Origin of the sequence: Actinophytocola sp. (assembly GCF_036378875.1) — a bacterium.
Lineage (GTDB): Bacteria > Actinomycetota > Actinomycetes > Mycobacteriales > Pseudonocardiaceae > Actinophytocola.
In genome coordinates this window covers 1-55324 of the sequence record NZ_DASUVO010000018.1, presented here as the reverse complement: position 1 = coordinate 55324, position 55324 = coordinate 1, and the positions used below count along the sequence as shown (strand labels likewise).

The 55324-nt window shown below is 69.5% G+C and carries 61 protein-coding genes and 1 tRNA gene (1 of these 62 cut by a window edge); 32 read left to right on the top strand and 30 right to left on the bottom strand.

Annotation, left to right across the window (positions count from 1 at the left end):
* On the top strand, positions 1 to 858 hold the 3' portion of the coding sequence (locus tag VF106_RS05230) for an alpha/beta hydrolase (RefSeq protein ID WP_330838401.1). Its footprint begins 528 nt before the window's first position; 858 of the gene's 1386 nt are visible here — the last part of the coding sequence; the start codon falls outside the window, past its left edge; it ends in the stop codon at positions 856 to 858.
* Here the strand turns inward: VF106_RS05230 and VF106_RS05225 are convergent.
* From VF106_RS05225 to nth, 4 genes are read right to left on the bottom strand one after another with little or no spacing between them, the layout of a single operon-like run.
* Positions 855 to 2039: a MarP family serine protease gene (locus VF106_RS05225; RefSeq protein ID WP_330838400.1), complete on the bottom strand. Its 1185-nt coding sequence runs from the start codon at positions 2037 to 2039 to the stop codon at positions 855 to 857. The genes VF106_RS05230 and VF106_RS05225 overlap by 4 nt on opposite strands.
* A 20-nt stretch (positions 2040 to 2059) precedes the next feature.
* Complete coding sequence (locus VF106_RS05220; protein WP_330838399.1) at positions 2060 to 2734, bottom strand: NUDIX hydrolase; 675 nt, start codon at positions 2732 to 2734, stop codon at positions 2060 to 2062.
* Positions 2727 to 3302, bottom strand: a complete 576-nt coding sequence (locus VF106_RS05215; RefSeq protein ID WP_330838398.1) for a TlpA disulfide reductase family protein — start codon at positions 3300 to 3302, stop codon at positions 2727 to 2729. Before VF106_RS05215 ends, VF106_RS05220 begins: the two co-directional genes overlap by 8 nt.
* Before the next feature lie 11 nt (positions 3303 to 3313).
* Positions 3314 to 4024 (bottom strand): endonuclease III, encoded by a 711-nt coding sequence (gene nth, locus VF106_RS05210; RefSeq protein WP_330838397.1) that lies wholly within the window; start codon positions 4022 to 4024, stop codon positions 3314 to 3316.
* 174 nt (positions 4025 to 4198) lie between these two features.
* Between nth and VF106_RS05205 the strand changes: the two genes are divergently transcribed.
* The 6 genes from VF106_RS05205 to VF106_RS05180 all read left to right on the top strand — a co-directional run bounded on the left by VF106_RS05205 (position 4199) and on the right by VF106_RS05180 (position 9556).
* Positions 4199 to 4489, top strand: coding sequence for a hypothetical protein (locus tag VF106_RS05205; protein ID WP_330838396.1), 291 nt, complete (start codon positions 4199 to 4201; stop codon positions 4487 to 4489).
* A 146-nt stretch (positions 4490 to 4635) separates the two neighbouring features.
* Entirely contained in the window at positions 4636 to 5310 is a 675-nt protein-coding gene (locus tag VF106_RS05200; protein WP_133908086.1) for a Crp/Fnr family transcriptional regulator, read from the top strand.
* A gap of 838 nt (positions 5311 to 6148) precedes the next feature.
* Positions 6149 to 7381, top strand: a complete 1233-nt coding sequence (locus tag VF106_RS05195) for an MFS transporter (RefSeq protein ID WP_330838395.1) — start codon at positions 6149 to 6151, stop codon at positions 7379 to 7381.
* Between the two features lie 39 nt (positions 7382 to 7420).
* Positions 7421 to 8515, top strand: a complete 1095-nt coding sequence (gene dnaN, locus VF106_RS05190) for a DNA polymerase III subunit beta (protein ID WP_330838394.1) — start codon at positions 7421 to 7423, stop codon at positions 8513 to 8515.
* A 252-nt stretch (positions 8516 to 8767) separates the two neighbouring features.
* Entirely contained in the window at positions 8768 to 8962 is a 195-nt protein-coding gene (locus VF106_RS05185) for a hypothetical protein (RefSeq protein ID WP_330838393.1), read from the top strand.
* Positions 8963 to 9244: 282 nt separating this feature from the next.
* Complete coding sequence (locus VF106_RS05180) at positions 9245 to 9556, top strand: hypothetical protein (protein ID WP_330838392.1); 312 nt, start codon at positions 9245 to 9247, stop codon at positions 9554 to 9556.
* Between the two features lie 94 nt (positions 9557 to 9650).
* On the opposite strand, the gene VF106_RS05175 is transcribed toward VF106_RS05180, so the two are convergent.
* The gene (locus VF106_RS05175) at positions 9651 to 10430 is read right to left on the bottom strand and encodes an MBL fold metallo-hydrolase (RefSeq protein WP_330838391.1); all 780 of its coding nucleotides are present in this window, start codon (positions 10428 to 10430) and stop codon (positions 9651 to 9653) included.
* The gene (locus tag VF106_RS05170) at positions 10427 to 11287 is read right to left on the bottom strand and encodes an NUDIX hydrolase (RefSeq protein ID WP_524535849.1); all 861 of its coding nucleotides are present in this window, start codon (positions 11285 to 11287) and stop codon (positions 10427 to 10429) included. Before VF106_RS05170 ends, VF106_RS05175 begins: the two co-directional genes overlap by 4 nt.
* A 103-nt stretch (positions 11288 to 11390) precedes the next feature.
* Between VF106_RS05170 and VF106_RS05165 the strand changes: the two genes are divergently transcribed.
* On the top strand, positions 11391 to 12284 hold the full coding sequence (locus tag VF106_RS05165) for a Gfo/Idh/MocA family protein (RefSeq protein ID WP_330838389.1): 894 nt from the start codon (positions 11391 to 11393) through the stop codon (positions 12282 to 12284).
* Here the strand turns inward: VF106_RS05165 and VF106_RS05160 are convergent.
* Genes VF106_RS05160 through sp36 form a run of 4 tightly spaced genes read right to left on the bottom strand, consistent with a single transcriptional unit; the run spans position 12266 to position 15065 of the window.
* Positions 12266 to 13735, bottom strand: a complete 1470-nt coding sequence (locus VF106_RS05160) for a hypothetical protein (protein ID WP_330838388.1) — start codon at positions 13733 to 13735, stop codon at positions 12266 to 12268. The genes VF106_RS05165 and VF106_RS05160 overlap by 19 nt on opposite strands.
* Positions 13736 to 13790: 55 nt before the next feature.
* Positions 13791 to 14399 (bottom strand): hypothetical protein, encoded by a 609-nt coding sequence (locus VF106_RS05155; RefSeq protein WP_330838411.1) that lies wholly within the window; start codon positions 14397 to 14399, stop codon positions 13791 to 13793.
* 5 nt (positions 14400 to 14404) lie between these two features.
* The gene (locus VF106_RS05150; protein WP_330838387.1) at positions 14405 to 14863 is read right to left on the bottom strand and encodes a RidA family protein; all 459 of its coding nucleotides are present in this window, start codon (positions 14861 to 14863) and stop codon (positions 14405 to 14407) included.
* Positions 14864 to 14909: 46 nt separating this feature from the next.
* On the bottom strand, positions 14910 to 15065 hold the full coding sequence (sp36, locus tag VF106_RS05145; protein ID WP_330838386.1) for a Sp36 family protein: 156 nt from the start codon (positions 15063 to 15065) through the stop codon (positions 14910 to 14912).
* Between sp36 and VF106_RS05140 the strand changes: the two genes are divergently transcribed.
* The 3 genes from VF106_RS05140 to bagB are packed head-to-tail and all read left to right on the top strand — an operon-like array spanning position 15064 to position 17533.
* The gene (locus VF106_RS05140) at positions 15064 to 15351 is read left to right on the top strand and encodes a hypothetical protein (protein ID WP_330838385.1); all 288 of its coding nucleotides are present in this window, start codon (positions 15064 to 15066) and stop codon (positions 15349 to 15351) included. The two genes, sp36 and VF106_RS05140, sit on opposite strands and share 2 nt — an antisense overlap.
* A gap of 47 nt (positions 15352 to 15398) precedes the next feature.
* Positions 15399 to 16403: an ATPase BagA gene (gene bagA, locus VF106_RS05135; protein ID WP_330838384.1), complete on the top strand. Its 1005-nt coding sequence runs from the start codon at positions 15399 to 15401 to the stop codon at positions 16401 to 16403.
* On the top strand, positions 16400 to 17533 hold the full coding sequence (bagB, locus tag VF106_RS05130; protein WP_330838383.1) for an ATPase BagB: 1134 nt from the start codon (positions 16400 to 16402) through the stop codon (positions 17531 to 17533). Before bagA ends, bagB begins: the two co-directional genes overlap by 4 nt.
* Here bagB and VF106_RS05125 read toward each other — a convergent pair.
* The gene (locus tag VF106_RS05125) at positions 17530 to 17838 is read right to left on the bottom strand and encodes a WhiB family transcriptional regulator (protein ID WP_330838382.1); all 309 of its coding nucleotides are present in this window, start codon (positions 17836 to 17838) and stop codon (positions 17530 to 17532) included. The genes bagB and VF106_RS05125 overlap by 4 nt on opposite strands.
* 265 nt (positions 17839 to 18103) lie before the next feature.
* Between VF106_RS05125 and VF106_RS05120 the strand changes: the two genes are divergently transcribed.
* The gene (locus tag VF106_RS05120) at positions 18104 to 20593 is read left to right on the top strand and encodes a penicillin-binding protein (RefSeq protein WP_414638867.1); all 2490 of its coding nucleotides are present in this window, start codon (positions 18104 to 18106) and stop codon (positions 20591 to 20593) included.
* 247 nt (positions 20594 to 20840) lie between these two features.
* Here the strand turns inward: VF106_RS05120 and VF106_RS05115 are convergent, their stop codons facing one another.
* Positions 20841 to 21311, bottom strand: a complete 471-nt coding sequence (locus tag VF106_RS05115) for a GatB/YqeY domain-containing protein (protein ID WP_330838380.1) — start codon at positions 21309 to 21311, stop codon at positions 20841 to 20843.
* 79 nt (positions 21312 to 21390) lie between these two features.
* On the opposite strand from VF106_RS05115, the gene VF106_RS05110 reads away from it, so the two are divergent.
* Positions 21391 to 22356 (top strand): metallophosphoesterase, encoded by a 966-nt coding sequence (locus tag VF106_RS05110; RefSeq protein WP_414638865.1) that lies wholly within the window; start codon positions 21391 to 21393, stop codon positions 22354 to 22356.
* Between the two features lie 17 nt (positions 22357 to 22373).
* Positions 22374 to 22447 (top strand) — tRNA-Pro (locus tag VF106_RS05105).
* Positions 22448 to 22529: 82 nt separating this feature from the next.
* On the opposite strand, the gene VF106_RS05100 is transcribed toward VF106_RS05105, so the two are convergent.
* The gene (locus VF106_RS05100) at positions 22530 to 23129 is read right to left on the bottom strand and encodes a dihydrofolate reductase family protein (RefSeq protein WP_330838379.1); all 600 of its coding nucleotides are present in this window, start codon (positions 23127 to 23129) and stop codon (positions 22530 to 22532) included.
* A 122-nt stretch (positions 23130 to 23251) separates the two neighbouring features.
* Here VF106_RS05100 and VF106_RS05095 point away from each other — a divergent pair, with 122 nt between their 5' ends.
* Positions 23252 to 24097, top strand: a complete 846-nt coding sequence (locus VF106_RS05095; protein WP_330838378.1) for a COG1361 family protein — start codon at positions 23252 to 23254, stop codon at positions 24095 to 24097.
* A gap of 153 nt (positions 24098 to 24250) precedes the next feature.
* Here the strand turns inward: VF106_RS05095 and VF106_RS05090 are convergent, their stop codons facing one another.
* The gene (locus VF106_RS05090; protein WP_330838377.1) at positions 24251 to 24514 is read right to left on the bottom strand and encodes a protease inhibitor I42 family protein; all 264 of its coding nucleotides are present in this window, start codon (positions 24512 to 24514) and stop codon (positions 24251 to 24253) included.
* A 236-nt stretch (positions 24515 to 24750) separates the two neighbouring features.
* Between VF106_RS05090 and VF106_RS05085 the strand changes: the two genes are divergently transcribed.
* Positions 24751 to 26595 carry a S9 family peptidase gene (locus VF106_RS05085; RefSeq protein ID WP_414638864.1) on the top strand — a complete coding sequence of 615 codons (1845 nt, stop codon included), beginning with the start codon at positions 24751 to 24753 and terminating at the stop codon, positions 26593 to 26595.
* On the opposite strand, the gene VF106_RS05080 is transcribed toward VF106_RS05085, so the two are convergent.
* Positions 26592 to 27068, bottom strand: a complete 477-nt coding sequence (locus tag VF106_RS05080) for a Dps family protein (RefSeq protein WP_330838375.1) — start codon at positions 27066 to 27068, stop codon at positions 26592 to 26594. The two genes, VF106_RS05085 and VF106_RS05080, sit on opposite strands and share 4 nt — an antisense overlap.
* 57 nt (positions 27069 to 27125) lie before the next feature.
* Positions 27126 to 27683, bottom strand: a complete 558-nt coding sequence (locus VF106_RS05075; RefSeq protein WP_330838374.1) for an NADPH-dependent FMN reductase — start codon at positions 27681 to 27683, stop codon at positions 27126 to 27128.
* 270 nt (positions 27684 to 27953) lie between these two features.
* Between VF106_RS05075 and VF106_RS05070 the strand changes: the two genes are divergently transcribed.
* A complete protein-coding gene (locus VF106_RS05070) occupies positions 27954 to 29036 on the top strand; it encodes an alpha/beta hydrolase fold domain-containing protein (protein WP_330838373.1) in 1083 nt (360 codons plus the stop codon).
* Here the strand turns inward: VF106_RS05070 and VF106_RS05065 are convergent.
* Positions 29033 to 29464, bottom strand: a complete 432-nt coding sequence (locus VF106_RS05065; RefSeq protein WP_330838372.1) for a Fur family transcriptional regulator — start codon at positions 29462 to 29464, stop codon at positions 29033 to 29035. The two genes, VF106_RS05070 and VF106_RS05065, sit on opposite strands and share 4 nt — an antisense overlap.
* Before the next feature lie 116 nt (positions 29465 to 29580).
* Here VF106_RS05065 and VF106_RS05060 point away from each other — a divergent pair, with 116 nt between their 5' ends.
* Positions 29581 to 30750 (top strand): MFS transporter, encoded by a 1170-nt coding sequence (locus tag VF106_RS05060; RefSeq protein WP_330838371.1) that lies wholly within the window; start codon positions 29581 to 29583, stop codon positions 30748 to 30750.
* Positions 30751 to 30768: 18 nt separating this feature from the next.
* Here VF106_RS05060 and VF106_RS05055 read toward each other — a convergent pair whose 3' ends face one another.
* Positions 30769 to 31026 (bottom strand): hypothetical protein, encoded by a 258-nt coding sequence (locus VF106_RS05055; RefSeq protein ID WP_330838370.1) that lies wholly within the window; start codon positions 31024 to 31026, stop codon positions 30769 to 30771.
* A gap of 95 nt (positions 31027 to 31121) precedes the next feature.
* Between VF106_RS05055 and VF106_RS05050 the strand changes: the two genes are divergently transcribed.
* The 3 genes from VF106_RS05050 to VF106_RS05040 all read left to right on the top strand — a co-directional run bounded on the left by VF106_RS05050 (position 31122) and on the right by VF106_RS05040 (position 33806).
* Positions 31122 to 31970 carry a helix-turn-helix domain-containing protein gene (locus VF106_RS05050; protein WP_330838369.1) on the top strand — a complete coding sequence of 283 codons (849 nt, stop codon included), beginning with the start codon at positions 31122 to 31124 and terminating at the stop codon, positions 31968 to 31970.
* Positions 31967 to 32146, top strand: a complete 180-nt coding sequence (locus VF106_RS05045) for a DUF397 domain-containing protein (RefSeq protein WP_330838368.1) — start codon at positions 31967 to 31969, stop codon at positions 32144 to 32146. Before VF106_RS05050 ends, VF106_RS05045 begins: the two co-directional genes overlap by 4 nt.
* Before the next feature lie 235 nt (positions 32147 to 32381).
* On the top strand, positions 32382 to 33806 hold the full coding sequence (locus VF106_RS05040; RefSeq protein ID WP_330838367.1) for a serine hydrolase domain-containing protein: 1425 nt from the start codon (positions 32382 to 32384) through the stop codon (positions 33804 to 33806).
* A gap of 2 nt (positions 33807 to 33808) precedes the next feature.
* Here VF106_RS05040 and VF106_RS05035 read toward each other — a convergent pair whose 3' ends face one another.
* Positions 33809 to 34657 carry a LysR family transcriptional regulator gene (locus tag VF106_RS05035; protein ID WP_330838366.1) on the bottom strand — a complete coding sequence of 283 codons (849 nt, stop codon included), beginning with the start codon at positions 34655 to 34657 and terminating at the stop codon, positions 33809 to 33811.
* Between the two features lie 91 nt (positions 34658 to 34748).
* Between VF106_RS05035 and VF106_RS05030 the strand changes: the two genes are divergently transcribed.
* Positions 34749 to 35486 (top strand): SDR family oxidoreductase, encoded by a 738-nt coding sequence (locus VF106_RS05030; RefSeq protein WP_330838365.1) that lies wholly within the window; start codon positions 34749 to 34751, stop codon positions 35484 to 35486.
* Positions 35487 to 35490: 4 nt separating this feature from the next.
* Here VF106_RS05030 and VF106_RS05025 read toward each other — a convergent pair whose 3' ends face one another.
* The 4 genes from VF106_RS05025 to VF106_RS05010 form a co-directional block, all read right to left on the bottom strand.
* Entirely contained in the window at positions 35491 to 35982 is a 492-nt protein-coding gene (locus VF106_RS05025) for a GNAT family N-acetyltransferase (RefSeq protein WP_330838364.1), read from the bottom strand.
* Between the two features lie 5 nt (positions 35983 to 35987).
* The gene (locus VF106_RS05020; RefSeq protein ID WP_330838363.1) at positions 35988 to 37319 is read right to left on the bottom strand and encodes a GGDEF domain-containing protein; all 1332 of its coding nucleotides are present in this window, start codon (positions 37317 to 37319) and stop codon (positions 35988 to 35990) included.
* A 109-nt stretch (positions 37320 to 37428) separates the two neighbouring features.
* Positions 37429 to 38487, bottom strand: coding sequence for an aspartate-semialdehyde dehydrogenase (locus tag VF106_RS05015; protein WP_330838409.1), 1059 nt, complete (start codon positions 38485 to 38487; stop codon positions 37429 to 37431).
* Positions 38487 to 39752, bottom strand: a complete 1266-nt coding sequence (locus VF106_RS05010; protein ID WP_330838362.1) for an aspartate kinase — start codon at positions 39750 to 39752, stop codon at positions 38487 to 38489. The genes VF106_RS05015 and VF106_RS05010 overlap by 1 nt, the downstream gene beginning before the upstream one ends.
* Before the next feature lie 139 nt (positions 39753 to 39891).
* On the opposite strand from VF106_RS05010, the gene VF106_RS05005 reads away from it, so the two are divergent.
* From VF106_RS05005 to VF106_RS04990, 4 genes are all read left to right on the top strand, one after another.
* A complete protein-coding gene (locus tag VF106_RS05005) occupies positions 39892 to 41103 on the top strand; it encodes a glycosyltransferase family protein (protein ID WP_330838361.1) in 1212 nt (403 codons plus the stop codon).
* The gene (locus VF106_RS05000; RefSeq protein WP_330838360.1) at positions 41103 to 41696 is read left to right on the top strand and encodes a nitroreductase family protein; all 594 of its coding nucleotides are present in this window, start codon (positions 41103 to 41105) and stop codon (positions 41694 to 41696) included. Before VF106_RS05005 ends, VF106_RS05000 begins: the two co-directional genes overlap by 1 nt.
* A gap of 359 nt (positions 41697 to 42055) precedes the next feature.
* Positions 42056 to 42817, top strand: a complete 762-nt coding sequence (locus tag VF106_RS04995; protein WP_330838359.1) for a helix-turn-helix transcriptional regulator — start codon at positions 42056 to 42058, stop codon at positions 42815 to 42817.
* 69 nt (positions 42818 to 42886) lie between these two features.
* Entirely contained in the window at positions 42887 to 43621 is a 735-nt protein-coding gene (locus tag VF106_RS04990; protein ID WP_330838358.1) for a glucose 1-dehydrogenase, read from the top strand.
* A 3-nt stretch (positions 43622 to 43624) separates the two neighbouring features.
* Here VF106_RS04990 and VF106_RS04985 read toward each other — a convergent pair whose 3' ends face one another.
* Genes VF106_RS04985 through VF106_RS04975 form a run of 3 tightly spaced genes read right to left on the bottom strand, consistent with a single transcriptional unit; the run spans position 43625 to position 46310 of the window.
* Positions 43625 to 44413, bottom strand: coding sequence for an SDR family NAD(P)-dependent oxidoreductase (locus VF106_RS04985; protein WP_330838408.1), 789 nt, complete (start codon positions 44411 to 44413; stop codon positions 43625 to 43627).
* Positions 44413 to 45162, bottom strand: coding sequence for an SDR family oxidoreductase (locus VF106_RS04980; protein ID WP_330838357.1), 750 nt, complete (start codon positions 45160 to 45162; stop codon positions 44413 to 44415). Before VF106_RS04980 ends, VF106_RS04985 begins: the two co-directional genes overlap by 1 nt.
* Positions 45159 to 46310 carry an acetyl-CoA C-acetyltransferase gene (locus VF106_RS04975; protein ID WP_330838356.1) on the bottom strand — a complete coding sequence of 384 codons (1152 nt, stop codon included), beginning with the start codon at positions 46308 to 46310 and terminating at the stop codon, positions 45159 to 45161. Before VF106_RS04975 ends, VF106_RS04980 begins: the two co-directional genes overlap by 4 nt.
* Positions 46311 to 46354: 44 nt before the next feature.
* Here VF106_RS04975 and VF106_RS04970 point away from each other — a divergent pair, with 44 nt between their 5' ends.
* The 3 genes from VF106_RS04970 to VF106_RS04960 all read left to right on the top strand — a co-directional run bounded on the left by VF106_RS04970 (position 46355) and on the right by VF106_RS04960 (position 49380).
* Entirely contained in the window at positions 46355 to 46945 is a 591-nt protein-coding gene (locus VF106_RS04970; protein ID WP_330838355.1) for a TetR/AcrR family transcriptional regulator, read from the top strand.
* A gap of 62 nt (positions 46946 to 47007) precedes the next feature.
* Entirely contained in the window at positions 47008 to 47646 is a 639-nt protein-coding gene (locus VF106_RS04965) for a class I SAM-dependent methyltransferase (RefSeq protein ID WP_330838354.1), read from the top strand.
* 81 nt (positions 47647 to 47727) lie between these two features.
* A complete protein-coding gene (locus VF106_RS04960; protein WP_330838353.1) occupies positions 47728 to 49380 on the top strand; it encodes a purine-cytosine permease family protein in 1653 nt (550 codons plus the stop codon).
* Positions 49381 to 49441: 61 nt separating this feature from the next.
* Here VF106_RS04960 and VF106_RS04955 read toward each other — a convergent pair whose 3' ends face one another.
* A complete protein-coding gene (locus VF106_RS04955) occupies positions 49442 to 50029 on the bottom strand; it encodes a TetR/AcrR family transcriptional regulator (protein WP_330838352.1) in 588 nt (195 codons plus the stop codon).
* Between the two features lie 96 nt (positions 50030 to 50125).
* On the opposite strand from VF106_RS04955, the gene VF106_RS04950 reads away from it, so the two are divergent.
* The gene (locus VF106_RS04950; RefSeq protein WP_330838351.1) at positions 50126 to 50542 is read left to right on the top strand and encodes a VOC family protein; all 417 of its coding nucleotides are present in this window, start codon (positions 50126 to 50128) and stop codon (positions 50540 to 50542) included.
* Here the strand turns inward: VF106_RS04950 and VF106_RS04945 are convergent.
* On the bottom strand, positions 50520 to 51968 hold the full coding sequence (locus tag VF106_RS04945) for a FadD3 family acyl-CoA ligase (protein ID WP_330838350.1): 1449 nt from the start codon (positions 51966 to 51968) through the stop codon (positions 50520 to 50522). The genes VF106_RS04950 and VF106_RS04945 overlap by 23 nt on opposite strands.
* Positions 51969 to 52073: 105 nt before the next feature.
* On the opposite strand from VF106_RS04945, the gene VF106_RS04940 reads away from it, so the two are divergent.
* Positions 52074 to 53240 carry a serine hydrolase domain-containing protein gene (locus VF106_RS04940; RefSeq protein WP_330838349.1) on the top strand — a complete coding sequence of 389 codons (1167 nt, stop codon included), beginning with the start codon at positions 52074 to 52076 and terminating at the stop codon, positions 53238 to 53240.
* A 7-nt stretch (positions 53241 to 53247) separates the two neighbouring features.
* Here VF106_RS04940 and VF106_RS04935 read toward each other — a convergent pair whose 3' ends face one another.
* Positions 53248 to 53547 (bottom strand): hypothetical protein, encoded by a 300-nt coding sequence (locus tag VF106_RS04935; RefSeq protein ID WP_330838348.1) that lies wholly within the window; start codon positions 53545 to 53547, stop codon positions 53248 to 53250.
* A gap of 18 nt (positions 53548 to 53565) precedes the next feature.
* Positions 53566 to 53853: a hypothetical protein gene (locus VF106_RS04930; RefSeq protein ID WP_330838347.1), complete on the bottom strand. Its 288-nt coding sequence runs from the start codon at positions 53851 to 53853 to the stop codon at positions 53566 to 53568.
* 243 nt (positions 53854 to 54096) lie between these two features.
* Here VF106_RS04930 and VF106_RS04925 point away from each other — a divergent pair.
* Positions 54097 to 55324, top strand: a 1228-nt coding sequence (locus VF106_RS04925; RefSeq protein WP_330838346.1) for a 2-isopropylmalate synthase, incomplete at its 3' end; no start/stop codon positions are given.

The window sequence follows — 55324 nt, the reverse complement described above, 5'->3', positions numbered from 1 at the left end:
ACGATCCGCGCGGCACTCGGCGAGCGGAAGCTCACGCTGTTCGGAGAGTCCTACGGCACCCTGGTGGGCCAGATGTACGCCGAGCAGTTCCCGCACCGCGTGCGTGCACTGGTCCTCGACAGCGTCTTCGACCACAGCCTGTCGTTGTCGCGGTTCGTGCTGTCCGAGGCGAGGACGGGCGAGGACTCGTTCACGGAGTTCGCGAACTGGTGCGCGGCGAACACCGAGTGCGTGCTGCACGGACAGGACGTCCGCCAGGTGTACGGCGACCTGTACGCGAAGGCCCTGCGTGGTGAGCTGTCCATCGGCGGCCCACTGGAGCTGGCGCGGGCCACGACCCGCTTCTTCAACGACCCCCGCTGGCCAGAGGCGGCGGAGTTCCTGCGATCACTCGCCGAGCAGCGGGCGGTCAGGGCCGCCGACGAGGTGGCACCCTTCCCGCTCGCGACCCTGTGCGCGGACCACGTCGTGCGGTTCTCGTCCGAACGGGAGTGGCGGTCGCTGTGGGACCGGCAGAGCACGGTCGCGCCGACCATGCGAACGCACTTCGCCTGGGGCTTCCTGTCGCTGTGCGCGGACTGGCCGGGTGCGGTGGCGAACCCGCAGCACCGCACGGACGCCAGCGGCGCACCACCGATCCTGCTGATGAACGCGCTGCACGACCCGGCCACCGGGTACGAGTGGGCGCAGAACGTGCAGCGGCAGCTCAAGGGGAGCGTGCTGCTGACCTACGACGGCTGGGGCCACGGCGTGGCCAGCCGCTCCGACTGCACGCTCGCCGCGGTCACCGAATACGTCGTGGACCGCCGTCTGCCGCGACCGAACACGCACTGCGCCGCGGTGCCACCTGGTAACTAGGCGGCGCAGGTGCCTGTGGACACCGCGCGGGACAGGCCCGGGGCCGCGTCGACCTCCTCCGCCACCTCGTTGGCGGTGAGAGCGAAGCCGGTCTCGGACTGGTCCGTCGCCGCGCCGAAGATCACGCCGATCACCCGGCCCTGTGTGTCCACGAGCGGACCACCCGAGTTGCCGCTCTGGACCAGCGCCCGCAGCGTGAACACCTCACGCTGCACCTGGTTCGCGTCGTAGATGTCCGGGCCACGGAGGTTGATCTGGTCACGCACGCGCGCCGGGGACGCCCGGTAGGGCCCGTCCAGCGGGTAGCCGAGCACGATCCCGTCCTGACCGGACTCCGCGGGCTGGGGCGCGAACGGCAACGGCGTCGCGGACAGCCCGGGCACGGCAAGCACGGCGACGTCGGTCTCCGGGTCGTACAGCACGACCCGTGCCTCCAGCTCGCCTCCGTCGGTCTCGACCAGGACCTCGGAGGTGCCGGCGACCACGTGCGCGTTCGTCATCATCCGCTCCGGCGCGATCACGAACCCGGTGCCCTCGAGCGCCCGGGAGCAGGACGGCGCGCGCGCGTGGATCTTCAGCACGCTGGGTCGCACGTTCTGCACGACCGCGCTGTTCTGGAGCGCCGGGTCGGGCGGGGCGACCTCGCGGTTGGGCGTGTTGTCGAACGGGTCGACGACCTCGGGGAAGCCCGACACGTCGAGCAGCCGACGCAGCTCGTCAGGCAGGTCCTGGGCGGCCTGCGGCATGACCTTGTCGACGCCGCCGAGGATCGTCGAGTTGCGGATGGCTGACGCGAGATCAGGCAGTCCACCCACGGTGACCAGCGGCAACGCGATCAGCCACGCGACAACGAACACGACAGCGCCCTGCACGACCGCGCCGAGCGCATTGTCCACACCGGCCAGCTTCGGCGACTTGATCTTCTGGCGGAGGCTGCGACCGAGCCACACTCCGAGCGTCTCCCCCAGCGCGACGAGCAGCACGAAGATCGCCACGGCGAACGCGACTCTGGTGGGCGTCGACTCGATGTACTTGACGACGAGCGGCGCGATCTTGATGCCTGCGATCGCGCCGAGCAGCACCCCGAGGAACGCCGGCAGTGCCGTGATCACGCCCTGTCGTGCCCCCGAGATCGCGGCCAGGATCGCGAGCAGAATCACGACCAGGTCGACCCAGTTCACCCGTACAAACCTCCCCGCCGTTAGCTCACTGAACGCCACGCGGCGTCAAGGTCGCGTATGACCGAACCGTCCCAGGGCTCTTCCCAGCCGCCGAGTTGCAGCAGCAGGGTCAGCAGGGCGGCTGTGAAGCCCCAGACCAGCATTCCCGGCAACGCGAACGCGGGACCGAGGAACCCAGATGGATGTCTGCATGTGAAACGGTTGTCCGGCTTGACCAGTTCAGCGATCGGGACGCGCGCCACGGCCGCGCTCTCGGCCGGGTCCACCGCCCACACGCGACTCGGCTGCTCCCAGTGCGCGATCACCGGGGTGACCTGGAAGCCGGACACGGGGATACCGAGCTCGGGCAGCAACGCGATCGGACGCACCCCGGACGGGTCGAGCCCCGTCTCCTCGACGGCCTCCCGCAGTGCGGTCGCCACCGGGCCGTCGTCCCCCGGCTCGCTGGCGCCGCCGGGGAACGCGACCTGGCCGGAGTGCGCGCCACCGCCATCGGCCCGCAGCTGTAGCAGCACGTCCGGGCCCCTGGTCTCGTGCTCACCGAACAGGATCAGCACGGCCGCGTCGCGGGCGTTCTGCTGCGGCGGTGACACACGGCGGAACAGGTTCGGGTCCAGGCCGCTGGTGGCCTCGACGACAGGCCGTAACCAGGCTGGGACGGTCGTGGGGTCGACGAGTGGTCCGCGCTCAGCCATTGGCCACTGCCTGCCTGACCTCGTCGACCGACTCGAACAGCCTCGGGTTCTTGATCAACGTGATGGTTCCGTCTGCCTTGACCAGGTAGGACGCCGGGAGGGCTACCCCGCGCAGCTTCTTCCTGGTCAGGCCGTCCTCATCGAGCAGTGCCGGTAGCTTCACGTGCAGCGCGGTGAGCAGCTCGAGCGCGTCGGCAGACCGTGACTCGACACCAAGCGTGACGACCTTGATCGCGCCGGGCTCCTTGGCGTACTCGGCGAGGATCGGCAACTCGGTCTTGCAGGGCTCGCACCAGGTGGCCCACATGTTGACCAGCACGGGACCGCTCAGCGCGGTCGCGACGTCGAGTGGCCTGCCGTCCGCGAGGCACTCGGCGGTGATCCCGCGCAGGTCAGCGGGGCCCTGACCTCCCGGCTCGCAGGCGGGCAGAGCCGCTTCGGCACGGGCCTTGGTCAGGTCCGGGGCGCTCTGGGTGGTCTCCTCCGTCGGTGGGACCGGCTCGGAGCGCGGCCAGATGGCGACGACGCCGGCGATCATGAGGATCACCGCCGCAATGGCCCATCGCACCCCATACCTCACTAGACGCGCCCCGGCTTGTACCCGTTGCGGACCTTCTCGGCCAGGTCGAGCAGCTGCGGCGCCTCGGGTCCCTTGACCAGCTTGGCCGCGAGCTCGAACTCGACGGGCCCGGTCCCGAACGAAGGGCAGTCCTTCGCGAGCACGCACGCGCCACAGGCAGGTTTACGGCTGTGGCAGACGCGGCGGCCGTGGAAGATCACCCAGTGGGACAGCATCGTCCAGTCCTTCTTGGGGATCAGATCGCCGATCTCGTGCTCGACCTTGACCGGATCGTCCTCTTTGGTCCATTCCCAGCGCCGGACCAGCCGGCCGAAGTGCGTGTCGACCGTGATTCCTGGCACACCGAACGCGTTGCCGAGGATGACGTTCGCGGTCTTGCGGCCGACGCCGGGCAGCGTGACCAGGTCTTCGAGCTTGTTCGGCACCTCGCCGCCAAACCGTTCCACGAGCGCGGTGCCCAGACCGATCAGCGAGCTCGTCTTGTTCCGGAAGAAGCCCGTGGGCCGGATCAGCTCCTCCAGCTCCATCCGGTCGGCACCGGCGTAGTCGGCGGCCGTGCGGTACCGCTTGAACAAGGCGGGCGTGGTCAGGTTGACCCGCGCGTCGGTGCTCTGGGCGGACAGGATCGTGGCGACCGCGAGCTCGAGCGGGTTGGTGAAGTCGAGCTCGCAGTGCGCGTCGGGAAACGCCTCGGCCAGCACCCGGGTCATCCGGCGGGCACGTCGGACCAGCGCGGTGGGCGGCGTTTTGACAGACTCGTCCTGGGGTAGCTGTCGGCTGGCAGGCGGCACCCCGTTAGCCTACGGGCCGCTGTACAACCCGATCGGTGCCCTGGACGTCTACCTGGTGAGTCCCCCGACCGACCTGAGCGAGGAACACACACTATGGCTGTCTGGTTCGTGTTCGCCGTCCCGATCATCGTGATGGTTTTCGCCCTGTTCATGGAGCGCGTCGAGACCCGGTTGAGGCCGGGCGCGGTACGCGAGGACGAGGTCGAGGCGTTCCTGGACAACCCGAGGCCGGACGAGGTCCGCGCGCTCTACGGACACGGCATCGGCCGCGCGCTGGAGCTGTTCCGGCTGCGCAACCGCCGCAGCCGCGCCCGCGCACGCAAGATCATGAACGCACCGACCATGGTGATCCCGGTGCCGCCGCCACTCGATCGGCATCGCTGAAAGCGACACGGGGCGCGAAATCATACCGGTCGACATACCGGGAGTACGCCCTGCGAGGTGATCCACCGCACACGCTCTACACTCCCAAGGGTGATCAGGGCGCCGTTGCCGCTGGTCGCTGCTCATTCTGATTGGGAGGGACGCAGGTGGACGAGACCCTTGCGAGGGCCGGCATCTTCCAGGGTGTCGAACCGGCTGCCGCGGAAGCGCTCGCTCAGACCCTGGAAACGGTCGAGTTCCCGCGCGGGCACGTGATCTTCGCGGAGGGCGAGCCTGGCGACCGTCTGTACATCATCCAGTCGGGCAAGGTGAAGTTAGGCCGCAAGTCTCCGGACGGCCGCGAGAACCTGCTGGGCATCTTCGGCCCGGCGGACATGTTCGGCGAGCTGTCGATCTTCGATCCTGGCCCACGCACCTCCACCGCGACAACCGTCACGGAGGTCGTGGCCAGGACGATGGACCGTCCGGCCCTGCGGCAGTGGATAGCCACCCGGCCCGAGATAGCCGAGCAGCTGTTGCGGGTGATAGCCCGCCGGCTTCGCAGGACCAACGGCATGCTGGCGGACCTGATCTTCACCGACGTGCCCGGTCGCGTGGCCAAGGCCCTGCTCCAGTTCGCCCAGCGGTTCGGCAGCCAGGAGGCCGGCCTGCTGCGCGTCATGCACGACCTCACCCAGGAGGAGATCGCCCAGTACGTGGGCGCCTCCCGCGAAACGGTCAACAAGGCCCTGGCCGACTTCGCACACCGCGGCTGGCTACGCCTCGAGGGCAAGAGCGTGCTCATCCTCGACCCCGAGCGCCTCGCCCGCCGCGCCCGGTAGCGCCGTTACACCGAAGGGCCTGCGACAGGTGCTCGCGGGCCCTTCGTGCTGCGCTGGCCCGCTCGGCGGGTGCGGCGTTCGCCGTACCCGGCTCCGCAGGTATCAAGGCTTGGGGGCGTTGAGCGTCCTGAGGGTGCCTTCAGGCATCCCGGCGGGCCTGGGCCGGGCTAGCTCGGCGTCCTGAGGATGCCCATCGAAACGCTCAGGTCCTGAGGGTGCCCCTCAGGTCATCAGGACCCATCGCAGGCGCTGCCCTCCCGGCTCGATCGGCCCGGTCCATCAGGTGTGGGGGGCTTGGCCTCCGGCCCCCGGGTTCCACGCTACGGCATCGCACCGACACGGACGGCGACTCAACCCCACCCTGGGGACAACCTGTGGACAACTCCTCAACCTGTGGACAACTCGCCCCGGAACGATCTTGCCGACCTCTCGCTGTCGACCCTCCCCGGTAGGCTGGCAACCGGGGGCCGGAGGCCAAACCCACAGCTCAGAGAGCCTCGCGGCGTAGCGGAGTTTTCAGACGCAGCAGAGGAGCCGGGCGCCGCCCCCGACGCGGCGCACCGGCTCCTCGCTTGCGTGAACCATCCCCCGACGGCCCACGCTCCCCGCCCTCCGAACCATTAGGCCCCGACCCATGTCTGTCGGAGGGAGCTTGTTCAGTTCAACGCCCTCCCGCCCCGGATCGTTACCGGTCAGCGGGAGAAATCTGTCCTTCTTCATATGGGAGGACTCACTTGACTACCCAGGCGTTGTACGACGCGAACGTGTCGTAACCAAACCGTGATCAACAGGGGAAATAACTGGTACATCCGTACCAAAGTTTGCGACACTGGTACGCGTGTCCAACTCCGCCAGCCTCGCCGACCTCCGCGCCGCGCTGACCACGTCCGGCGCACGCACGCCTGTCCTCATGTCCTTGCTGGCCAGGATGCCGATCGCGATGGTCGGTCTCGCCCTGCTGCTGTACGTGCAGCGCGAGACCGACTCGTTCACGATCGCCGGCTTCGTCTCCGCCGGCTCACTCATCGGCGTCGCCATGGGCGCGGTCGCGCAGGGCCGGATCATGGACCGCCTCGGCCCGACGCGGCCGATGATCACCACCACGGCACTGTTCGTGGCGGCGGTCGTCGCCGAGATCGCCGCGATCGAGACCGCGCAGCCAGCCCCGGTCCTCGTCGTGCTCGGCTGGTTCATCGGGCTCACCGAGCCGATGATCGGCTCCGCGTCCCGTGCACTGTGGACACACATCGTCCCGGCGGGCCCGGTCCGCAACGCCGCGTTCGCCTACGAGGCGATCAGCCTCGAGGTCTTCTTCATCCTCGGCCCGGCGCTCGCGGGTGTCCTGGCCGCGGCGCCGTGGCCGGGCACGGGCCTCGTGATCAGCGCGGTGTGCATGACGACCGGTGCGGTGGGCTTCGCGCTCACCAAGGTCGTCCGCACCGTCGAGCCCGCACCCAGCACCGGCGCCACACTGCTCGGCGCGCTCGCGACCCCGGGCATGCGCACGGTCGCGCTCGCCGCGCTCGGGTTCGGCACGACCATCGGGTTCGTCGAGGTCGCGGTCCCCGCGGCCGCGACCAAGGCCGGGCACCCGGCACTGGGTGGCGTGATGCTCGCCGTGTGGTCGCTGACCTCGGTGTTCTTCGGTGTGTACTACGCCGCCCGCCCGTGGCCACGCCGGATGAGCCTGCGATTGCCGTTCCTGCTCGGCGTGTTCGCGCTACTCATCGCGCCGTTGGCGATCCCGTCGAGCCTGCTCGGTCTCGCGCTCCTGTCGCTCGTCGCCGGCATGTGGATCACCCCGCAGGCCACGACCCACTCAACCGCGATCGACATCGTCGCCCCACCTGGTACGGCGACGGAGGCGTTCGGCTGGGTCGTCACGTCGGTGACGCTCGGCCTGGCCACGGGCCAGTCGATCAGCGGTTACCTGGTGGAACACGTCGGCGTGTGGTCTTCGTTCCTGGCCGCCAGCGCCGCCGGTGTCGTGATCGCCGTGCTGGTGTGGCTGCGCCGGAACACGATCACCGAACGGTCGTCGCAGCACACGGAACTCGCCACCGTCACCTAGCCCCGCCGATTGTCGGTGCCCGGGTCTACCTTCTCCACCATGGACCTCACCGTCACCACCACAGAACTGGCCAGCGCCGCATCGGCCCTGGTCAAGCTGGTTCCTGGCAAGCTGGTCGACCCGGTGCTGTCCGGGCTGCTGCTCACCGCGTCGGCCTCTGGCGTCACGCTCGCCGCCAACGACCGCGAGCGCGCGGCCCGGGTCGAGCGCGCCGCGGTCGTGCACACCGAGGGCCGCGTGCTGGTGCCGGCGAAGCCGCTCGCGGACACGTTACGGGCGCTGGAGCAGGAACAGGTCCGGCTGGTCGTCGAGGGCAGCAAGCTCGCGATCCGCGCGCCGGGCGCCCGGTACGCACTGCCACTGCTCGACGCGGACGTGCACCCGGGCGTCGGCGCGGCGCCGCAGGTCGCGGGTGCCGTGGACGGTGGCCTGTTCGCCTCCGCACTGGCCACGACGGTGCTGGCGGCGTCGCGGGACGACGCGCTACCCATGTTCACCGGCGTCCGAGTCCGGTCGGAGGACGACCGTCTGATCATGGTCGCGACGGACCGGTACCAGATGGCGCTCGCGTCACTGCCGTGGTCACCGGCGGGTCCTCCGGTCGACGCACTGGTGCCGGCCAGCCTGCTGAGCGAACTGGCGAAGCAGCTCCCACCCACTCAGGTCACGGTGTACGTGGACCGCGACCGCTTCGCCCTGGGCTGGGACGGCGCCCTGACCACCACAGCGGTACTGGACGGCTCGTTCCTGCACGAGTCCAAGATCCATCTGTCCGATGTGGACACCACGGTGACACTGGACGCCGACGCTCTCGCAGGCGCGGTCCGCCGAGTCGGCCTGTACACCGACGCACGCGGCGTCCTTCTGGTGGAGATCGGCGACAGCGAGATCCGCGTACGCGCCGCCGACCAACGAGCCGGCGAAGCGGAGGAAACCGTCAAGGCCACCATCGACGGCGGCCGGACAGGCCAGGCCTACCAGTCCCGCTTCCTCACGGACGCGCTCCGCTGCTTCCACGGCCAGCAGATCCGAATGGAAATCCAACCCGGCATGCGAGCAACGGTCTTCTCGGCGGTGGAGCCAACCGAGCCCGCGGTCCGCTACGTGGTGATGCCGATGTTGCCTCCGAAATAACTGAACAATCCGCGATCACGGGCCATCCCCCAGCGGGTTCGACACGGCGCAGTCAACGCGGTGACGAGCCTGGCCAGTCACCGCCCCCAGGCCATGTGACCTTGGGAAGCGATGATTCACAGCGCGGCTTGGTGAGAGGGCAGGCGGCGGCGGTCCTGGCGCGGCGGCCTGCATGGCGGCTGCATGGCCGCCCGAAGGGCCGCGCTGGGAGCGCTGCGAGGGCCCGGCGCGACGTGAGGAGCGCACGGCGATGTGGCACCTACACGGCTGGCCCGGCGCGACACGGTGGCGCGGCCTGCGCGACGCGAGGAACGCGGCTCGGCGGCGGCACAGTGGGAGGCCTGCGCGGCCCGAGGAACCTGGCTCAGCGGCGGCACGGCGGCGCGGCCTGCGCGATGTGCGGAACGCGGCTCAGCGGCGGCCCGGCGTGCCTGCGACATGGTGTAGCGACACGGCGCGACCCGCCCCGCGGCGCGCGGCAGCAACCCGGCTCGGGTAGCGCAGCGAGCGGCGGCCCGACGGCGCAATGCGGCGGCACGGACCGCATGCCGTGAGGACCAGGCAGCGGCGTGGCGCGTACGCGCTCGACGCAGCTCAGCGGCGGCCCGGCGACACGGCCTGCGCGACCCGAGGAACCCGGCTCAGCGACGGCCCGGCTCGGGGAGCGCGGCACGCGGCGGTCGGTATGGCGGGCCCGGCGGTGCAACGCGGCGGCGCGGTTTGCGCAACGTGAGGAACGAGGCTCGGCGGCGGCGCGGCGCGGCGAGAGAGGACAAGACGGGCCGACGTGTGGCGGCGCGGCGTGTGCTGCGGCCTGGTGTGGCGGCGCGGCGCCTGGTCGGCCGCGACGTCGCCGTCCACGTCCTGCGCGCGGTTCGGCGCAGCGGCCCGGCCTGGCTCGGCGAGCGCGGCACCCGGCGGCCCGGCGTAGTGGGTCGAGCGACGTACCGGCGGCTCGCCGCGGCTCGGCAAACTGGCATGCGAGCCGAACGGCACAAGCTCTCGATGCCGCCTAGCGACGCGGCCCCGGTGCGAGAGTGACCGCGTGCTTCGGCGTCGGGTGCTGATTGCTTCGCGGCGGCTGTTCCGTAGCCGACGGAGGATGTCGCCCGCCCGGGGCGACTTGAGCCCCGGGTCAGGTGGCCTCGCCTGTTGTGCGGAGGTAGTCGAGTTGTGCGCGGACCGACCACTCCGCCGGCGTCCACAGGGACTCGTCCACGTCCTGGTAGACGAGTTCCACTATCTGGCGTGCGGTGGCGTCGGGGCCGAGTTTGCGTAGGGCGTTGCGCACCTGGTCCAGACGTTCCTCGCGGTGGGCCAGGTACTCGCGGGCCGTCGCGGAGATGTCTGGGAGTTCTGGGCCGTGGCCGGGTAGGGCGGGGGTGCCCGTCGGCAGTGTCGCGAGGCGGCCCAGGGTGCCCAGGTAGGCGCCGAGGTCGGAGATCACCGTCGTGCCTCGGCCCAGCATCGAGTCGCCCGTCAGGACCGCGTCTTCCGTTGCCAGGCACACCGAGTCCTCGGTGTGGCCCGGGGTGTGCATCACCTGGATGGACAGGCCGGCGGCATTGACGATCTCGTTGTCGGTGAGCGGTGGCGCGCCCGCGCACAGGGTGGGCTCGAACGCGCGGATCGGCGCCGCGACGCGGGCGGCCAGCCACGCCGCGCCCTGCACGTGGTCCGGGTGGTGGTGTGTGACGAGGATCAACTCGACCTCGCCCGCCGCCTCGGCCACGCGGCTCAGGTGAGGCTCGTCCTCGTAGCCGGGGTCGACGACCACGCACGTCGACGCGCCCGGAGCACGCAGCAGCCACGTGTTGGTGCCGTCTAGCGTCATCGTGCCCGGGTTGTCTTCCAGGATCACCGCCGCGGACGGGGTGACCTGCCGCAGTTCGCCGTAGGCCGGGTGCGCGCTCATCGGCTCAGCCGGTCGTTCGGGCGGGCGTCCAGGTGTGCCGGCGACTCGTCGTACAGCGGATCGCCGGGGAGGACGACTCGAAGAATGTCGCCGTCGCGTGCCACCTTCGGCATGAGCTTCGTGATCACCCGGTCCTGGGACATCGCGTCGGCCACCGTCGGACACTCCTCCAGTTCGGCGAGCGTCGTCCACGTCGGTGGCAGCAGACCGCTGCGGCCGGCTTTCCAGTCCTCGAGCGCCTCCGTGGGGCGCTGCCACCGCGTGTCCTGTGCCTCGGACGTGTCGCCGTCGGCTCGCTGACCCTCGGGCAGTCTGGCCAGGAAGAACCGCGCGTCGAAACGGCGGCTCTCCACGACCGGGGTCACCCACTCCGACCACGGGCACAGCAGGTCGGCCCGCAGCACGAGGCCGGCCTCCGCCAGGAAACCCGCCAGTGAGAGCTGGCGGTTCACCAGTTGGGCACGAGCCGCGGCGAACGGGCGGGCGTCGGCCACCACGCTCGACTCGTCGGGGCCGGCCAGAAGCACGCCGGACTCCTCGAACGTCTCACGCACGGCCGCGCACACCAGTGCCCGCGCGAGCCCGATGTCGCACGAGAAACGCTCCGCCCACCACTCGGGCGACGGGCCGTGCCAGCTGATCGACGTGTCCGCGTCCCTCGGGTCCACGCCACCGCCGGGGAACACGGTCATCCCACCCGCGAACGCCATGCCCATGACGCGTCGCTGCAGGAACACCTCCAGCCCGGCGGCGGTGTCTCGGACGAGCATCACGGTCGCCGCGTCCTTGGGGGTGGCCGGCGGGTCCGGCGGCTCGGGCGGCACCAACCCCGACGGCAAGGCCAACTCCTTCGGCAGCTCACGCACGCTAGGAGCGTACTTCGGCGAAGGACCCGAGAAGTGTGCCCACGATCACCATGACTGGGCGCGCGAACGGTCCCCGAGCTACAAGGATGTGGCCATGAGCGGAGACACGTTACGGGTCGGGCTGGTCGGAGCGGGGCCGTGGGCGCACAAGGTGCACGCGCCCGGGATCGCCGCCCATCCACGGACCGAGCTCGTGGCGGTCTGGGCCCGACGGGCCGAGGCGGCGGCCGAGGTCGCGCGGGTGGGTGGGGCCACGACGGTGGCCAGCTTCGACGAGTTGCTCGGCCAGGTGGACGCCGTCGCCTTCGCGGTGCCGCCTTCGGTGCAGGCGCCGCTCGCCGTGCAGGCCGCTCAAGCCGGGAAACATCTCGTGCTCGAGAAGCCGGTCGCGCCGTCCGTGGCGGACGCGGCTGCGATCGTCGACGCCGTCGAGCGGGCGGGCGTGGTGTCGACGATCATGCTCACCTTCCGGTACGCGGCCGGCACGCGGCAGTGGCTCGACGAGGTGCACCGGATCGGCGGCTGGGCAGGCGGGTTGGCCCGCTGGTTCTCCGGCACGCTGCTCGACACCAAGTACGAGCGCTCCCAGTGGCGGCACGAGGGCGGGGCGCTCGCCGACATCGGTCCCCACGTGTTCGACCTGCTCGACGCGGCACTCGGGCGCATCACATCCGTCGAGCACGCGCGGCTCACCAGCCCAGGGCTGTGGCACATCCTGCTCGGCCACGACGGCGGGCGGCTCAGCACGACGACCCTCTCGATGCACACGCCGGCGCAGCCCGCGATCACCGACTTCGCCGTGCACGGGCCGCACGGGTTCCTCGCCTACGACGCCAGCGGTGACGCCACCGAGCGCTACGCGGTGCTGCTCGACGACTTCGTTGGGCTCGTCGACGCCACAACGACCGAGCACCCGCTCGACGTGCGCCGTGGGCTACACATCCAGCGGGTGCTCGGACTTGTCAGCGATCAGTTGGCCGGCGGGTAACCCCGGTCCTGCGGGGGCACACCGTTGATGATCATCGGGCCGGTGGTCTGGTTCGGGTGGTCGAACGGGCCTGCCGTCGACGGCGGTTTGCCGTGGCGGCCCGAGCGGTCCACGCGCCAGGAACCCGAGTCCGACGACCGTGGCGGGTCCTGCTGCTCGCGTCGCGCCAGCTCGTCCTGCAGTTCCTTCAGCAGGTTGCGTTCCTGCGTGTTGAGGATGTCGTCGACGAACGCCTGGGAGTGCTTGTCCACCCCGCTGGCCGGCGTGGGGGCCGGAGCCAGGCGCGGGCGCGACGGCGGGTCCTGACGGGGCGTCGGGGACGGCTTCGAGTCGGTGCGTGGCTCGTCCCGCACCGCCGGCTGCTCCTCCGCAACGGGCGGCGGGGCAGGCGGCTCGAACGGGTCCTTGCGGACCGCCTCCACCCGATCCTCCACCGGGCCGTCGTCGACGCTGGTCAGGCCGGACGCGCCGATGAGCCCACCCGTCGCGGGTGCCATCATCGTCGGCTGGTCGATGGGCCCGTCGCTGAACGGCGGGTCCTTGCGGACCGGGATCTCGACGTCAGGTGAGTCGATCCGCGGCGCGTCGACGGCCGGAGGCAGATCCCGCACGACAGCCATGCGGGGTGGTTCCACCTTCGGCGGTTCGATACGTGGCGGCTCCGGTGGTACCTCGGCTACCCGGGCGGGCTCCAGCCGCGGCGGTTCCGGGGGCGGGGCCATCCGTGGCGCCTCGACCCTGGCCGGCGCGATGCGGGCCGCCTCGTATGCCGGCTCCACCCGAGGTCGGTTGAAGCCGGGACCGTCAAAAGGGATCTGTCGCGCACTCCGCATCGCCTCCCGGTGGTACTCGCCGGGCTCGATGCCGTCCGTCAGCACCTCGACCGACGCCCGGATGCCGGCGCGGCGAAGCGCGTCCTCCACCCTGTAGGCGGTGGCCGGCGGGAACCCGCCCGGCCCGATCCCCACGACCACGAGCAGGTGCGGCACCGGCCCGGACGACGGACCGGCCGGCGTCAGCCGCCACACACACCAGATCGACCGCACGTCCGGCAGCACGCCCAGCACCGGGCGCACCGCGTCGGCGACGCCCCGCTCCGGCTCGCGCCCGTCGACCGAGCCGATCGCGAACCGATGACGGCCCACGCTCACCCGATCGGTGACCATCAGCCGTTCGATGACGGCCGAGTCGAGATAGGTGTCGGCGAACAGCGCCGCCAGCTCGGCGTGCTGCTCACGGGTGAGTACCACCCGGCCGGCCACGAGGCAGCCGGCGAGGAACTCCAGCGACCGGTCCAGCTCGGCCGACGCGAGCATCTGGCGGGCGTCCGCCAGCGCGTCGTCGTCCAACCTGCCTGCCAGCGTCAGCAGCAGATCATGTATTCGGATCGGCAACGCGACGCCTGGACGGCTCGCGGTGCTCGGTCCCACCCCCCGCGCGACCTGTGTCAACGGTCGGCTCCTTCCCAGCTCTCGTCGACATCGACGGCTTGTGGTGGGGAGCTGCTCACCCCTGGTGCACGATCACCCCGGGCAGCAGCGGCTCGGAAGCCGCCAGTGCCGCGCGATGGTAAGGCGGCAGGTCGATGCCCTCGGGCATGACCTCGACGCCTGGTTCGTGCGCACCAAGAGCACGCAGCACACGCTGCAGCTCCCCGGTCAACCGAGCGCAGCCCGTCGATGCCGTGACGAGCACGATCCGGGTGGCAGGTCCCATCCCGGAACGGTGTCGTCGCCAACTCCCACGCACGTCGACCAACTCGGACCGACCATGAAGGACCGCTCCGAGCACTACTGCTTCGGAGTCCCCCATGTTCACCCTTTCGGGCGACTCCGAGGTGAATGTGTAGTCCACTTCGTCGATTTGGTCCACCCACGGGACGGCATGAAGACGCCCGGCATCGGCGCCCGCGTCCAGCAGGGCGGCGTTGAGCAGCAGCGATTCACGCGCGGTGATCGCCACCCGCTCCCTGAGCAAGGTAAGCGGCAGCGCCCTCGCGAGCGCGTCGAGCGCCTCGCCGGCGAGCCAGTCACGCAGCCGCCACAGCTGCCGGTCGGGCAGCCTGCCCGCCAGCCGCAGCAGCAGCTCGTGGCACGCGTCGACGCGCTCGTCCACCTCGGTCATTCCCCGACCTCCACGATCAACTCGACCTCGACCGGCACGCCGAGCGGCAGCTCAGCCACCCCGACGGCCGAGCGGGCGTGTTGGCCCGCCTCCCCGAACACCTCGCCGAGCAGCTCGGAAGCGCCGTTGACGACCCCGGGCTGGCCCGTGAAGCCCTCGGCGGACGCGACGAACCCGACGACCTTGACCACGCGCGTGACCCGGTCGATGCCGACCAGCGCGTCCACGGCCGCCAGCGCGTTCAGCGCGCACGTGCGGGCGTGGCCCTTGGCCTCCTCAGGGCTGATCTCGCGGCCGACCTTGCCGGTCGCGGCGACCTTCCCGTCGACGAACGGCACCTGGCCGGCCGTGAAGACCAGCGAACCGGACCGGATCGCTGGCACGTAGGCGCCTGCTGGCGCGGGCACCGTCGGCAGCTCGATCCCCAGCTCGGCCAGCCGAGCGGACCAGGTCATGCAGCCACCTCGCCCGGATATTGATGGTTCGCTCCGCAAGCTCCGCTCATGACTTGGGCCGCTTCAGGTAGGCAACCATCTGCTCACCCGTCGGCCCGGGCAGGACGGTCACCAACTCCCAGCCGTCCTCGCCCCACTGGTCGAGGATCTGCTTGGTCGCGTGGATCAGCAGCGGCACCGTGGCGTACTCCCACTTGGTCATGGTGCGCGACTCTATCCCGGTACGGTACGTGGCCGTGGAGGGATGGCGGCTGATAGCCGGCGCGCTACTGGCGGTGAGCGGACTCGTGCTGATGTTGCTGACCATGGCCAAGGTCCGGGAGCGCCGGGGCGCGACCGGCGGCGACGTCGCGGTGGCCGGCGCGATCTCCCTGGTGGTCCTCGTCATCCTGGTGCTGCTCGTGCTGCTGGTGCTACCGGCCGTCGCGGTGTGGACCGTCGTCGTCGTGCTGTGCGGCACGGTGACCGTGATGCTGCTCGCTAGTTGACCCTGTCCGTGAGCGCACAATGGTCGGACCGACCTAATCTGGATGACGTGAGCACCCCTTTGGTCGGTTGGACCGATCAGGTCGCGCATGCGCGTCTCCACGTGGTCACCGGCAAAGGAGGGACCGGCAAGACCACCGTGGCGGCCGCGCTCGCCCTCGCACTGGCCACGGGCGGGCGCCGCGTGCTGCTGGTCGAGGTCGAAGGCCGCCAGGGCATCGCTCAGCTCTTCGACACCCAGCCGCTGCCCTACGAGGAGCGGCGGATCGCGTCCGCGCCAGGCGGCGGCGAGGTCCGCGCGCTGCACGTGGACGCCGAGGCGGCGCTGCTCGAGTACTTCGCGATGTTCTACAACCTCGGTTTCGCCGGCCGGACGCTGCGCAGGATGGGCGCCATCGAGTTCGCCACCACCCTCGCTCCCGGCCTGCGGGACGTGCTGCTCACCGGCAAGGTCAAGGAGACCGTCGGCCGTACCGACTCGCACGGCCGGCACGTGTACGACGCGGTCGTGCTCGACGCGCCGCCGACCGGCCGGATCGTGAAGTTCCTCGACGTCACCAGGGCCATGGCCGACCTCGCGAAGGTCGGCCCGATCAAGGGGCAGAGCGACGGTGTGGTGCGGCTGCTGCACTCCGGCGACACCGCCGTCCACCTGGTGACACTGCTGGAGGAGATGCCGGTCCGCGAGACCATCGAGGCGGTCGAGGAGCTGGACGGCGCCGACCTTCGGCCAGGGGCCGTGATCCTCAACAGGGTGCGTCCGCCTCGGCTGCCGGCACGGTCCGTGACCTCCGCCGCGGGTGGCCGGGTCGACGCGTCCCGGGTACGCAACGGGCTGGAGACGGCCGGGCTCGACCTGTCCGCCGCCGACCTGGACGGCCTGGTCGGGGAGACCGTCGAGCACGCGATCCGCCAACTCGCCGAGCAGCGGGCCCGCGAACAGCTCGCGGAGATCGACCTTCCCGCGGTCGAGCTCCCGGAACTCACGCTGGGGGTCGACACCGCCGGCCTGTACGAACTGGCCGAGGCCATGGTCGAGCAGGGGGTCAGATGACCGGGGCACTCACGGTCGACGCGTTGATCGACGACCCGGACCTGCACGTGATCGTGTGCTGCGGCTCCGGCGGGGTCGGCAAGACCACGACGGCCGCCGCGATCGCGGTTCGCGCGGCCGAACGTGGACGCAAGACCGTCGTGTTGACCATCGACCCGGCACGCCGGCTCGCGCAGGCGCTCGGGCTGCGGGAGCTGGGCAACACGCCGAGGGAGGTCGAGGTCGACGGCTTCGAGCCCAAGGGCAACCTCTCGGCGATGATGCTGGACATGCGCCGCACCTTCGACGACATGGTGCTCGCGCACGCGGGTCCGAAGCGGGCGCAGGAGGTGCTCGCCAACCCGTTCTACAAGACGATCTCCTCGTCGTTCTCCGGCACGCAGGAGTACATGGCGATGGAGAAGCTCGGCCAGTTGGCGAGCGAGGGCCGCTGGGACCTGATCGTCGTGGACACCCCGCCGAGCCGGTCCGCGCTTGACTTCCTCGACGCGCCGCAGCGCATGTCGTCCGCGCTGGACGGGCGCATGATCCGGCTGCTCTCCGCGCCTGCCCGAGGGGGCGGATGGGGCGTGCGGAAGGTCGTCGGCGCCGGGCTGATGCTCTTCGCGAAGGCCGTGTCGACGATCGTCGGCGGCCAGATGCTGGCCGACGCGTCCGCGTTCGTGCAGGCCTTCGACTCGATGTTCGGCGGCTTCAAGCAGCGGGCCCGCAAGACCTACGAGCTGCTGCGCTCGTCCGGCACGTCGTTCGTGGTGGTGGCGGCGCCGGAACCGGACGCGCTGCGCGAGGCGAGCTACTTCGTGGAGCGGCTCGAGTCGGAGTCGGTGCCGATCTCTGGTCTGGTGGTCAACCGCACGCACCCGGTGCTCGCCGGGCTGCCTGCCGCGAAGGCGATCGCGGCGGCCGACAACCTGGAGGCACGCGGCGACGCGCCACTCGCGGCCGCGGTGCTCCGTCTGCACGCGGACCGGGTGGCGGTTCACGAACGCGAACGTCGGCTGCTGGCCAGGTTCACCAAGGCGCACCCGAACGTGCCGGCGGTCAGCGTGCCGGCCATGCCGTCGGACGTGCACGACCTCACCGGTCTGCGCACGATCGGCGAGCGGCTGGCCGGCTCGCCCGACGACTAACCGACCCGGACGTCCTCGTCGATGTCGGTGTGCTGGCGCTTCGCCTCCAGCAACAGCTCGTGCCACGAGTCGACGTCTGGCCGCCGACGCAGCAGGGCTCGCCGCTCCCGCTCCGTCATCCCACCCCAGACTCCGAACTCGATCCGGCCGTCCAACGCCTCGGCCAGGCACTCCGTGCGCACCGGGCACGCGATGCACACCAGCTTGGCCTTGCGCTGCTCCTTGCCGCGAACGAACAACCCGTCCGGATCCTCGTCCCGGCAGGAAGCGTTGACGCGCCAGTCTGTCTGTTCTGTTGTCTGCATAACCCCCGCCCCTACGTGTCGTCACGACCTTGTGACCCCAGGTCCCCCCTTAGGTCCCGAGGCGCCGACGGCCGGCCGCTGGTGCGGACCGTCCTGCCCGGCTGTGTCGTCTGAGACGTTGACGGACTCTAAGCCCCCTCGGTTCCCACGAGAATGGGCGGGGGCACACCCGTTACATAAAGTCAATAACTCACTCGGCTAACCAACGGTCAAATTCGGATCCGCGTACGCTGACCCCGTGCGAGTCGGACGAGGTCTGCTGCAGATGGTCGGCCTGTGCCTGTTGGCCGGTGTGCTCGTGGCCGGGATGCTGTTCCCGGTCTTCGGCGCGATGGGGGTGGCGTCGAACCAGACGTCCAACACGATCAACAGCATCTCCGCGGATCTGGTGACCACCGATCCGCCGCTGATCACCACGATCGCCGACTCGGCTGGCAACCCCATCGCGCGCCTGTACGACCAGTACCGGCTGCCGGTGACGTCCGACCAGATCTCGCCGACCATGAAGGCGGCGCTGATCTCGATCGAGGACCGCCGGTTCTACGAGCACCACGGCGTGGACTGGAAGGGCACGATCCGGGCGCTGATCAGCAACTCCTCGTCGGAGGACACGCAGGGCGCCTCGACGCTCACCCAGCAGTACGTCAAGAACTACCTGATCAACGTGGTGTACCGGGACCAGGTGGGGGTCGAGGAGGACCCGGACAAGGCGGTCGGGCGGGAGCGGTCGCAGGAGCAGAGCGTCACCCGCAAGCTGCGTGAGGCACAGCTCTCGATCCAGCTCGAGCAGAAGATGTCCAAGGAGGAGATCCTCGCCGGGTACCTGAACGTCGTCGAGTTCAACTACCGGGTGTTCGGCATCGGCGCGGCAGCCCAGTGGTACTTCCAGACCACGCCGGACAAGCTGACCGTCACGCAGTCCGCGACGCTCGCCGGGATGGTCAACAACCCGGTGAAGTACGACCCGTGGAAGCGCCCCGAGGAGACCTTGAAGCGGCGCAACCGGGTGATCGACACGATGGTCGAGACGAACCGGCTGTCGAAGGAGGACGCGGCGGCGGCCAAGAAGGAACCGCTCGGCGTCGTGCCCGAGCCGAGCCGGCCGGCCGCCAACTGTGTCGGCGCGGGACCGGAGGCCGGCTTCTACTGCCAGTACGTCGAGGACTACCTGATGAACATCGGGATGTTCTCGATGGACCAGCTGTACTCCGGCGGGTACACGATCAAGACCACGTTCGACGCGCGGGCCACCAGCATCGCGAAGCGCGCGGTCGAGCACCAGGTGTCGAAGTCGACCGACGGCATCGCCAACGCGATGGCGATCGTGCAGCCGGGCAAGCAGCGACACGAGGTCAAGGCGCTGGTCGCCAACCGCGACTACGGCCTCGACGGCCCGGCCGGGCAGACGACCATCGGCTATCCGTACGACGTGATGAACAAGTTCGGCGCCGGGTCGACGTACAAGATCTTCACCGCGGCCGCGTTCCTGGAAAAGGGCGGCGGCATCATGAACCAGATCGACACGCCGTACCAGTACGCGTCCCGCATGTACAAGGGTGGGGCCGACCGGTGCCCGTCCGCCGGCCGGGGCGAGCGGTGGTACTGCCTGTCGAACTTCAGCGAGAACTACCCGGGCCGCATGACGTTGCAGGACGCGCTCGCGACCTCGCCGAACACCGGGTTCGTGATCCTCGAGGAACGGCTGGGCAACATGGACCCGGTCGTCGACATGGCAACACGGCTGGGCCTGCGCGGCACGATGGGGACCAACATGAGCGGGCGGACCCCGGACCCCAGCTCCAAGGACCCGCAGATGAACCAGACCCAGTCGCAGTTCTTCCGCAGCAAGCCGGGCAACCCGGGCAACGCGTCGTTCACGCTCAGCCCGGCCCCGGTGAGCCCGCTGGAGATGGCGAACGTCGGCGCCACCATCATGAGCGGGGGCGTGTGGTGCCCGCCGACGCCGCTGCTGGAGGTTCTGGACCGCAACGGCAAGAAGCTCGACATCTCCAAGTACGAGGAGCCGTGTGAGCAGGCCGTTCCGGAGCCGCTCGCGAACACCCTGGCCGTGGGCATGAGCAAGGACGACACCGGCAGCGGCACGTCCGCCGGCGCGGCACGGCTGTTCAACTGGAACCGTCCGATGATCGGCAAGACCGGCACAACGCAGGCGTACAAGTCCGCCGCGTTCATCGGCGCGACCCCGCAGCTCGCGGCGTCGGTGATGGTGTTCAACGACGGCCCGAAGCCGCGGCCGATCTGCGACTCGCAGGCCTCCGGCGCGCCACTGCGGCTGTGCGGCACCGGCTCGGTCTTCGGTGGCCGGGCGCCGGCTCGGACGTGGTTCGAGGCGATGGGCGAGATCCTCGGCGCGGAACCGGCCTTGCCGCTGCCCGCACCTGACCCCAGGTACCTCAACGGCGGCGACGAGAGCAAGGTGCCGGACGTGGTCGGCGACAGCGAAGCCGACGCAACGGCCCAGCTGCAGAACGCGGGCTACCAGGTGAAGGTCGTGAAGACCAACCGTTCCGAACCCAAGGGCATGGTCGTCAACCAGTCACCACGCGGCGCGGCCCTCCCCGGCGAGTTGATCACCATCTACGTGAGCACCGGGTACGTCCCGCCTGCGCAGACCGAGACCCCGCCGAGCCCGCCGGCAACCCCGCCGGCAACCGGCGGCGAAACCCCGGGTCCCGGCCCGGGTGGCAACAACGGTGGTGGCGGCGGGGGCGGCGGCCGCGGCGGAGGGGGCTAGACAAGACGGCATGTGGTTGGGCTCGTGAGTGATGCCCGCCAGGCCGGCCAGCCTGCCAACCGCCGCACGAGTGGTCATCGGACTCGTGCTGATCGGGCCTCGCGTTGACCGTGCTCGGCCTGCTGGTGTTTGCCCGGTCGACGGTCGTGTCGGTGCAGCGGGCGCCGGACCGCACGACCGTCCTCGTCTCGATTCCTGACTCCGTGGTCACCAGTGGGTGCTCCACACCCACATCGTCCTAGCGGTCTCAGTTCTGCAGGCGGGACTTCACCGCGGCCGCGACCCGGCCACCTGCCGCCCGGCCGGCGACCTTCGTGTTCGCGGCCTTCATGACCTGACCCATCTGACGAGGCCCAGGCGCCTCACCCAGCTGCTCGGTCACCTCGGCGACCGCCTCGGCCACCAGCGTCGCCAGCTCGTCGTCGTCCAGCTGCTTCGGCAGGTACTCCGTCAGCACCGCGGCCTCGTCCTGCTCGGCCTGCGCCTGCTCAGCACGCCCGGCGCCCGCGAAGGCCTCCGCCGCCTCGCGACGCTTCTTCACCTCACGGGTCAGGACGCGCTCCACCTCGGCGTCGGACAGGTCGCGGGCCTCGTCGCCGGCCACCTCCTCCGTGGTGATCGCCGTCAGCGCCATACGCAGCGCCGCCATGCGGGTCGTCTCCCGGGACTTGATGGCCGCGGACAGGTCCGTCCGCAGTCGTGCCTTGAGGTCAGCCATGCGGGGAACATTACTGGTCACGGGTGTTCTCCTCACGGCGATTAACAGCTAGCCGATGGACGTATCTAGGCTGGGGTACGTGGGCAACATCGTGCGAAACATCGGACGTGCGGCACTGGGCGCGACGGCGGTCGGCACCGCCACCCTCGCCTACGCCGCCGGTATCGAACGCAGGCACTGGACGCTGCGGCAGGCCACCCTGCCGGTGCTCGCGGAAGGCGCCCGACCGCTGCGGGTACTGCACATCTCCGACCTGCACATGACGCCCAACCAGAAGTCCAAGCAGCGCTGGGTGTCCGCGCTCGCCGAGCTCAACCCCGACCTGGTGGTCAACACGGGCGACAACCTCGCGCACCAGAACGCGGTGCCCGGCGTCCTGCGCGCACTCGGGCCGTTGCTGAACGTGCCGGGTGTGTTCGTGTTCGGCAGCAACGACTACTACGCGCCGCGCCCCAAGAACCCGGTGCGCTACCTCATCAAGAGCCACAAGCGCGTGCACGGCATCCCCCTGCCCTGGCGTGACCTGCGCGCGGCCCTGATCGAGCGCGGCTGGTACGACCTGACACACGTCCGCCGGCTGCTCACCGTCCAGGGCCAGACCATCGCCGTGGCCGGCGTCGACGACCCGCACCTACGCCGCGACCGCTACTCCGACATCGCGGGCAAGCCGGACCGCACCGCCAGTCTGCGCCTCGGCGTCACGCACTCGCCCGAGCCCCGTGTGCTGGACTCCTTCGCAGAGGACGGTTACGACCTGGTCATGGCCGGCCACACCCACGGCGGCCAACTGCGCGTACCCGGCTACGGCGCGATCGTCACCAACTGCCAGCTCGACCGCACCCGCGCCCGCGGCGCATCACGGTGGGGTGCCCACATGTGGCTCCACGTGTCCGCCGGCCTCGGCACGTCGCCCTACGCCCCGGTCCGGTTCGCGTGCCCTCCCGAAGCGAGCCTGCTGACGCTCGTACCCCGCGGGACCAGCGGTTCTGCCGCACACGACGCCGCAGACGGTGCCCGGTTCGGGGCCGGCGCGGACGTCGGCTAAACTTCTGTCCGTACCACCGGGGTGTGGCGCAGCTTGGTAGCGCACTTCGTTCGGGACGAAGGGGTCGCAGGTTCAAATCCTGTCACCCCGACGGTGGCCAGGCCCAGTCCGTTCCACAATGGACTGGGCCTGATTCGTCTCTCGGGCACCCGACGTTTTCCGTGGCGAGTCGCTTATTTGTTGACCCGGTAGCGCAGGTGCGTGACGCCGGTGCCTTCGACCACCGTGATGGGGCCATCGAACTCCACCGGGGTGGCGGCGAGTTCGTCGAACAGTTTCTTGCCGCCGCCCAGCAGGATCGGCACCAGTTCGATACCGACCGCGTCGAGCAGGCCGGCTTCCAGGCACTGGCGGGCCATCTGGCCGCCGTTGACGCCGACGTTCTTGTCACCGGCCAACTCTTTCGCCTTGGCCACCGCTGCCTCGATGCCTTCGGTGACGAAGACGAAGTTCTCGTCGTCCTCCGGGCGATCCACGGGGCGCTGGTGGGTGAGCACGACCGTGGTCACGTTCATCGGGTGGCGGCCGCCCCACGCGTTTGTCATGTCGTAGAGGTACCGGCCGACGAGTAGTGCGCCGGTGTTCTCCCACTCCGACTTGATCAGTTCGGCGCTGGCGGCGGAGAGGCGGATCGGTGGTACGTCGGGGCTGGCGGACGGGATCTCGACCTCGCCGTTGCCGTACCACTGGAACAGCAGGTCGAAGCCGCTTTCTTCTGGTCCGGCGATGTAGCCGTCGAGGGACATCGTGGCACCCGCGCTGACCTTGCCCATGTCATTGCCTCCTTCGCGGTCCCGGTAAACCGTCCATTATGGAATTCCAGAATCCCAGTGTAACGGCCGTGGGGGTTTTCGCGAGTTTCTTGGCGGTATCCCTCGACGGAAGAGGTTCGACAATGGGCTTGCGACGCGGGCTTTCGGTTGTTCTCGGGATTTTGCTGGGGATTGCTTTCCTGTCCTCCCCGGCGGTTGCGGCGCCTCCCGCGCCCAGTGCCATCAGTGTCAGTTCCACGCAACTCGCTCCAGGTCAGGAGTTCACTGTCTCCTTTGAGCTGTTCAACGCCGACACGTCCACGATCACGTCCGTCAATGCTCAGCTGGGCACGGTCGGAACGAACATTGTGGACCTGCTCGACCTGGTTTCCTGCACCGGAAGTGTGTCGGTTTGTCACCCCACTCTGCATACTTTCCGGGGGCCTGTCGGGGATCTCGTGCCCGGGGCGACGCGCACGGTGGTCTTCACCTTCCGGGTCAAGGAAACCGCCGCGGCCGGCGGCTACACGCTGGAGCACCAGTTCATCGGCGGGAACTTCGCGTTCGCGCCCGGGACCGGGCCGGTGCTCACCATCACGCCGCAGGCGGCCGATCTCGCCGTTTCGCTCGACGCCTCGCCGAAGGGGATCCTGACCTCGAAGGTCACCTACACCGTCAAGGTGAAGAACAACGGTCCAGGAAACGCCTCCTCTGCGCGGATTTCCGGGCACTACGCTGCCGGCTTTTCCTGGAACAGCGGGAACGGCTGCGTGCGGACGACGGGTCAGTCGGTTCGGTGTGACTTCTCGGCCATCCCGGTCGGGGGAAGTGCCACCGCGTCCTTCTCCGTCAACGCCGGGCTGCTCGCCATCGGTTCGTTCACGACATCGGTTTCCCGGACCAGCAGTTCGCCTGCGGATCCGGTGAGTGGCAACGACAATGCCAGCCGGTCCTGCTCGGCGATCACGGGGCTGCTCGTGCTGTGCTGACAGATCGGCACCAGGTCAGGTCCCGGCCGTACACCCCTGCGGCCGGGACCTGACCGTTTTGTCGGTGGTCGGTTGTAGCTTGCGTCCATGGCCACTCGGTGGAGCTTGACCGTTCTGGGCGTTCGCGCTCGGCTACGTCCCGTTCTGCGTGCTCTAGATCGCCTCGACGACGAACGTGCGGATGTCGCGGACCGCGGTCTCCCACGGGCGGATCAGCGCGGCCAACAGCTCGTGGCGGCCGGCCGTGGTGACCTCGACCGTGAACACCCGCTCCCCCACACTGCCGGGGATGCTGCCGGACGGGAAGAACTCCACCGACACCACCGGCAGCGTCGAGGTCAGTTGCCACTCGTAGCCGGAGCCCGGTGACTCCGGCAGCGCCAGCGACACCGTCTCACCGACGCGTGCCGTGATCACGCCCACAGCTCGTCGCTCTGGCTGGTCACCGCGCAGAGTGACGCCACCGCGTTCTCGGCACCCATGATTCCCCCTGCGGGGTTGGGAACGGACACCTCATTAGAGTCCCCTTGGGACGGAATGGATACCGAAACACCAAGTATCGCAAGGGTTTTCTCCATACCGGTGAACGCGAGCGGCTATTTTCCGACGACGTGCGTCGTACAGGAAGTTGCCGGCTGCGCGAGCGGGTGCGGATGAGGCAGTATCAGGGTGTGAGCAACCACCCGCCCGCCGAGGTCCCCGACACGCTGTTCGCCGACGCCGACGCCGAGTCGCGCTGGCGAGCACGGTTCACCGCGGCCCGCGTGTCCCTACCTAACTGGGCGCGGGACGAGCCGGACCGCAACATCTACATCTCCAACGCGAGCGGCGTGTTCGAGATCTACGCATGGGACCGGGCCGCGGGCACCCACCGGCAGGTCACCGACCGGCCCAACGGCACCTACAACGGCACGATCGCCCCGGACGGTGAGCACATCTGGTGGTTCGCCGACTCCGACGGCGACGAGTTCGGCAGCTGGGTGTCCGAGCCGTTCGGCGGGGGCTCGAAGGCGGTGCCGGCGGTGCCCGGCAGCGTGCGCGGTTACCCGGCCGGCCTCGGGATCGGGCGCACGACCACCGCGCTCGGCGTCTCCAACGACGACGGCACCACCGTGTTCGTCGCGCGGAACGGCGAACCGGCCGCGGTGGTGTACCAGAACGAGCACGACGGCGGGGTCGCCGCGCTGTCCAGGGACGAGACGCTCATCGGCATCGAGCACTCCGAGCACGGCGACAACCGGCACCCCGCGCTGCGGGTGCTCGGCCTCGACGGCTCGACGGTCGCCGAGAAGTGGGACGGCGAGGGCAAGGGTCTCGACGCGGTCGGGTTCAGCCCCGTCGAGGGCGACCAGCGGCTGCTCGTCCGGCACGAGCGGCGCGGCCGCGAGGAGCTGCTGATCTGGGACGTCGCCGCCGACACCGAGGTCGAACTGGAGATCGACCTGCCCGGTGAGCTGGCCGCCGACTGGTACCCGGACGGCACGGCGCTCGTCGTCGTGCACACCCACGAGGCCCGCGACAGCCTGTACCGCTACGACCTGACCTCCGGTGAGCTGACCAAACTCGACACGCCGGCGGGCACGATCATCTCCGCCGACGTGCGCCCGGACGGCACGGTCGAGTACTCGTGGTCCAACGCGGCAATGCCCGGCGTGGTGCGGGCGCTGTCGACGGACGGCACCGAGCGCGTGCTGTTGGAGCCACCCGGCCACAAGGCGCCGGCGTCCGTCGAGTTGATGGATGTGTTCGTTTCCAGCGAGGGTGGTCAGGTGCACGCGCTGTACGCGCGGCCGGCCGGTTCGCCGGACGGGCCGCTGCCCACCGTCTTCTCGCTACACGGCGGCCCGCACTCGCAGGACGAGGACCGGTTCTCCGCATACCGGGCAGTGTGGCTGGACGCCGGGTTCGCGGTCGTGCACGTCAACTACCGCGGGTCGTCCGGCTACGGCTCGGCCTGGCGGGACGCCATCGAGGGCCGGCCCGGCCTGACGGAGCTGGCGGACGTGGCCGCAGTACACACGTGGGCGGTGGAGAAGGGCCTCGCCGACCCAGCGAAGTGCGTGGTCAACGGCGCGTCATGGGGCGGCTACCTGTCGCTGCTGGCGCTGGGCACGCAGCCGCTGCTGTGGGCGGCCGGCGTCGCCGGCGTGCCGGTGGCGGACTACCTGGCCGCCTACGAGGACGAGATGGAGCCGCTACGGGCGTTCGACCGCGCCCTCTTCGGCGGCTCACCCGACGAGGTGGGCGACCGCTACGTCGAGTGCTCGCCGATCACGTACGTGGACCGGGTGCGGGCGCCGGTGTTGGTGGTGGCCGGGGAGAACGACCCGCGCTGCCCGATCCGCCAGATCGAGAACTACCTCGCACGCCTGGCGGACCGGGACAGCCCGTACGAGGTGTACCGGTACGACGCGGGTCATGGCTCGCTGGTCGTCGCCGAGACGATCAAGCAGACGGCGATCGAAGTGCACTTCGTTCGCCGCCACCTGGGCCTTTAGGCCAGCTGGGCCTGCCACATCCAGTGCTGCTTCTCGAGCTCCCTCGCGATCTCGATCAGCAGGTCCTGGGTGACCAGGTCGGACTTGTCGGTCTCCTCGATGCGCTTGCGCAGCCGCTTGATGAGCGCGTCGAGGATCTCGACGATGGCGGCCACGGTGGACTCGACGTTCTGCCAGTTGTCCGGGTAGTTGGGGATACCCGAGCTCTCGACGACGGTCTTCGCCTTGCCGTTCGGCGAGATGCCGATGGCGTTGGCGCGCTCGGCCACGTCGTCGGTGAACTGGCGGGCGGCGCTGACCAACTCGTCGAGCTGGAGATGGGCGCTGCGGAAGTTCGGGCCGACGACGTTCCAGTGCGCCTGCTTGGCGATCAGCGAGAGATCGACAAGGTCCACGAGCGTTGCCTGGAGGATCGCGCCGGTGGTCTCGCGCTCGGTGTCACCGAGCGGACTCGTGATCGGAGACTTGGTCATCTCGTACCTCCTTCGTACACCTACGGAAACCCGTGGTGTACCCAGGGAGATTCCAGGTCATACCCGGGTTGTGGCGAACTCCACGACCTGTAGTCCGATCGTGCGGAGGGTTGCGGCGACCTGGTCGTCGGAACAGTCGCCGTCGGCGCCGAACATCACGTTGGCGGAGTTGACGGTGGCACCCAGCGGGGTCGGCCAGCCACGCAGGGCGTGCACGATCGAACGGAGCGACGTGAGCGTGGTCACGGCCGCCTGCCAGCCACGCGCGGCGGCGACACAGCCCACGGCCCGACCGTCGAGATAGGGGCGGCTGTCCTCGCGGAGGTCCTCCACATAGTCCAGTGCGTTCTTGACCAGCCCGGAGATGGAGCCGTGGTAGCCGGGCGAGACGAGGACCACGCCGTCGGCGTTGCGCAGCTCCTCGACCAGCCGGTACGCGGCCGGGCTCCGCTCGGGCACCGCCGGGTCGTAGAAGGGCAGGACGAGGTCGGCGCCGGTGATCACGGTCGTCTTCGCGCCCGCCCGTTCGGCCCCGTCAAGCGCGATGCGCAGCGCCCGCTCGGACTGAGAGTCCGTCCGTAACGACCCCCCGATGCCCACCACGTTGACCGTCACGACGCCCCCTCACCCGCTGCGCGGCGCCGGAACGCTCCGCAGGCTCCGCTCCTCCGGCGCCCTCCGCGGGCTCGGTGGCGTCGTGAGTGTTGATGGTTCGCTCCGCAAGCTCCGCTCACGACACTCCCTCCGTCACCTCGATACTCCCCCATTGTCCGCGTGTTCGGTTGGCGACGACCGGTATGCGAGCCAAGTCGGTTGTCACTCTGGCCAAATCAAACGACGGGTGGTAGTAGCCTCCACCTCGTAGTCGCGCCGGGGAGGCGTTTCATGTACAGGGTTCCGCTGCCGGTTCAGGGACTTGCGCTGCACGCCGTGTTCGCACTCCCACAGCCCCTGCGACGTGTCCTCGCGGGCCCGCCCATCCGTCGCGACGGGCTGGAGCTGGCGCTCGACGCCCAGCTGCTGCTTCGTCTGATGAACCTGTCCGGCACCAACCTCACGCGCGGCACTCCCGCCGAGGCGCGGGCCCACCTGGAACAGACGCGCGGCCTCGTCGCCGGCACCACGTTCACCGGCGTGCGGACGCGGGAGCTGGACATCCCGTCCGACGGCGAGCCCGTGCCGGCTCGGCTGTACGAGCCGGCGAACCTGCCGACCGGCTCTCCGCTGCTCGTCTACCTGCACGGCGGCGGCTGGGTGCTCGGCAGCATCGACTCCCATGACCACGTCTGCCGGTATCTCGCCCGTAACGCCCAGGTCCGCGTGCTGTCCGTCGGGTACCGGCTCGCGCCCGAGCACCGCTTTCCCGCGGCGGCAGAGGACGCCTTCACCGCGTTCCGCTTCGCGGCGCGCAATGCCGAGACGCTTGGGGCCGACCCGTCCGCGATCGCGGTCGGTGGGGACAGCGCTGGCGCGAACCTCGCGGCCTCCATCTGCCTGCAGGCCATGAAAAAGGGCCCTCGGCCGGTGTTCCAGCTGCTGTTCTACCCGGGGACCGATGCGACGACGCGCCGCCGGTCGCGGGACGTGTTCGCCGACGGGTTCTTCCTCACCGACGACGACATCACCTGGTTCCTCGACCACTACAGCCCGGACCTGGCGGCACGACGCGATCCGCGGCTGTCGGTCCTGCTCGCCGACGACCTGCGGGGCCTGCCACCCGCCTATGTGGCGACGGCCGGGTTCGACCCGCTGCGCGACGAGGGCAACGCGTTCGCCGACCGGTTGCGGGACGCAGGGGTGCCGGTGGTGAAGCGGCAGCACGACGACCTCATGCACGGTTTCGTCAGCTTCCTGAACCTCGGTACGCGGTTCCGGGAAGCGGTCTCGGAAGCGGCAGGCGCGCTGCGCACCGGGCTAGCACTGCGTTCCCGCGCGAACGTCGTCGACATCTTCCGGCCGACCGCCTAAGCGCGAGCCGCCTTGCACTGTGGGCAGTAGCCCCAGAACACGACCTCGGCCTCGTCGATCACGAAACCCTCGGACGCCGACGGCTCCAGGCACGGGGCGGGGCCTACGACGCAGTCGACGTCCTCGGTGCGGCCGCACACCCGGCAGACGAGGTGGTGGTGGTTGTCCATCGCGCGTGTCTCGTACCGGGCGGGATGGCCGGCTGGTTCGATCCGCCGCAACAGGCCGGTCTGCGTGCAGGCGTGCAGCACGTCGTAGATCGCCTGCGTTGACACGGAGCCCAGCCGGCGACGCACGCCGTCGGCGACCTGTTCGGCGGTGGCGTGCGGGTGTGCGTCGAGCCAGTCCAGCGTGGCCAGTCGTGGTGCGGTCACCCGCAACCCCACGGCCCGCAGCTGGTCGGCCGGTCCTGCCCTGTGGTCGTTCATCGCAGGTACCACTGCACCACCGTTTCTTGAATCGGTCAAGAAAGCCTTCGGGTGATTGTCGGTGCCCGGTGGTAAACCAGTTGCCGCACGCCGATCGAAAGAGGTCACATCCAACTATGCAGCTGTACCGCCAGGTCCTGGCCCTACCCGGAGTCCGCTCCCTGCTCGTGCTCATTTTCTTCGCGCGCATCCCGAGCACCTCGGGCGGGATGCTCCTGACGCTGCATGTCGCCGTGTCGATGGGGCACGGTTATGGCGCGGCGGGCACGGTCGGTGCGGCGACCACGATCGGGATGGCCGTCGGCGCGCCGATCATGGGGCGGGTCGTGGACCGGTACGGCTTACGCCGGCTCGTGGTCATCACGACGGTGGGCGAGGCCGTCTTCTGGGCGGTCGCCCGGTTCCTGCCGTACCCGATGCTGCTGGTGTTCGGGTTCGTCGGCGGGTTCGTCGTGCTGCCGGCCATGTCGATCGGCCGGCAGGCGATCGCCGCGCTCGTGCCGGTGGACCTGCGCCGCACGGCCTACTCGATGGACTCGGTGTCGACCGAGCTGTCGTTCATGGTCGGGCCGGCGGCGGCGGTGTTCGTGTCCACGCAGTTCTCGACGGAGACGGCGATGGTGACGATGGCGTGCCTGCTCGTGCTCGTCGGGGTGATGTTGTACGTGGTGAACCCGGCGGTGCGGAGCGAGGCCGAGAAGGCCGGCGCTGAGGAGCGTGTGCCTCGCCGGTCGTGGCTCACGCCGCGGATGATCGGTGTGCTGACCGTGGCGGCGGGCGCGGTGTTCGTCCTGGGCGGCACCGAGGTCGCGGTCGTGGCGCACCTGCAGGAGTCCGGCGACCTGCCGTGGACGGGCGTGGTGCTGGCTGTGTGGGCGGCGGGCTCCGCGATCGGCGGGCTCGTATACGGGGCACTGCACCGGTCGGTCCCGCAGGTGGTGCTGATGGCGTGCCTCGGCGCGCTGACGATCCCGATCGGACTGGCCGGCGAGTGGTGGCTGTTGATGGTGTTCCTGGTGCCGGCCGCGGTCCTGTGCGCCCCGACGATCGCGGCGACGGCCGAGGAGGTGGCACGGCTGGCGCTACCGGCGGTTCGTGGTGTGGCGACGGGCCTGCAGTCGTCGGCGTTCACGTTGGGTCAGGCCGCCGGCGCACCGGCGGTGGGGTTCGCGGTGGACCACGGGTCGCCGATGTGGGGCTTCGTGGTGGCCGGACTCGGCGGTTTGGTGGTCGCTGGTGTGGCGGCGGTGCTCGCCGCACGACAGAGGGAGTTGGCGCCCGTGTAGGTGGGGACCGGAGGCGGCTCAACCCAGCTGGAACATCGCCGGGTCGGGGTGTGCCTTGGCGTGCAGGTGCTCGACGAGCTTCACGCGTGCTTCGCGGAACGCCTCGACGAGCCGGATCAACATGTCCGGATCGTTGACGATGAGCCGCAACGTGTCCCCGCCGAACCGATACTCGCCGAACACGATCTCGACGAAGTCGTCGGCCGGGTGCACCTCCGTCCTCACCGGACAACTGCGGTCGACATAGGCATACTGGTCGGTGCGCAAGTAATTCATGGTTCGATATTGCACACTTGGCATATTGCAGTCAAATATTGTCGACTCAGCGTATAAAATTCGGACGGTTTCCATCACGCAGTACGGTTTTGCACATGGCCGCCAATACGCCGACCCCGAAAGCACTGAGGTTGGGCACCGCTCTTCGCGAGGCCCGGAATGCCATCGGCATGAGCCAGATGACTTTAGGCGAACTAGTCGGCATCCATCACACGATCCTCAGCAAGATCGAGAACGGGCACCGCGTGCCGACGACCGAACAGACGGCGACGATGCTGGCCCACCTGCGCGTCAACGGAGAACGCGCCGAGGCGATCATCGAACTGGCCCGCGGCACAGGAAATCCGCTGTGGTTGGCGGTGACGCTGCCCGACCAACAACACCAGATGGAGGCACTGCTCGACTTCGAACGAAACGCGAGGATTATCACGGAGGTCTCACCGCTCCTCGTCCCCGGCCTCCTGCAGACAACCGGCTACATCAGGGCAATCATGTCCACCGCGGTGTCACCCAAGGAAGTCGAGACACGAACCGCCGTACGCATCGGGCGTCGAGATTCAATCATCCGAGAGGACAACCCGGCTGAATTCGTCGCGCTGATCGGCGAAGCCTCGCTGCGCCAGATGCTCGGCGACAAGCAGGTCATGATCGAGCAACTGCGGCATCTGTTGAGAATGGCTGAGCGTCCGAATATCGATCTGCGAGTCGTGCCCTTCGCCAGCGGGTGGCACCCCGCGCTCGAAGGTGCCTTCACGGTGATCGAACCGAAGGAGGGCGAGCCGATCGTTCACCTGGAGAACCGCAGGTCGGGATTGTTCTTGCACAGACCCGTGGACACCAAGCTTTACCGCGAGGCGGCTGAATGGGAACGTCGAGTGGCGATGTGCCAGGAGAAAACCTCCGGGCTCATCACCGAGTTGATCAACCATATGGAGTCAACATGACGACGTTACCGTCGTGGCGCAAAAGCAGCCGGAGCGCCAACACCACAAACTGCGTGGAGCTGCACCGCACGTTGGCCGCGGTCCGCGACAGCAAGCGGCCAGCCGGCCCAGAACTGTCCGTGACCGGGTTGTCCGAGTTCATCCAACAGATCAAGACCGGCCGCTTCGACCGCTGACCGCGGCCGCGGTGCCTCGAGTGTGCGCTTCGGGAGGCTCAACCCAGATCCACCGATGGTCTTGGTGCGGTTCGGTGGTTCCGCTGCGCCCACCGGCGATGTCTCGAAAGACGCTTTCGGGTCGTTGAACGTCATCAGCGCGTCTTTCGAGACATCGGCGATGCCCTGAACGCGAAGCGGCCCTTGGGGTCAGGGCTTGACCTTGCCCCTGGGGCAGGGTCAGACGATGGTTTGCATGAACGACAACGCACTCCACACCGTCGAAGCGCAGCTCCGCGAGCAGGTCGCCACCTACTGCGAGTCCAACAACGTCCCCGGGTTCGTCGCCGGCGTCTATCACGCCGGGGAGCAGATCGTCGTCGCCCACGGTGTCGCGAATGTCGCCACCGGGGCGCCGATGATCGAGGACACCGGGTTCCTCTTCGGCTCTGTCACCAAGGTCCTGACCACCACGCTGGTCCTGCAGCAGGTCGAGCGTGGACAGCTGGACCTCGACGCGCCGGTGGTGAAGTACCTTCCCGAACTCGCACTGGCCGCGCCGAGCGACGTGAACAAGATCCTGGTTCGGCACCTGATCTCACACACCAACGGCATCGACGCGGATCTGTACTTCCCGGACGCCAAGGGCCGTGACGCCCTGAAGACCTACGTCGAAGGTCTGGCGAGCAGCTGCGGCACCATGTTCGAACCCGGCGAGCAGCTCAGCTACTCCAACGGCGGCATGATCGTCGCGGGTCGCCTCCTGGAAGTGGTGACCGGCATGTCCTTCCACGACCTGCTCGAGCGGGACATCTACGCACCGGTCGGCATGGCGAACTCCAGCACCTCGGCCGAGCAGGCCATCCTGCGCAGCACGGCCGTCGGGCACTTCCTGGACCCCGAGACCATGGCGGCCAAGCCCACCAACATGTTCATGCTGCCCGACACGTGGGGGCCGGCCGGCGGCACGCCGATCGGCACCGTCGACGACCTGCTCGCCTTCGGACGCACCCACCTCGCGGGCGGCGTGTCGCCGTCCGGCACGCGCGTCCTGTCGGCCGAGCTGACCACGTTGATGCAGCAGACCTCGCACGACATGGCGACCCCGAACGTCCCGCCGATGGGCCTGGGCTGGGTGCGGTACCCGTTCGGGGACACGACCGTCCTCGCCATGTCGGGTGCGTCTCCGGGCGGCGTGTCGATCCTGTGCGTCGTACCAGAGCACGACCTGGTCTTCACCGCCTTCGGCAACAACCCGGGGGCGATCATGCTGCAGGACCAGATCCTGCAGCACCTGCTGCGTGAGCACGTCGGCGTCCAGATCCCCACGCTGGTCACGGAACTGGCGCAGGACGTCGACCTCGCCCCCTATGTGGGCACCTACCGCTCCAACCAGCTCCGCATCGACGTCAGCATCGTCGACGGCCAGCTCGAGGAGCGGATGACCTACGAACCGGCGGACGAGTCGCAGAAGCGGATCTTCACCGAGTTCGCCGGCGGCGCGACCTCCGCCCCGCCGCAGCGCTACGTGCCGATCCGCCCCGGCCTCTTCGCGCCGGCCGGCTACCCGCTCGAGACGTTCGACGGCTACCTACGCCTGCTGCTCGTCTCCTACCACGACGTCCGCGACGGCCAGGCACGCTTCCACAACGCCGGCGGCCGACTGACGCGGCGAGCCTGACGTCACAGTCGTGTGGCTGTGCGGATCAGCCCGGCGAGGGCGAGGGAGCGGCTGTGCGGGGGCCAGGCGATGAGGGTCGTGACCAGCGGCGCGTCGGTCACGGGGACGGCGGTGTGGTCGGGCCACAGCCAGGCGCGGCTGGAGAAGGGGATGACGACCATGGTGTGTCCGAGGGCGATCAGCTGGGCCAGCTGCGACTGGTCGCGGACCTTGGGGCCCGGTCCAGGTGGATAGGTGCCGTCGAGGCGGGGCCAGCGGGCCAGCGGCAGATCGGGGACGTTGCTGATCTCGGCCATGGTCAGGGACGAGCGCGCGGCGAGGGGGTGGTCGGCGGGCACGACGGCGACTTGCTCCTCGGTAAGCAGTTCCTCGCTGTCGAAGCCGGCGATGGGGTCGAAAGGCAGGTGCACGAGTGCGGCGTCGGCGCGACCGTCACGCAGGAGCTTCGGCTGCTCACCGATGCCGCACAGCAGCACCTCGACGTCGGCCGCATCGGGTTCGGCGGCGTAGACGTCGAGGAGTTTCCGCAGCAGCTCGTGGTCCGCGCCGCTCTTCACCGCCAGCACGAGGCGGTTGCCGGTAGCGGCCGCGCGGCGGGTGCGGTTGGCGGCGGCCTCCGCCGCGTCGAGTGTCGCGCGGCCCTCGTTCAGCAGGACCTCCCCGGCGTCGGTGAGGGTGACGCCACGACGGTTGCGCGTCAGCAGGGTGACGCCGAGGCGCCGCTCCAGCTGTTGGATCGCCCGGGACAGCGGTGGCTGGGCCATGCCGAGGCGCTCGGCGGCGCGGCCGAAGTGCAGCTCCTCGGCGACGGTCACGAAGTACCGCAGTTCGCGGGTCTCCAACAGGTCCACTCCGCCAACGTACTTGTGATACCTGGCGAGTATCACAGCGCACCGGATCGGTGTTGGAGCTGCGCCCGCCGCCGGGACCACCATCGACCGCGTGAGCGAACAGAAGATCGCGCTGGTGACCGGCGCGAACAAGGGGATCGGGTACGAGATCGCGGCCGGGCTGGGTGCTCTCGGCTATCGCGTGGGGGTGGGCGCCCGTGACGCGGCCCGGCGCGAGATCGCTGTCGAGAAGCTGAGCGCGGCCGGGCTCGACGTGTTCGGCGTACCGCTGGACGTGACCGACGACCGGAACGTCACCGCGGCCGCGGAACTCGTCGAGCGGCAGGCCGGGCGCCTGGACGTCCTGGTCAACAACGCCGGCGTCTCGGGAGAGGTGGGGCCGGGCTGGGTACAGGACCCGACCACGCTCGACCTGGACATGGTCCGCGCGGTCGTGGAGACCAACGTCATCGGTGTCATCCGGGTGACCAACGCGATGCTGCCGCTGCTGCGCCGCTCGGCGTCGCCTCGGATCGTCAATGTCTCCAGCAGCGTCGCTTCCCTGACCCTGCAGGCGGATCCGGACGTCGAGATCGGCCCGGTCATGGCGGCCTACGCGCCGACGAAGACGTTTCTCAACGCCGTCACCGTCCAGTACGCCCGCCAGCTCGCCGGCACGAACATCCTGATCAACGCCGCCTGCCCGGGGCTGGTCGCGACCGACTTCACCGGCTTCCAGGCGCCCCGCACTCCCGAGCAGGGCGCCGCCATCGCGATTCGGCTCGCCACGCTGCCCGACGGCGGCCCGACCGGCTCTTTCTTCGAGGACGCCGGCGTCATCCCCTGGTGACCGCTCAGATGATGGTTCGGCGGAGCCGGACGTAGGTGGTGTCGCCCGGGCCCGGGCGGGTGTGGCCGTCCGGGCGCCAGCCGTGGCTTTCGTAGAACGACTGGGCGCGGTCGTTGCTGGACCACACCTCCAGCACGCCCACGGTGACACCCGCCTCGCGCCATGCCTCGACACAGGTTTCGTGCAGGGCGGTGCCCACGCCCTTGCGCCAGTGGTTCGGGTGTACGTGGATCTGGTGCAGTTGCCCCACCCATGGGCCGAGCCAGTTCATCGGCGGCCCGGTCAGTGCCATGCCGGCGACCTCGCCGTCCACCTCCGCGCACCACAGCTTGCGGTTGAACCGCTCGGGGATGTCCCGGTAGATCCCGCGTAGTTCCGCCGCTCGACGGTCGAGTACGGCGGCATCGACATGCCCGTCGTAGTAGGTGTTTCGGGCAGCGATGTGTACCTCCGCCACCGCGGCGGTGTCTTCTGGGCGCGCGATCCTTATCTCCACGTTGACTAGGACGGCGGGCGCAGCCGGAGGTTGGGTGGACTTGTCGGCACGGCTCGACGAGGAGCCGGGACCGGTTGATCCGCGCTGCTCACCACCGTGTTGCGGCCGGCTCGCTTCGCCCGGTACATGGCCGTGTCGGCGGCGTGCACCAGGCCGTCGACCGTGGTGCCCGCGTCCGGGTAGCAGGCCACGCCGACCGACACCGACAGGTCGCTGATCACGTGTGTCTTGTCGTCGATCGTCACGGTGACCGCCAGGGCGGTGATCGCGAGCCGGACGCGTTCGGCCACGTGGCGGGCGCCGCTGTCGGAGATCTGTGGCAGCAGGACGGCGAACTCCTCGCCGCCCCAACGGCCCACCGAGTCGTACGCCCGTAGCTGTCCCCTGATCGTGTCGGCGACCTTGCGCAGCACGGCGTCACCCGCCATGTGTCCGTAGGTGTCGTTGACCCGCTTGAACCGATCGAGGTCGACCATCAGCACCGCGAACTGTTCGCGGGTGCGCACGAGCTCGTTCGACAACCGGACGCGCCACTCCGCGTCGGTGAGCAGGCCGGTTTTCGAGTCCTGGGCGGCTTTTTCCTCAAGCTGGCGCATGAGGATGTTGCGGTGCAACACGATCACCGGCAGCAGGATGAGCCCGACCAGCACCGGCTGGGTCACCAGCACGACCGCCGTCGCACCGCCAAGGCTCAGTGTCGCCAGCTCCAGTGCGTTCTCCGCCTTGGTGCCGATGGTCTTCGTCCACGGGCGGGTCGGGTGGTGGAGCTTGATACCGATCGCGACCAGCACGCCGTTGATCGTCGTGTAGACGAGCCCGGCCACCACGATCGCGATCAGGACAAGGCAGCCTTCCCAGCCGTCGACCAGCACGTTCCTGACGCCGAACAGCCGCATCAGCGGGCCGACCGCCACGCACGCGAGCAGGATCGTGCTCGCGGAGAACACCACCCGGTACGCGGAGCGGCCCTGGACCGGTCGCCACACCCGCAGCCACAGGTGCAGGTAGATCACCACGGTCAGCGCGACGGCCATGCCTGCCGGCAGCACGACAGCGCCGCCGAACATCCACACCGAGGTCATGCTGATGTGCGGGCCGTCCGCCAGGTAGCGGCGTGCTTTCTCGATGCCCAGCGACAGTTCCGTCTGCAGCAACGACACGCCGAACAACGCACCCAGCCGTGCCCAGTCGAGCCCGGTCGGCGGCGGCCCCGGGAACAGCACCACGAGCGCGACCGCTGCCGTCTCCACGGTGAGGTACAGCGGCAGCACGCCTTGCGGCGCGGTGAAAAGCGCCCACTGCGTTGGCCGGAGTGCCCGAGGTCGGGCTGCGGTCATGCTTCGTCGCTCCACGGTGTCACGGTCCCCCGACCGTCCCGGCGGAGCTGAACGTACCGGAAAACCGTTCTGCGTCTACCGACTTGGGGGACAGTGACCACCGTTCGGGCTAACGAACAGCGAGGGACTCCGCTATCTCGTAGGTGTTGAGCGCCGCGCCCTTGCGCAGATTGTCCCCGCACACGAAGAAGTCCAACGTGTTCGGGAAGTCCAGCGCCTGCCGGATCCGGCCAACGTAGGTTGGGTCGCCGCCGACGACGTCAGCCGGGCTCGGGAACACGCCGTTCTCCGGGTCGTCCATCAGGACCACCGACGACTGGGCCGCGAACACCTCGCGAGCCTGCTCGACGGTCACCTCGTTCGCGAACGTCGCGTGCACCGCCAGCGAGTGCGTGGTGACCACCGGGACCCGCACGCAGGTCGCCGACACCTTCAGGTCCGGGATGCCGAGGATCTTGCGGGACTCGTTGCGGACCTTCAGCTCCTCGGAGAACCAGCCGTCGCCCTTGTACGAGCCGGCCGACGGCACGACGTTCAGCGCGAGCGGCGCCGGGAACGGCGAGTCGGCCAGGTTCAGCCCGGCCGCCTCCAGGGCCTCCCGCACGTCACCCGCCCGCACGCCGACGCCCTTGCCGACCACCGCGGCCAGCTCCGCGTACAGCCGGTCGACGCCGGCCACACCCGCGCCCGACACGGCCTGGTAGGAGGCCACGACCAGCTCACGCAGCTCGAACGACCGGTGCAGCGCGCCGAGCGCGGCCATCATCGACAGGGTCGTGCAGTTCGGGTTGGCGATGATCCCGCGCGGCCGGTCGTCGATCTTGTCGAGGTTGCACTCCGGGACCACGAGCGGCACGTCGTCGTCCATCCGGAACGCGCCCGAGTTGTCGACCACCACGGCGCCGCGTGCGGCCGCGATCGGCGCCCACTCGGCGGAGATCTCGTCCGGCACGTCGAACATGGCGATGTCCACGCCGTCGAACGCCTCCGGTGACAGCGCGACGACCGTGTGCTCCTGGCCGCGGACCGTGAGCTTCTTGCCGGCCGAGCGGGCCGACGCGATCAGCCGCACCTCGCCCCACGGCCACTCCGGCCGGCCGTTCATGATGTCGATCATCACCGTGCCGACCGCGCCGGTGGCGCCGACCAGTGCCAGCGTGGGTGCCATCACCGACCACTCCCCGCGTACACCTGGGCGACCTCGTCGCCGCCGAGCCCGAACGCGGCGTGGATGGCCTGCACCGCCTCGTCGAGCTGCGTGTCCCTGATCAGCACCGAGATGCGGATCTCCGAGGTGTTGATGATCTCGATGTTCACGCCGGCCGCGGCGAGGGCCTCACAGAACGTGGCCGTGACACCCGGGTGCGACCGCATGCCCGCGCCGACGAGCGACACCTTGCCGACGTGGTCGTCGTACAGCACCGCCGCGAAGCCCAACTCTTCCTTGATCTTCTCCAGCGCGGCGACCGCCGTCGGCCCGTTGTCCTTCGACAGCGTGAACGTGATGTCGGTGCGGCCGGACACCGTGCTCGACACGTTCTGCAGCACCATGTCGATGTCGATCTCGGCGTCCGCGACCGTCCGGAAGATCCGGGCCGCGACGCCGGCCTTGTCCGGCACGCCGGTGACGGTGACCTTGGCCTCGGAGCGGTCGTGCGCGACCCCGGTGATCATGGCCTGTTCCACGGGAATGTCCTCCGTTGAGCCGGTGACGATGGTGCCCGGCTTGTTGGTGTACGACGAGCGGACGTGGATGGGGACGCCGTAGCGGCGGGCGTACTCGACGCAGCGCAGCATCAGGACCTTCGCCCCGGACGCCGCCATCTCCAGCATCTCCTCGTACGGCACCCGGTCGAGCCGCCGCGCGTCGGCGACGATGCGCGGGTCCGCCGTGAACACGCCGTCCACGTCCGTGTAGATCTCGCACACGTCGGCGTTCAGCGCGGCGGCCAGCGCGACGGCGGTGGTGTCCGAGCCGCCCCGGCCGAGCGTGGTGATGTCCTTGGTGTCCTGGCTCACGCCCTGGAAGCCGGCGACGAGGCAGATGTAGCCGTCGTCGAGGGCCTGCTGCACGCGGCTCGGCGTGACGTCGATGATGCGGGCCCGGCCGTGCGTCGAGTCGGTGATCACCCCGGCCTGCGAGCCGGTGAACGACACGGCCTCGGCGCCGAGCGCGCTGATGGCCATGGCGACCAGGGCGTTGGAGATGCGCTCACCCGCGGTGAGCAGCATGTCCATCTCTCTGGACGGCGGCACCGGGTTGACCCGCTGTGCGAGGTCGAGCAGTTCGTCGGTCGTGTCACCCATCGCGGAGCACACGACCACCACGTCGTTGCCGGCCTTGCGGGTCGCCACGATTCTCTCTGCCACCCGTTTGATCCGGTCGGCGTTCTCCAGCGATGACCCGCCGTACTTCTGGACCACGAGCGCCACTGCCAGCTACCTCCTCGCCATGCTTCTCCAGGGAGCGTAACTGAGCGGGCGAATCCTTTCGGTCCTACGTGTGGCCGCCGCCACGTGCGCGAACACCCGCCATACTCTGTTGGCACGGGGAACCGGCGGAAGGATCGGGGTGTCGGCGACGGACGTGACGCGTGCCGAGGCTGAGGACTCGGCCGAGGAGACTGTGTCCCGGCGACCGGCGTGGACCCTGCACAGAGCCGGCACCGCGGTCGCCCCCGCGTTGATCTTCCTCGGCATCCGTGAGCTGGGCCTGCTGGTGCTGACGTGGATGGCGAGCCGCAACAACCACTCGGTGGCCGAGTCGCTGCGGTCGTGGGACGGGCAGTGGTTCCTCGCGATCGCGAGCGGCGGGTACGACGGGGTGCCGGTCGGGCTGGTCGACGCGTTCGGGGAGCGCAGCGCCGAGACCCCGCTCGCGTTCTTCCCCGGCTACCCGACGGTCGTGCGGTGGTTCGCCGCGATCGACGGCGACGGCGGCATCGGCCTGGTCACGTCGGCACTGACCGTGACGATCGTCTCCGGTGTGGTCTGCTCGTACGCCCTGGTCCGGCTGGGCTCGCACATCCGCGGCGGCTCGCGTCGCACGGGCCTCATCCTGGTGGCGTTGTTCGCGGCGGCACCCATGTCGGTCGTCCTGTCGATGGCGTACTCGGAGGCCATGTTCTGCGCGCTCGCGGCGTGGGCGCTGGTCGGCGTGCTGGAGCGGCGGTGGCTGCTGGCCGGGATCTGCTGCGCGCTCGCGGGGCTGGTCAGGTCCACCGGGGCGGCGCTGGTGCTGGCGGTGTGCCTGGCCGCGGTCGTGGCCATCGTCTCCGGAAAGTCCTCGTGGCGCACGTGGGTCGGCGCCCTGCTGGCACCGGTCGGCCTGTTCGGCTACCTGGCGTGGGTCGGGGTCCGGACCGGCGAGTGGGACGGCTGGTTCGCGTTGCAGGAACGCGGCTGGGGCACCGGCTTCGACGGCGGCGCGGCCACGCTGCGGTTCTCGCTGGACGCGCTGGCCGACGCCAGGTCGGTGCTCGAAGTCGCGACCGTGTGGTTCGTCCTGCTGGCCATCGCCCTGCTGGTGATCATGATCGTCCAGCGGGAGGAGTGGCCGCTGATCGTCTACGCGGCTGGCGTGCTGGCCATGGACCTGGCGTCCAACGGTCTGATGAACTCCAAGGCGCGGCTGATGCTGCCGGCGTTCACGCTGCTGATCCCGGTGGCGACCGGCCTGGCCAGACGACAACCGGCCACCGTGGCCGTGACGTTGAGCGGGCTGGCGGTGGCGAGCTCGTGGTTCGGGGCATACGCGCTGACATCGTGGGGTTACGCGATCTGATGACTACTTCCAGGGATGCCGAGACCAGTGTTCCCGTCCACCCGCTGATCGCGGCCCGGTGGAGCCCGCGAGCACTGGACCCGGACGGCAAGGTCACCGACGAGCAGCTGCGTGCCGTGCTGGAGGCGGCCAGGTGGGCACCGTCGAACGGCAACACGCAGCCGGCTCGGTTCCTGGTGGGCCGCCGAGGGGACGAGACGTACGCACGGTTGTTCGATCTGCTGTCTTCCCGCAACAAGGGCTGGGCGCACCCGGCGGCCGTGCTGATCATGGCGTGCGCGATGACGGTCAACGAGAAGGGCACCATCCCGATGCCGGAGTACGGCGTCGGCCTCGCCGCGCAGAACCTGGTGCTGCAGGCGGTCGCGGAGGGCGTGGTCGCGCACCAGATGGGCGGGTTCAACAAGGAGGGCGCGAAGCTGGTGTTCTCGCTGCCCACCGACGTGGCGCCGCAGGTGGTGATCGCGCTGGGCACGCTGGGCTCGCCAGATCTCCTCGACGAGGAACGTCGCGCGAAGGAGTTGGCACCGCGCCGCCGCAAGCCGCTCAGCGAGATCGCGTTCACCGGCGAGTGGGGCAACCCGGTCTTCTAGCGGCTTGGACGTGAGCCCATGGGGACCCACGTCCGCCGACACAGGTCAGCGCGTCCAACCGGGAGTGACCGCTGCCCGCACCTCGGTCTCGGCCGGTTCGACAGCCGCACACCGGGCACCCGGCGTCGGCGTCTTCAACGTGGCCAGATAGGTGTCGACGGTCCTGCCGAATTTCCCGGCGACGGGATCTAGCGGCGGGCGGTCCGGTCCCAGCCCGGCGGCGGGCCGTCCAGGACCTCAGCGCCAAGGTCGCTGGCCAGCGCGGCGTACGTTCGCCGGCTCGCTCAGCCGAGCCGGGAGACCGCCGGGCCCGGCGGCCGTTTGCGGTCACAGCACTGGCGGCGTTGTTACCGTGGATCATGACCAGCGGTTCTCGTCGCGAGGAGCTGCGTGACTTCCTGCGCACGCGCCGGGCACGGCTCGTCCCCGAGGACGTCGGCATGGCGGCCGGCGGCAACCGGCGGACGCCGGGGCTACGCCGGGAAGAGGTCGCCGTACTGGCCGGGGTCGGGGTCTCCTGGTACACGTGGCTCGAGCAGGGCCGGGATATCAACGTCTCGGCGGAGGTGCTCGACGCGATCGCCCGGGTGCTTCGCCTGACCGAGCCCGAGCGGGCGCACCTGTACGTGCTGGCCGGGCTCAACCCGCCGGCCGCCGCCGCTCGTGAGGGCACTGTCACCCCGGAGCTGCGGCGCCTGCTCGACGCGTGGGCGCCGCCGGCGATCCTGCGGGACCGCTACTGGCACCTGCTGGCCGTCAACGACGCGGCGCGAACCGTCTTCGGTTTCGGCGACGACGACCGCAACTGCCTGATCACCTTCTTCACCAACGCCCGCTACCGCGACATGCACGTCCACTGGGCGCAGGTCGCGCCCGAGGTCGTCGCGGCCTTCCGTGCCGACGTGGTGCCCGGCGACCCCGAGTTCGAGCGGGTGGCCGGCGAACTCCGCGCCATGAGCCCCGAGTTCGCCACCTTGTGGGACCGGCACGACGTGGGCGCACCCGCCCAGACCGTGAAGGCGGTGCGGCACCCCGAGGCCGGTGAGCTGTTCTACGACCTGACCACCCTCGCGGTGGTGGACCACGCCGGCTGGTTCCTGGAGCTGTACAACCCGCGCTGAGGCTGGTGGTGCCAGACCCCGGATCGGCACGCCCTGTCGCCGCCGTGTCGTCGTGGACAGGCTGGCGTCATGGCAAAGATCGCACTCATCACCGGCGGCACGAGCGGCATGGGCCTGGCGACAGCGCGGCGGTTGACCGCCGACGGCGCGCAGGTGGTCATCACCGGGCGGGACAAGGCAAAGCTCGACGCCGCGGCCGAAGAACTTGGCGTTCTCGCGGTGCCCGGCGACGTGGCGAACCTGGCCGACCTCGACACGCTCACCGACGTGGTCCGGGACCGGTACGGACGGCTGGACGTGGTGTTCGCCAACGCCGGCGTGGCGTCGTTCGGGCCGCAGGGCGAGATCACCGAGGCCGAGTTCGACCGCGTAGTGGACATCAACCTCAAGGGCGTGTTCTTCACGATCCAGAAGACCGTGCCGCTGCTGGCCAGCGGCGGCGCGATCGTGATCAACGCGTCGTGGACGCTGCACCGCGGCATGGCCGGAGCATCCCTTTACGCGGCAACGAAAGCAGCCGTGCACAACCTGGCGCACACGCTCGCGGCCGAGCTGGCGCCCAAGGGCATCCGCGTCAACTCCGTGAGCCCCGGCTACATCGAGACCCCCATGTTCCACGACAACGTCTCGCCGGAGGCCCAGCCAGGCGTGGTCGCCGCGGTGGCCGCCGGTCGGTTCGGCACCGCGGAGGACGTCGCGGGTGCGGTGGCTTTCCTCGCCTCCGACGAGGCGTCCTACATCAACGGACAGGACCTGGTCATCGACGGCGGCCTGGTCGCCGCGATGGTCCGCCCCATGCTGTGACGCTCACGCGCCGTAGACGGGGATCTCCTCGGGTGTCTTGGCGATCAGCTCCGCCACCGCGGCGCCGACCTCCGTCACCGGCCAGCGGCTGCCCCGGTCCACCGACGGGCCGCGCTGGTGGCCCTGCACCACGCCGATCTTGCCGCCCTCGATCTCGAACACGCGACCCGTCACGCCGGCCGACTCCTCGCTGCCCAGCCACACCACCAGCGGGGCGATGTCCTCCGGGCCCGCGAGATCGGGGAACAGCTTCTCGGTCATGCGGGTGCGGGCCGACGGGGCGATCGCGTTCACCGTCACCCCGTATCGGGCGAGTTCGGCCGCCGCCACCAGGGTCAGACCCAGGATGCCGGCCTTCGCCGCCGAGTAGTTGGCCTGGCCGACGCTGCCGAACAGGCCGGCGCCCGAGCTGGTGTTGATGACCCGGCCGTGCACCTGCTCGCCGGCCTTCGACCTGGTGCGCCAGTGTTCCGCCGCGTGCCGCATGGTCAGGAAGTGGGCCTTCAGGTGCACGCGCACCACGTCGTCCCACTCCTGTTCACTCGTCGACACCAGCATGCGGTCCCGTACGATGCCGGCGTTGTTGACGAGCACGTCCAGGCGGCCGTACTCGTCGACAGCCTTGTCCACCAACGACTTCGCACCGTCCCAGGTGGACACGTCGGCATCGTGGTCGCCGCCTTCGACGTCGTTGACGAGCACGTGGGCGCCCTGTCTGGTGAACTCCTCGGCGTGTGCCGCGCCGATTCCCCTGGCACCGCCCGTGATCACCACTACCCGACCTTCGCAGATCACGAGATCTCCTCCGCGTTAGACGCGTCCAGGAACGCCGGTCGCTCACCGCCGCCGTGCACGGTCAGCGTGCTGCCCGTGACGTAGGCGGCCGCCGGTGACGCCAGGTACAGGCAGGCCTCGGCGACGTCGGCCGGGGTTGCCATACGGCCCATGGGAATCGTCGCGCCGACCGCCGCCACGCCTGCCTCGTCGCCGTAGTGCATTGGGGACAGTTCGGTGTCCACCGGTCCCACCACGACCGTGTTGACCCGGACCTTCGGCGCCCACTCCACCGCGAGCGAGGTCGCCAGGTTCGCCAGGCCCGCCTTCGCCGCGCCGTACGCGGCGGTGCCTGGCGACGGCCGGGTGCCGGACACGCTGCCGATCATCACGATCGCGCCACCCGAATCCTGTTGCCGCATCACGGTGTTCGCGCGCTGGGACACGTGAAGAGGCGCGAGCAGGTTCAGCTCGATGATCTTCTGGTGCAGACGTGGCGAGGCCGTGGCCGCCAGCACCGGAGGCGCACCGCCCGCGTTGTTGACGACCACGTCCAGACGGCCGTACTCATCCACCACAGTGGACACGAGAGTGTCCACCTGCGCCGGATCGCGGACATCAGCCCTGACGTACCGCACCTCGCTGTCCGCCTCGGACCGACCGCACGTCACGACATGTGCGCCCGCCTTGGCGAACGCACGCACGATGCCCAGGCCGACGCCCCGGGTTCCCCCAGTTACGAGGACAACCTTGTCCGCAAAGGTCACAGGCGCTCCAGGATCGTCACGTTCGCCTGTCCGCCGCCCTCGCACATGGTCTGCAGGCCGTAGCGACCGCCCGTGCGTTCCAGGTTGGCGAGCAACGTGGTCATCAGCCGGGCACCCGTGGCGCCGAGGGGGTGGCCGAGTCCGATCGCGCCGCCGGTGACGTTCACGATGTCGGGATCCGCGCCCGTCTCCCGCAGCCACGCCAGCACCACGCTGGCGAACGCCTCGTTGATCTCCACGAGGTCGATGTCCGCGATGGTCAGACCGGCCCGGGACAGCGCGTACTCGGTGGCGGCGATGGGCGCGTCCAGCATGATCACTGGATCGCCACCCCGCGCGCTGAGGTGGTGCACCCTGGCCCGTGGCGTGAGGTTGTGCGCCCGCAACGCGCGTTCCGACACGACCAGCAACGCGGCCGCGCCGTCGGATATCTGGCTCGCCAGCGCAGCGGTGAGCCGGCCGTCCGGGACCAACGTCTTCAACCCGGCCATCTTCTCCAGGCTGGTGTCGCGGCGGGGGCACTCGTCCACCGACACCTCGCCGACCGGCGCGATCTCCCCGGCGAACCAGCCGGCGTCGATCGCGGCGATGGCGCGCTGGTGGCTGCGCAGCGCGAAGTCCTCCATCTCGGCACGCGTGACACCCCACTTCGCCGCGATCATCTCGGCGCCGCGGAACTGGGAGATCTCCTGGTCGCCGTAGCGGGCACGCCAGCCCTCCGACGTCGAGAACGGGTCGGGGAAGCCGTGTTCCCTGCCGGCGAGCATGGCCGCCGAGATGGGGATGGCGCTCATGTTCTGCACGCCGCCGGCCACCACGATGTCCGCGGTGCCCGACATGACGGCCTGAGCGGCGAAGTGGACGGCCTGCTGCGACGAGCCGCACTGCCGGTCCACTGTCACCCCCGGCACCTCCGACGGGAGGCCGGCCGCGAGCCAGCAGGTCCGGGCGATGTCCCCGGCCTGAGGTCCGATCGTGTCGACGCATCCGAAGATCACGTCGTCCACCAGGGCAGGGTCAACTGGGACACGGTCGAAGAGCGCACGCAGGACGTGCGCGCCAAGATCGGCCGGGTGCACGGCGGACAAACCGCCGCCGCGCCGGCCGACCGGCGTGCGGACCGCATCGACGATGAAGGCGTCAGCCACGATGCTAGGCTACCAAGCTAGCGCTTGGGTGTGGGAGTGAGAACATGGCGGAATCACGGAGCAGGCCCTCCGAGCGGCGTGCCGACCTGGTGCGGATCGCGGCGGAACTCTTCGCCGAACGTGGCTACCGGGCCACCACGGTTCGCCACATCGGGGACGCCGCCGGCGTGCTGTCCGGCAGCCTCTACCACCACTTCGACTCGAAGGAGACCATCCTCGACGAGCTGCTTTCGAGCTACCTCAACGAGCTGGTCGAGACCTACCGCGAAATCGCCGGCGGCAAGCCCGTCACCGCGCTGCGCGGCCTCGTCACCGAGGCCTTCCGCTCGCTCGGCGAGCACCGCGCGGCCATCACGGTGCTGCAGAACGAGCGCAACTACCTGCGCACGATCCCCCGGTTCGCCTATCTCACCAAGGCCGAGGAGGAGGTCAGGCGGATCTGGATCACGGTGCTCCGGGACGGCATCGAGACGGGCAGCTTCCGCGCCGACCTCGACCCGGAGATCACCTACCGATTCCTGCGTGACTCCGTGTGGGTGGCGGTGCGCTGGTTCCGCCAGGACGGCCGCCTCGCCCCGGAACAGCTCGCGGACCAGTACCTTCGCCTGATTCTCCAGGGCATCACGAACAGATAACCGCCTGGGCGTAAGCTGTGCGCGGTCTGAGCCTCCACGCCCTTGCACGATTGGGGAACATCATGCCGCTGGGGTCTGCCGTACGGCGTGTACTCGGCCCGCTCGAGCCGACCGCGATCCGCATCTACCGCGACGCCTTCATCGACCTCAAGAGCCTCGCGGTCACGATCGGCTCACTGGCGCCCGACGCCAAGCGCGTGCTGGAGATCGGCTGCGGGGACGGCGTGATGGCGGCCTCGCTGCGCGAGGTGATGCCGAACATCGAGCTGCTCGGCATCGACCCGGGCATCGCCGAGCCGGGCCGGATGTACGAGGGCGACCGGCGCGGGATCGAGTTCCGGAAGGTGCTGACGACGCAGCTGCTCGAGGAGGGCGTCGCCCCCTTCGACCTCATCGTGATCTGCGACGTGCTCCACCACGTGCAGGAGGCGGACCGCGAGCAGGTGCTCCTGGACGCCGCCGCGCTGACGGCGCCGGGTGGCACGGTGGCCGTCAAGGACTGGGAGCGTCGCCCCGGTATCGGCTCGTCCATGGCCTACTACGCGGACCGCTGGGTCTCCGGCGACGCCACCGTGCGCTTCATGCCGCTCGACGAGATCAACGGCCTGATCGAGAAGACGATGCCGGGCTGGCACCGGACGTGCGAGACCCGCATCCCGCCGCGGCGCTCGAACGTGCTGATCACCATGCAGAAGCCCTGATCGGCGCGGATATACGATTGTTGTCACCGTCTCGACACCGACCGTCACACCGACGCAACGTTCGGTTCCTAGCTTCGGTCCATGACCGAGACGGTGGCACCACAGCGCAGCTACGCACCTCTCGCCGCGAACGAGAACCGCGAGGACTACTCCCTGCGGTTCGCGGCACATTCGTTCCGGAGATGGTCGCCGCTCGTCGTGGCCGGCACCGCGCTCGGCGGCATCGCCTACCTGGCTGACTTCGCCATCGGTGCGAGCATCGTCCTCACCTACGGCTTCTCGTCCGGGGTGTTGGCGATCCTCGCCGCCGCCGTGATCATCTTCCTGACCGGCATCCCCATCGCGGCAGCGTGCGCGCGATACGGCGTGGACATGGACCTGCTGACGCGGGGCGCCGGCTTCGGCTACTTCGGTTCGACGCTGACCTCGCTGGTGTACGCCAGCTTCACGGTGATCTTCTTCTCGCTCGAGGGGTCGATCATGGCGCAGGCGTTCGAACTCGCGGTTGGGCTGCCGCTGGCAGTCGGGTACCTCCTGTCGACGCTGATCGTCCTGCCCTTCGCGCTGTACGGCATGGGTGCGGTCGCGAAGATGCAGACATGGACGCAGCCGATCTGGATCGCCGGGCTGATCCTTCCGTTCGTGGTGGTGGCCGTCCGGGAACCCGCGCGGCTCGGCGAGTTCGCGTCGTTCGCGGGGCTCGACGGCGACGGCGGCACGTTCTCCGCCATCGGTTTCGGGCTCGGCATGGGCGTCGCGCTGTCGCTGATCGGGCAGATCGGTGAGCAGGCCGACTACCTGCGGTTCATGCCAGCGAAAACGCCTACGAACAAGCGGGCCTGGTGGACGGCGGTGATCGCGGCCGGTCCGGGCTGGGTGATCCTCGGCGCCGCGAAGCAGATCGGTGGCGCGCTGCTGGCGTTCCTGGCACTCGGCGCCGTCGGCTCGACGGCCGCACTCGAACCCATCGCGCCCTACCTGGAGGCGGTGCGGCCCGCGCTCGGCCCCGTGGCGCTGACGTTCGCGGCCATCTTCGTGGTGGTCTCGCAAATCAAGATCAATACGACGAACGCGTACTCGGGGTCGCTGTCGTTCGCGAACTTCTTCTCCCGCGTGCTGCACAAGCACCCCGGCCGCGTCTGGTACGTGCTGGTGAACTGCGGGATCGCACTGGCACTCATGGAGTTCGGCGCGTTCGGGCTGCTGAACAAGATCCTCGGCTTCTACTCGAACGTGGCCATCGCGTGGATCGGCGCGGTGTGCGCGGACCTGGTGATCGCGAAGCCGCTCGGCCTGTCGCCCCGGTATGTCGAGTTCAAGCGGGCGTACCTGCACAAGATCAACCCGGTCGGGTTCGGCTCGATGGTGGTCGCCTCGACACTGTCGATCGCCGCGTACTTCGGCGCGTTCGGGGAGTACATGGCGGCGTTCAGCCCCCTGCTCGCGCTGGTGATCGCGGTCGCACTGGTCCCGGTACTCGCACTCGCGACGAAGGGAAAGTACTACCTGGCCAGGGAGAACACGGTCCGGCTTACGGAGGCGGACCTACTGGCCACGCACGTGTGCGCGGTGTGCGGAGACCCGTACGAGGTCCCGGACATCGCCGACTGCATCAAGCAGCAGGGCCCGATCTGCTCCCTGTGCTGCACCCTCGACGCACAGTGCCACGACGCCTGCCAGGACCCGGAAACCGGCCCAGTACAACTCCCGATGCCCACTGTACGAACCCCCTAACCTCGCGAGTCTCGCTCTCAGCCCCCGCAACTCGCAGGGGCCGAACGCGCGACTCGCGGAGTCAGGTGGGGGTTGGGCGTAGGCCTGTCAGCATTCGGGTTAGTGCGGTCATTGCCTGGTCCAGGTCGCGGGAGGGGTCTGGGCTTGCGGACAGCCAGAGGGCGGCCTCGTTCATCGCGCCGGACAGCAGGTGGGCCAGCGGGATCACCGGCTGGTCCACGAGGGTGCCTTCGTCGATCAACTCCTGCAGCAGTTCCGTCAGGTGGCGCATGGAGGTTGTCGCGTCCAGTTCGCGCCACGTCTGCCAGCCCAGTACCGCTGGGCCGTCGACGAGCATGATCCGGTGGTGGTTGGGGTCCGTGGCCGCGGCCAGGAACGTGCGGCAGCCCTTGATCAGCCGCGTCCACCGGTCCGTGTCGTCGACCTCGCCGACGCGGCGGGCGACCTCCTCGTGCACCTCCGCCAGTACGGCGCGGAACAGGTCGTCCTTGCCCTCGAAGTAGTGGTACAGCGCCCCTTTCGTGACGCCCGCCTTCGCCACGACCTCCGCCAGCGTCACGTTCGGATAGCCCTTCTCCGCGAACAGAGCGCGGGCGAGTCCCACCAGGGACCGGGTGGTCTCTTCACGTTGCTGAGCCTTCGTCCGCATGCTCGGCATCCTAGTTGACATACCTTCGGTCGGTATCTTAACGTCCAGGATACCGACCGAAGGTATGTATCTTTCACTGAGACCAAGGGACCAACCATGCGCATGTCGAGCTTCTATCCCGTGATCTGCACCGACCGGGTCACCGAGACCAGCGACTTCTACGTCCGGCTCCTCGGCTTCGAGGTCGTCTTCACGACCGACTGGTACGTGAGCCTGCGCCGGGGCGACCACGAGTTGGCCGTGCTCGACGCCAGCCACCCGACGATCCCCGAGGGCTACCGCACACCAGTCGCGGGCCTGCTCCTGAACATCGAGGTCGACGACGTCGACGCCGAGTACCGCAGGCTGGTCGCCGGAGAAGGACTCTCGCCCGTGCTCGAGCTGCGCGACGAGCCGTTCGGCCAGCGGCACTTCATCGTCGCCGACCCGGCTGGCGTGCTGGTCGACGTGATCACCGAGATCCCGCCGAGCGCCGAGTACGCGGACAACTTCACCGCCGCAGCTGGATCTTGAGCACCTTCCCGGACGCGTTGCGGGGCAGCTGGTCGACGAACTCGACCTGGCGCGGCATCTTGTAGTTGGCCAGCAAGGTCTTGCAGTGCGCCAGAACGTCCTCAATGGACAGCTCGGTACCGCGGCGGACGACGAACGCCTTGCCCACCTCACCGAGCCGTTCGTCCGGCACACCGACCACAGCGGACTCCACCACCCCCGGCAGGCGGGCCAGCGCCTGCTCCACCTCCGCCGGGTACACGTTGAAACCGCCGCAGATGTACATGTCCTTGAGGCGGTCGGTGATCGACAGGTTCCCGTGCTCGTCGACGCGGCCCACATCGCCGGTGTGCAGCCAGCCGTCCGCGTCGATGGCCGCGCTCGTCGCCTCGGGATCGTCCAGGTAGCCGAGCATCACGTTGGGGCCACGCAGGAGCACCTCGTCCTGGTCGCCGATGCGCAGCTCCATGTCGGCGGCGGGCCGGCCACAGGTGGTGGCGACCGTGCGTGCGTCGTCGCCGGGCGTGCACATGGTGGCCACGACCGCCTCGGTGAGGCCGTACGCGGTGAGGACAGTGCCGAACTCCGCCTGCATCCGCTCGACCAGCGGCACCGGCACGACCGCGGCGCCGGTGACCGCGAGCCGCAACGTCTTCAGGTTGACGTCGGGCAGGTCGAGCATGGTCTGGAAGATCGTCGGCGCGCCGGGCATGACAGTGATCCGCTCGTCGTGCACGAGTGTGGCCGCCTGGGCGGCGTCGTAGACGGCCTGCGGCACGATCGTCGCGCCGGTCAGCACGCACGCGAGGATGCCTGCCTTGTAGCCGAAGCTGTGGAAGAACGGGTTGATCACGAGGTACCGGTCGGCTGAGGTGACCTCGCCGCGTTCGGCCCACGCCCGCGCGACGGCGAGTGCCTGCCGGTGCGCACTCATCGCCCCCTTGCTGCGCCCGGTGGTGCCGGAGGTGAAGAGGATGTCGCTGACGTCGTCCGGGCCAACCTCGACGTCCACAGTAGACGGTTCGAGCGTGCGCCACGGGGTCCCCGGCGAAAGGGGCAGCACGAGCTCCGGCACGCGGTGTCCGCCCGCCCGCAACTCGGCGAGCCGGTCGCGGCCGAGGAAATCGTCGGCCACCACCAGCGCCTTGGCTGCCGTGCGGTCGAGGATGTCCGCGGTCTCCGGGGCGGTGAAGCGGGTGTTGAGGGGCACCAGCGTCGCGCCGGCCGACAGCGCGCCAAGCGCCATCAGGACCCAGTGGTGTGTGTTGGGCGCGCAGATCGCCACCCGGTCGCCGGGCCGCACCCCGCCCCCGACGAACAGTCCGGCGGCGGCGAGCACCTGCTCGTGCAACTCCCGCCAACTCATGCGCACGGGCCCGTCGACGAGTGCCTCGGCGGCACCGAACCGACGCGCGGCGTCCTCGACAGCGGCCGGGATCGTGTCCACGGCACAACTAGAACACGTTCTACACAGCGGGCGCAAGCAGGACCTATTGATCACGTATGACTCGGCCATCGGCCCCCGAGCGGTTCCGGCCGCTAGGTGTAGCTCATGGCAAACCAACACAGCCGGCGAACCGTGCTCGGCGCGGCCCCGGTCGCGGCGCTGGCCGCCCCGGCGACCGCACACGCGAGCGGGCGCGGCTCGCTGCCGGCCGGCCTCCGCCCGGGCGGCGAGTACGACCGGTACGTCGCCGACCTCGCGGAACGGGACGTCTTCTCCGGCACCGTCCTGCTCACACACCGGGGCCGCCCGGTCCTGTCCCGCTCGTACGGCATGGCCGACAGGCGACGGTCGATCCCCAACGGCCCGGACACCATCTACTCACTGGCCTCGGTCACGAAGGTCTTCACCGGTCTGGCCATCGCCCAGCTCGCCGAACGCGGCGCCCTGGAGCTAAACCAGACGCTGGGCACCTATCTCGACGGCTTCCCACCCGAGATCGCGAACGCCGTCACCGTCCACCAGCTACTCCTGCACACGTCAGGTCTCGGCGACTACCTCAGGACCGAGGAGTGGCAGGCGGGCAAGGACACCTGGGACACCCCGGAGGAGGTCATGGCCGGGATCACCCAGATCATCCGCGAGGCCCCGCTCGTGTTCCCACCCGGCACCACAACGGCATACAGCAACTCCGGCTACCACGTGCTCGGCGAGATCGTGGCGGCCGTGACGGAACGCTCGTACCACGACAACGTCCGCGAGCACGTCTTCCAGGCGGCCCGGATGTCCAGTTCGGACTTCTACACCAAGCCGAGGTGGCGGGAGGACCCGCGCATGGCACACCCGTACGCGCTCGACGCGGCGGGCCAGCGGGTGGAGGCACTCGACGGAAACATCGGCATCGGCTTCATCGGCACACCGGCCGGCAACTCCCACGCGACCGCCGGCGACCTGTCACGCTTCATGACCGCCCTGCGCGACAACGAACTCCTCACGCCCGTGCACACCGTCTACCTGGGCAGGAAGGAGCCGGGGCGGTGGACCGACAGCCGGCTGATGCCGCGCCAGCTCAGGTTCGGCACCTACGGCCCGCACGCCCTGCTCGTCAACGACCAGTGGGCCTTCGGGCACAACGGCGGCGCGCCGGGCGTCGGCGCGTATGTTGAATGGTTCCCGGCGAGCGATGTGGTCTCGGTCGTGCTCTGCAACTACGACGCGTTGGTCGTGGCCGACATCGCCGCGACCGCGCGCCGGATCGTCGTCGGCGGTTGGTGAGCCAACATCAGGACAGGCGACGCACCAGCCGTGACAAAACGGCCGAGACCACCAACCAGAACACGGCCGCGAGGCCGTAGTTGACCAGCACCCGCAACTGCGCGCTCTCCGGCATGAACAGGCTCTTGAACGCCAGTGCGAGCGGATCGGCCGTCCTGGCGAAGAACCTGGTGATGCCGTTCGCCGGGTTGGCTTCGCCCACCGTCAGCAGCACATGCACGACGAGGACCAGTGCGAACAGCAGTCCGATCCAGCGGACCACGTTCGCGACGACTCCCACCACGTTCGACCGGGTAACGGTGGACATGGTGGGAGTCTGACACGTTTACCAGCGACCCACGAGCCTTGCGAGCACGCCGGCCACGACCAGCCAGAACACCGCGGCGAGACCGTAGTTGACGATCACGTCGAGCTGGTAGTTCTCGATCGGGAACAGGCCCGGCCAGAACAGGGCGAGTGGTTCCGCCATGGAGGCGATGAAGCGGAAGAACCCGTTGCCCGCGTCCGCGCCGAACAGGATTAAAAGGATGTAGATGACCTCGATGAGCGCGAGGACCGCCCCCACGAGTGAGATAACACGTGCGGCCGTGCCGCTGGCGGTACGAACAGTCATGGCATACGAGTGCCCGCGTTGCGCGTGACGAAACCCGCCACCGTGGAGCAACCCGGTAGCCCGTTCGGCCCACAATGTGGACGCCCGACTTCTGATCCGTCCGGCTCGGTGGTTAGGCTGTCGTCCGTGGCGCGTGCTCTCCTCCTTCGTTGCCGCGACGGGGCCTGACCAGACCGGCTCCCCGCCGCGGGGCGAAGCCTTGCCGGTCTGTCAGAGTCAGTGACCAGCAGGAGACTCCCCCCAATGAGCATTCCGGACGTCCAACGCACCGCGACCAGCAACATCCGCATGCCGGCCCGGCCGGCACCCGCCGACCAGCCCGCATGGAACACCCAGCGCGGCACGTCGATGCCCGTGCACCGCTACAAGCCGTTCGCGCAGCTCGTCGAGCCGATCTCGCTGCCGGACCGGACCTGGCCGGACAAGGTGATCACCCGGGCGCCGCAGTGGTGCGCGGTCGACCTGCGCGACGGTAACCAGGCACTGATCGACCCGATGTCCCCGGCCCGCAAGCGGCGCATGTTCGACCTGCTCATTCGCATGGGCTACAAGGAGATCGAGGTCGGCTTCCCGGCCGCGTCGCAGACGGACTTCGACTTCGTCCGCGAGATCATCGCCGACGGCGCGGTGCCGGACGACGTGTCGATCCAGGTGCTGTCGCAGTGCCGGCCCGAGCTGATCGAGCGGACCTTCGAGGCCCTCGAGGGCGCCAACAAGGCCATCGTCCACATCTACAACTCGACCTCGATCCTGCAGCGGCGCGTGGTGTTCCGCGAGGAGCGCGAGGGCATCAAGAAGATCGCCACCTCGGCGGCGGAGATGGTGCTGGAGTTCGCCGGCAAGTACTCCGACACCGACTTCCGGTTCGAGTACTCGCCCGAGTCCTACACCGGCACCGAGCTGTCGTACGCGGCCGAGGTGTGCAACGCGGTCACCGAGATCTGGCAGCCGACGCCGGACCGGCCGATGATCATCAACCTGCCCGCGACAGTCGAGATGGCCACGCCGAACGTCTACGCCGACTCCATCGAGTGGATGAACCGCAACCTGGAGCGCCGCGACGCGGTCGTGCTCTCGCTGCACCCGCACAACGACCGGGGCACCGGCGTGGCCGCGGCCGAGCTCGGCTACCAGGCAGGCGCGGACCGCATCGAGGGCTGCCTGTTCGGCAACGGCGAGCGCACCGGCAACGTGTGCCTGGTGACGCTGGGCATGAACCTCTTCAGCCAGGGCATCGACCCGCAGGTCGACTTCTCCGACATCGACGAGATCCGCCGCACCGTCGAGTACTGCAACCAGCTCCCGGTCGGCGAACGCCACCCCTGGGGCGGTGACCTGGTGTTCACCGCGTTCTCCGGTTCGCACCAGGACGCCATCAAGAAGGGTCTCGCCGCGCGCAAGCAAGCGGTGGCCCGCGGCGAGCAGCGCTGGGAGGTGCCCTACCTGCCCATCGATCCGTCGGACGTGGGCC

Excerpts from the sequence above, each read along its gene's own strand:
- VF106_RS04940 (WP_330838349.1), top strand. The coding sequence starts at position 52,074 with ATGGCAAACCAACACAGCCGGCGAACCGTGCTCGGCGCGGCCCCGGTC.
- VF106_RS05050 (WP_330838369.1), top strand. The coding sequence starts at position 31,122 with ATGGCCGCCAATACGCCGACCCCGAAAGCACTGAGGTTGGGCACCGCT.
- VF106_RS04930 (WP_330838347.1), bottom strand. The coding sequence starts at position 53,853 with ATGACTGTTCGTACCGCCAGCGGCACGGCCGCACGTGTTATCTCACTC.
- VF106_RS05055 (WP_330838370.1), bottom strand. The coding sequence starts at position 31,026 with ATGAATTACTTGCGCACCGACCAGTATGCCTATGTCGACCGCAGTTGT.
- VF106_RS05020 (WP_330838363.1), bottom strand. The coding sequence starts at position 37,319 with ATGACCGCAGCCCGACCTCGGGCACTCCGGCCAACGCAGTGGGCGCTT.
- VF106_RS05060 (WP_330838371.1), top strand. The coding sequence starts at position 29,581 with ATGCAGCTGTACCGCCAGGTCCTGGCCCTACCCGGAGTCCGCTCCCTG.
- VF106_RS05045 (WP_330838368.1), top strand. The coding sequence starts at position 31,967 with ATGACGACGTTACCGTCGTGGCGCAAAAGCAGCCGGAGCGCCAACACC.
- VF106_RS05165 (WP_330838389.1), top strand. The coding sequence starts at position 11,391 with ATGAGCGGAGACACGTTACGGGTCGGGCTGGTCGGAGCGGGGCCGTGG.
- VF106_RS04955 (WP_330838352.1), bottom strand. The coding sequence starts at position 50,029 with ATGCGGACGAAGGCTCAGCAACGTGAAGAGACCACCCGGTCCCTGGTG.
- VF106_RS04970 (WP_330838355.1), top strand. The coding sequence starts at position 46,355 with ATGGCGGAATCACGGAGCAGGCCCTCCGAGCGGCGTGCCGACCTGGTG.
- VF106_RS05085 (WP_414638864.1), top strand. The coding sequence starts at position 24,751 with ATGAGGCAGTATCAGGGTGTGAGCAACCACCCGCCCGCCGAGGTCCCC.
- VF106_RS05150 (WP_330838387.1), bottom strand. The coding sequence starts at position 14,863 with ATGACCTGGTCCGCTCGGCTGGCCGAGCTGGGGATCGAGCTGCCGACG.
- sp36 (WP_330838386.1), bottom strand. The coding sequence starts at position 15,065 with ATGACCAAGTGGGAGTACGCCACGGTGCCGCTGCTGATCCACGCGACC.
- VF106_RS05095 (WP_330838378.1), top strand. The coding sequence starts at position 23,252 with ATGGGCTTGCGACGCGGGCTTTCGGTTGTTCTCGGGATTTTGCTGGGG.
- VF106_RS05115 (WP_330838380.1), bottom strand. The coding sequence starts at position 21,311 with ATGGCTGACCTCAAGGCACGACTGCGGACGGACCTGTCCGCGGCCATC.
- VF106_RS05100 (WP_330838379.1), bottom strand. The coding sequence starts at position 23,129 with ATGGGCAAGGTCAGCGCGGGTGCCACGATGTCCCTCGACGGCTACATC.
- nth (WP_330838397.1), bottom strand. The coding sequence starts at position 4,024 with ATGACCCGGGTGCTGGCCGAGGCGTTTCCCGACGCGCACTGCGAGCTC.
- VF106_RS05015 (WP_330838409.1), bottom strand. The coding sequence starts at position 38,487 with ATGGCACCCACGCTGGCACTGGTCGGCGCCACCGGCGCGGTCGGCACG.
- VF106_RS04990 (WP_330838358.1), top strand. The coding sequence starts at position 42,887 with ATGGCAAAGATCGCACTCATCACCGGCGGCACGAGCGGCATGGGCCTG.
- VF106_RS05080 (WP_330838375.1), bottom strand. The coding sequence starts at position 27,068 with ATGACCAAGTCTCCGATCACGAGTCCGCTCGGTGACACCGAGCGCGAG.
- VF106_RS04995 (WP_330838359.1), top strand. The coding sequence starts at position 42,056 with ATGACCAGCGGTTCTCGTCGCGAGGAGCTGCGTGACTTCCTGCGCACG.
- VF106_RS05065 (WP_330838372.1), bottom strand. The coding sequence starts at position 29,464 with ATGAACGACCACAGGGCAGGACCGGCCGACCAGCTGCGGGCCGTGGGG.
- VF106_RS05220 (WP_330838399.1), bottom strand. The coding sequence starts at position 2,734 with ATGGCTGAGCGCGGACCACTCGTCGACCCCACGACCGTCCCAGCCTGG.
- VF106_RS05120 (WP_414638867.1), top strand. The coding sequence starts at position 18,104 with ATGGTCGGCCTGTGCCTGTTGGCCGGTGTGCTCGTGGCCGGGATGCTG.
- VF106_RS05000 (WP_330838360.1), top strand. The coding sequence starts at position 41,103 with ATGACTACTTCCAGGGATGCCGAGACCAGTGTTCCCGTCCACCCGCTG.
- VF106_RS05175 (WP_330838391.1), bottom strand. The coding sequence starts at position 10,430 with ATGAGCGCGCACCCGGCCTACGGCGAACTGCGGCAGGTCACCCCGTCC.
- VF106_RS05070 (WP_330838373.1), top strand. The coding sequence starts at position 27,954 with ATGTACAGGGTTCCGCTGCCGGTTCAGGGACTTGCGCTGCACGCCGTG.
- VF106_RS04935 (WP_330838348.1), bottom strand. The coding sequence starts at position 53,547 with ATGTCCACCGTTACCCGGTCGAACGTGGTGGGAGTCGTCGCGAACGTG.
- bagB (WP_330838383.1), top strand. The coding sequence starts at position 16,400 with ATGACCGGGGCACTCACGGTCGACGCGTTGATCGACGACCCGGACCTG.
- VF106_RS05205 (WP_330838396.1), top strand. The coding sequence starts at position 4,199 with ATGGCTGTCTGGTTCGTGTTCGCCGTCCCGATCATCGTGATGGTTTTC.
- VF106_RS05040 (WP_330838367.1), top strand. The coding sequence starts at position 32,382 with ATGAACGACAACGCACTCCACACCGTCGAAGCGCAGCTCCGCGAGCAG.
- VF106_RS05140 (WP_330838385.1), top strand. The coding sequence starts at position 15,064 with ATGGTGCGCGACTCTATCCCGGTACGGTACGTGGCCGTGGAGGGATGG.
- dnaN (WP_330838394.1), top strand. The coding sequence starts at position 7,421 with ATGGACCTCACCGTCACCACCACAGAACTGGCCAGCGCCGCATCGGCC.
- VF106_RS04965 (WP_330838354.1), top strand. The coding sequence starts at position 47,008 with ATGCCGCTGGGGTCTGCCGTACGGCGTGTACTCGGCCCGCTCGAGCCG.
- VF106_RS05125 (WP_330838382.1), bottom strand. The coding sequence starts at position 17,838 with ATGCAGACAACAGAACAGACAGACTGGCGCGTCAACGCTTCCTGCCGG.
- VF106_RS04960 (WP_330838353.1), top strand. The coding sequence starts at position 47,728 with ATGACCGAGACGGTGGCACCACAGCGCAGCTACGCACCTCTCGCCGCG.
- VF106_RS04950 (WP_330838351.1), top strand. The coding sequence starts at position 50,126 with ATGCGCATGTCGAGCTTCTATCCCGTGATCTGCACCGACCGGGTCACC.